Genomic DNA, 57671 nt, shown 5'->3' with positions numbered 1-57671 from the left:
TCGACGTGAAGATAATCGAAGAATAGACCCGTTCACAGGTTGAATTTAATTCGTTTACGTTTTAAGCGAGCAGGGTATAATGGGCGCATTTTATCGCACTGTACTCAGGATTTTGTTGTATCCTGCTCTCGTAATTTAGAGAAAAGAATAGTTAAAGTTTAGGAATTTCAGTGGCAAATCAAATTAAGGCAATTCGTGGCATGAAAGATTGCCTACCAGGTACAACTCAGATCTGGCAAAAAATTGAATCGACTCTAAGGGACACATTAGCGGCGTTTGGATATCAAGAAATACGCTTTCCTGTTGTTGAGTCAACCGATCTGTTCAAACGTTCTATTGGTGAAGTAACCGATATCGTTGAAAAGGAAATGTACACCTTTGAAGATAGAAATGGCGATAACTTAACTTTGCGCCCTGAAGGTACTGCTGTTTGTGTAAGAGCTGGTATCCAAGAAGGTTTGCTTTACAATCAAGAACAACGCCTTTGGTATATGGGGCCTATGTTCCGCCGTGAACGCCCACAGAAAGGCCGCTACCGTCAATTCCATCAGTTTGGAGCAGAGACGTTTGGCATTGCAACGCCAGACATAGACGCTGAACTCATTATTATGACTGCGCGTCTATGGAAAGCATTTGGCATCAGCGAACATGTGCGCTTGGAGCTTAACTCGCTTGGCTCAAATGAGGCACGTGCAGCATATAAAGATATCTTGATAGCGTATTTAGAACAGCATCAAGATAAGCTAGATGATGATGCCAAGCGTCGCATGTATTCAAACCCACTACGCGTGTTAGACAGCAAAAACCCTGATGTACAAGCGGTAGTAGCTGACGCACCAAAGCTTTCTAAGCACCTTGATGAAGAGTCTCAACAACATTTTTCAAATTTATGTGAACGTTTAGACGCTGCTGGCGTCGAATACCAGGTAAATGAGAATCTTGTTCGTGGTTTAGATTATTATAATCGAACTGTATTTGAATGGGTGACAGACAGTTTAGGCGCGCAAGGCACGGTTTGTGCCGGTGGTCGCTATGATGGCCTAGTTGAGCAATTGGGTGGTAAAGGTACACCAGCTGTTGGCTTTGCGATGGGCATGGAAAGATTAGTTTTATTACTTGAAGAGTTAAACAGTGTCGGTGAAATCCGTCGTAACGTAGATGTATACGTCGCTGCAATGGGTGAAGCTGCGAGCATCAAAGCGCCAGCAATTGCTGACCAACTTCGAGACGATATCAAGGGATTACGAGTGCAGGTTCACGCCGGCGGTGGTAATTTCAAAAAACAATTGAAACGTGCAGATAACAGTGGTGCCGTGGTTGCATTGATTTTCGGTGAAGATGAAATTGCAAATGGCACGGTAACGATTAAATATTTACGCGAACAAAAAGAACAAATAACTCTGCCAATGGCTGAGGCACAGGCACTATTGGCCGAATTGGCTGGTTAAGAGGTTAGAATGGAAATTTATTCAACAGAAGAACAACAAGCAGAAGCAATAAAACGCTTTTTCAAAGAAAATGGTACATCTCTTATCGCTGGTGCGGTTTTGGGGTTAGGCGGCTTATATGGCTGGAAAGCATACAACCAAAACCAGATTGCATCAGCAGAAGCAAGCTCAGAAGCTTACAACCAATTAATTGAAGGCGGCGAAATTTTATCAAAAAGCGATGCCTTCTTAACTGAAAATGCTGGGTCTAATTACGCTGTGTTGGCAGCTTTCGTCGCAGCAAAAGAAGCTGTAGATGCAGGTGAATTAGAGCAAGCAGCTAGCAAACTTACGTTCATTGCTGACAATGTTAAGAGTCCAGAACTTAAAGCGACAGCACTATTGCGCTTAGCACGCGTTCAGTTAGCACAATCTAAGCATGATGACGCATTGGCGACATTAGGCAAGTCTATCCCTGCGAGTTTTGCAGCACAAGTTGCCGAAATTAAAGGTGACGTTTTCTTGTCAAAAGGCGATCAAGATAAAGCGCGAGCGCAATATCAAAAAGCGATTGATGCTGATGGTGCAAACAACAACGCACTATTGCAGATTAAGTTGGATGATTTAGCCGCAGCGTCGAACTAAGGAGTCGCCATGAAGAAGTTGACTATGGCCTCATTGGCGCTGTGTATGGCGTCACTTCTGGGTTGTTCTTCAAGTGATGATGAAGAAGAGCTGGTATTACCTGAAATTGTGAATCAGTTTGAACCACAAACGGTTTGGCAGGAGTCTTTGGGAGATGGTGTAGAACATTATTTCTCTCGTTTGACACCTACCACACATAACGAGCGACTTTTTGTTGCTGAGCGCAAAGGGCGTGTTGCTGCATTTGATGTAGAAAGTGGTGAAACCTTGTGGGAAGTTGATACGCGTGAAGAAACATCGTTTTGGCCATGGGCCGATGATGATTCGGCAAAGCTATCAGGCGGCATATTACAAGCTTTTGGTAAAATCTATATCGGTTCAGAGCATGGTGAAGTGATTGCACTTGATCGTGAAACTGGTGAAACGGTTTGGCGCAAAGCTGTACCCGGTGAGGCTCTATCCACACCTAGCGCAGGTGATGGATTAATATATGTCAACTTAGGCTCTGGTAAATTATTAGCGCTTCACCCGGACACAGGTGAGCAGCGCTGGAGTTACGAACAAGAAGTTCCAGCGTTAACGCTGCGTGGTCTTAGTTCACCGACCTCAGCCAACGGCGGTGTGCTTGTGGGTGAAGAGAGCGGTAAGTTAACGGTACTCATCGCTGACAGCGGGTTTTCTGCTTGGAGCACCGACATCGCTTTGGCTGAAGGCTCATCTGAATTTGAACGTTTGGTTGATGTAGACACAAAACCGGTCGTATCCGGTGCGTATGTTTACACGATAGCGTATAATGGCAAACTTGCTGCACTTGACGTACGTTCAGGCAACGTGGTTTGGGACCGTGAATACAGTAGCTATCGAGATTTGACGATTGAGTTGAATACCATTTACTTGGTAGATAGTGAAGGTGTGCTCTATGCTCTAGATAAAGACTCGGGCACAGAACGTTGGAGCCAATCGGGTTTACGTGGTTGGTACCTAACAGCGCCTGCAATCGCTGGTGATTATGTTGTGGTTGGTGATCAGGAAGGTAATCTGCACTGGCTAGATAAGAAAACCGGTGCGTTAGTCTCACGGCAAGAGTTTGATGATTCAGGCTTTTTTGTAGAGCCAATCGTGGTTGATGACAAGCTATTTGTCTACACCCGAGATGGTGAGATAAGTGCGATAAAAGTTCCTTAGTAGTTACTAGGTCAAAAATTTTGTAAGGCTTCGCACTGCGAAGCCTTTTGTTGTTTAAAAAAGAGGTAGTCTATGCTTCCTGTGATCGCTCTGGTAGGGCGGCCGAATGTGGGTAAGTCCACATTATTTAATCGATTAACGCGTACTCGTGACGCACTAGTCGCCGACTTTCCTGGTCTGACACGTGATCGTAAATACGGTCAGGCAGATTACGATGGCTATGAATTCATTGTTGTTGATACTGGCGGTATTGATGGCAGTGAAGAAGGTATTGAAACTGAGATGGCAGAGCAATCGCTTCTTGCAATTGAAGAAGCCGATATCGTTTTGTTTTTGGTAGATGCGCGTGCTGGTATGACAGCAGCTGATCAAGCCATTGCTCAGCACTTGCGAAAACAGGAAAAGAAAAGCTTTATTGTTGCCAATAAAACGGATGGCATAGACGCAGATTCTAGCTGTGCAGAGTTTTATCAATTGGCTCTGGGTGACATTCATCATATTGCAGCGGCTCATGGGCGTGGTGTTACTCAACTCCTTGAAGCGACATTAGGCCCAATAGTTGCCGAGCTCGCGCAGCAAGAAGACGACATTGAACAGAGCGATGAAAGCATTGCAGAGCTTTACCTAGAGGGTGAAGAAGCACCTGAAGAAGGTAAATCAGGTTTTGAAGATAAACCTGTAAAGTTGGCGATAATTGGCCGACCGAATGTAGGTAAATCAACGCTGACAAACCGAATTTTAGGTGAAGAGAGGGTGATTGTTTATGATATGCCTGGCACCACCCGAGATTCAATTTACATCCCAATGACGCGCAATGAGCGTGAGTATGTCTTAATCGATACTGCCGGTGTTCGTAAGCGCAAAAAAGTCAGCGATGTCGTTGAGAAGTTTTCAGTCATTAAAACGCTTAAAGCCATCGAAGACGCAAATGTTATCTTACTGGTGGTTGATGCTCGAGAGGGTATTTCTGATCAGGATCTAAGCCTATTAGGTTTTGCGCTTAACTCTGGTCGCTCACTCGTTATTGCAGTGAATAAGTGGGACGGTTTAGACAACTACGTCAAAGAGCGTATTAAATCTGAATTAGACAGAAGACTTGGCTTTATCGACTTTGCACGTTTACATTTTATTTCGGCATTGCACGGAACTGGGGTTGGTCACTTATTTGAGTCAGTAGACGAAGCTTATGAGTCTGCAACGAAACGTGTTAGTACAGCAATGTTAAGACGTATTATGGATATGGCGCAAGCTGACCATCAGCCACCATTGGTTCGTGGTCGCCGCGTTAAATTGAAATACGCACACGCAGGTGGCTATAACCCACCTAGAATTGTTATCCATGGTAATCAGGTTCATGATTTACCTGATAGTTATAAACGTTATTTAATGAACTACTATCGTAAAGCCTTAAATATTATGGGTACACCGATAAAAATTGAGTTCAGAGAAGGCGATAACCCTTATTCAGGGCGCACAAACAAGATGACGTTGTCTCAAAAACGTAAGCTTAGAGCGTTTACCAAAGAGCAGAGAAATAAATCTTGATAAAAAAATGGCGCATAAAGCGCCATTTTTTTATGTCACTTCCTCCTCACCTTTTTTCATTCACCAATGGCGTTCAATAGGCTGGACATGAGCATAATTCTTTACGCTGCTCATTAATTATGCTTTATTAGTATTTATTTGCTTAACTTATTGTTGTGATGCATTTTCTTAAAACGGTCATTTATGTAGATGACGTAGAAGAAGTCTTAGATTTTTATTTCCAAGCTTTTGGACTCAGCGCGCACTCAGTGACAGAAAATGGTGATTATGGAGAGCTTGAAACGGGTACTGTCTTGTTGGCATTTGCAACTCATCCTGTGGCGCAATCTCAGTTTAAACAAACCTATATTCGTTCTCAACCAAAGCAGCCTGCTTTAGGGTTTGAACTGACTTTGGGGTGTGAGAATGTGTCTAGCAGTTATGACAAAGCTGTAGCGGCTGGAGCAGAACCACTGTCTGCACCAAGCCAAAAGGGAATACATACACAAGCGTATGTACGCGCTATTGAAGGGACATTAATCGCCTTAGTCAGCGAGAGCGCGAGCTAAACTCACAGGCTCTATTTCAACGCACACATTGTCGTTATTCCAGTTTATTCCAATAAGCGCGTTATCGTCTCTTAGGTCTTCAACCCACTCATCTAGGAATGAATCTAGATCAATTGCGATCGGTTTGAATTCATCCCACTCGTCTTTGCATTGCTCTAATGCAGCTGACTCGTCAGCCCACAACAATAACACGTCAGATTCTTCGAATTGATTTGACTCAACAATTACAAAGCCGCCGTCTTCTGCTCCAAGGGCCCACACCTGCTCACTTTGCTTTACGATAGTTACAAAGTTGACCACTTCCGATTCTAACTCAAGATCATTCATATTATTTACCAGTTAAAAATTAGCTGCGAGGATCCGTTTCTTGTGCACTTGCATGCGTCCGCCATCTCTCTACATGGCTTAATAGACCATCAAAGCCAGACAGGTCAGTCAGATTTCTAAATTGGATCCAGTCTAACAGGCAGTATAAACTGATCTGCAAATACTCGCAGTTCAAAAATACATCTGTCGTACATTGCTTATCTAAATAGGTCAATGTTTCAGTTATTCGTTCACGCTGCAAATTAAAGAACAATACATCTGCTTGCGTATCTAGCTCTGAGCGTTGGCCAAGTAATATCTCAACTAATGAATCGTTACATGCATTGATGGTAGTTAGTAAATTTTCTTGTGCCCAATTTAAATGCGGTAAAGAATATTTATCTTGTAAATATCGAGCGATAACATTGGAGTCATTTATTACTTGGTCCCCACACACTAAAAATGGAATTTTTCTGGCGGGGTTGTGCTCAATCAGTACTTTGCGCTCTTCTGGGTCGAATATGTTCAATGTTTTATATTCATAAGACAATTCGTGTCGTGTGCAGTACATGCGCAATCTTCTTACGTAAGGAGAGGTATTCGAACCGTATAAAATCATTGTTATTCCCTTATTCATCAATTGCTAAAAAAGGTAGCATGACAAATAGAATAGCCAAAGTATACGGGAATATAATAAAAGATTTCGGTAGAGGGGAGTAGAGCACTCAAAAGGTGCTTTTAAATTGGGGCAATGACAGCGTGCTGCCAGATTGCCCACTGTGAAGTTAGTCTTGTCGACTGGTTACTTCGAGTAAGTGAAAGCCAAACTGTGTTTGAACTGGCCCTTGAACTTCGTTCAATGGTGCTGAAAACACCACTTTATCGAATTCAGGTACCATCATGCCTGGTCCAAATTCACCAAGTGCACCACCATCTTGACCGGAAGGACAGTTAGAAAACTCTTTTGCCAATGCTGCAAAATCTTCGCCGTCATCTATTCTCTTTTTGAGTTCTAAACATTGCGCTTCACTATCCACTAAAATATGTCTTGCACTTGCTAATGTCATGTTCTCTCCATGCTTGCCTCAATTTAGTTCATACATTATTCTAATGCAAAAGTGCCAAAAACGCATGCTTTTACCTTATTTCCTTTTCAATCGCAGTGGTTAGTTCTTCCGATAGTGGCTTTGTCCTACTCCCAAAACGTTGAATTTCTTTTCTATCTGCAGAAACGAGGTATTTGTAAAAATTCCATTTTGGAGAGCCCACTTTATCACCTAAATGCTTGAATATGGCGTTGGCATCATCCCCTCTAACATCACTCGTAGCGATCATTGTGAAAGTCACACCGTAATTCACAAAGCACACTTTAGCGGTGTCTGCTTCATCATTTTCCTCTTGAAAGAAATCGTCAGAAGGGAACCCAACAACGACAAGGCCTTTGTCTTTGTACTTTTGGTGAAGCTTTTCTAAATCTTCAAACTGCCCTGTGAAACCGCAGTTGCTGGCGGTGTTAACTAATAACAATGGTTTATCTTTAAATTGGCACAAGTTGATGGTGTCTTTAGAGCGCAGCTTTCTCATTTCAACGTTAGTAAAATCGTCGCATTTTGCTACTGAAAATGGGCTGGCCAATGCGATTGAGGCTGCCAAAATAGTTTGTTTTATCATGGTGTAGTCCGTGTTTTTATTAGTTATACGTAGATAAAGAAAAATAGTTCAGCCGAAGCCTTTGGTGCGTGCAGTGTACGCCTATATATTAAGCATTGTGCCGTAATATGAATAGCTTGGTCGAGTCCTTTGGTGCAATAAATTTTTATTAGCTTTGATTTATTTCTACTACACTGGATCTTACTATGGATACAGGACGTTGCTATGTCGAATAAGGTTTTGATCATAGATAGTAATAGTGTTTTAGCGATGCGCATTAAAGTACTATTTGAGCTATTAGGCAGTGAAGTTGAACATATTCACTATGAGTCATTAGATGCTGATATCGCGTTTTCTAATTTTGATGTCATTGCCATTGCTCATGGCATTCCACAAGAATATTTCGAGACCCTTGAGCTACTCAGCCAGCATGAGAAGATTATTCTTTTAGCCCCCAAACCCGAAAATTCAGAGCATCTAAGTGCATTCAGTCAACTAAATCGTGTGCTATCTAATGCCATCGTTATCTACCCTTTTTTTGGCAACAAAGAAATAACCGGGCTACTAGAAAGGGTTTTAGAGATTGGTGAACAAGCGCAATTATTACTGCCTAAAGTACTACTGGTTGATCATTTACCCAGCAGACTAAAACAGCTCTCGGTGAGTTTACGCGGTGCCCAATTGGATGTGAAGACAGCAAGTAGTGGTAAAGAGGTTGAGGAGCTGATAAAGCACAGCCTATTTGACTTACTTATTTGTGATTTCAATCTAGAGCGGGAAACAGGCTTGGACATCTTTGAACTGGTACGTCAAGTTCAAGTCAATTGTCGTTGTTTACTCATGACATCGCGTGAAAGCCAAGTCGACATGCTGAAAGCTATTCGAGAAGGCGTTGAAGATGTGCTGACTAAACCTGTTGATGAAAACGCACTGCTGCAGTCACTACACAAGCTGTGGCAAACCGAATTATTGAGGCGACACAATCAAGAATTAGTAGAAAGGTTGCAAGATACCGTTGATGCACTGATCGAGCGAGATAGTTTGCTGCGAGTAATTTATAAGCATACTCCCGATCCAATTATGCTCTTTAATTTGAAGGGGTATGTCATAGAAGCAAATGATGCTTGCCTTAACTTATTCGGCTTGAATGCCGAAGAGTTAGAAGCGCACTCTATTTTCAACCTATTTGAAAAGCAGTCTGTTGAAGCGTTACAAAATTGCATAGAAACGAGTTTAATTGCGCGTCACTTTGATTGTGAATTGGTGTTGCCGAGAAATGACGGATTATCGATCCCTTTAATGGGCACCTTTATTGAAATCGATCATCATGGAGAAATAGCGCTCGCAGCTATCTTCAAAAATGTTGCGCATCTAAAACGCAAGCAACAGCTACTGGAAGAAGCTAAGGAAGTATTAGAGGCAGAAGTGCAAGCGAGGACTTATCAGTTACAGTCTGCCAAGGATGCCGCAGAGAGGGCGAATATCAGTAAATCTGAATTTTTAGCGAATATGTCCCATGAATTAAGGACGCCGATGCACTCTATTTTGAGTTTTGCACGATTTGGGTTAGATAAACTGAAGGCACAAGAAGCCCCCAAAGAAAAGTTAAATAAATATCTTTCAAGGATTGAGACCAGTGGCGAGCGCTTGTTAATGCTACTGAACAATTTACTTGATCTATCTAAGTTAGATGCGGGTAGATTTCCGTTTAACCCCAGTGATAATAACTTTGTTTCGCTGCTCAAAGAGGGGATTGAAGATGTGTCTGGTTCGGCAATGGAAAAGTGTATCTCCATTAATTTACACGCGGATGACAAAAGTCTGGTGATTTACTGCGACCGAGATCAGATGATACAGGTGGTGCGCAATTTACTTGGTAATGCCTTAAAGTTCAGCCCCGATAATAGCCAAGTACAAGTTTATCTGTCTGCGGATGATAGCAAGTTGTACCTCACAATTTGTGATCAAGGCGTGGGGATTCCAAGCGATGAACTTGAGCATATTTTTGATAAATTTGCGCAAAGTAGTAAAACAAATAGTGGTGCAGGGGGCACTGGGTTAGGGCTTGCGATTTGTAAGGAGTTCATTTTGCTGCACAAAGGGTGCATTTATGCACGAAACAGTGATTCTGGAGGAGCTGAATTTGTTATTGAGCTGCCAAGAAGCAAGGCTAACTAGCGACAGGTAGGATCAGTGTCTATAACTATTAGTAATAAAACTCAAAAGGATATTTAGCGATGGCATTACAACGAATTTTGGCTGTGGATGACGAACCCTTTAATCTTGAAATCATCGAAGAAATACTTGAAGACCTCGATTTCGAAGTGCAAACAGCGACAAGTGGGCATGAGTGTTTAGAAATTGTCGGGGATTTTGACCCTCAAGTTATTCTACTTGATGTGAGTATGCCGCAAATGAGTGGTTATGAGGTGTGTAAAGCCATCAAAGCTGACCCCAAATTGCAGCATATTATCGTCATGTTCGTATCAGCGAGAGGGTCTGTAGAAGAGCGCATGGAGGGATATTCTGTCGGTGCCGAAGATTACATTGTTAAGCCTTTTGGACATAGTGAACTCAAAGCAAAGTTACTGCATTTAGGGCAAATGTTGTTAGAAAAAGACATTTTAGAGCAGCAAGTTGAAGATGCTACGACTACCGCATTTAGTGCAATGGCGACAAGCAGCGAAATGGGACAAATTGTCAATTTTGTTGAGCAGGTTGGTGCGATTCAAGACGTGTCTGAGCTCGCCGATGCCTTGATAAGTTGTTTGGCCAACTTTGGTTTGAGTTGCAATATTGAGATGCGCGTAGACAGCGATAGGTTGCATTTCGCCTCAACAGGGATGTGTTCGCCAATTGTAATTGAGCTTTTTGAAATTCTTCACTCAAAAGGGCGGCTTCATGAGTTTACCAGCCGAATTCTGGTTAACTATGAATTACTCAGCGTACTGATTTTGAATATGCCATCTGAAGATCCAGATAAACACGGGCGCATACGAGACCACATATGCTTTATAGTCAGTGTTACTGAGCAGCAGTTGATGTCCATTTTGACAAAGAACCAACTTATCAGCCAACAGTCTGAATTGAACGGAGCGATAAAGACAATCCACAGTAAGTTTACTGGATTGTTATCCATGCTTAACAATAATCGCTCTCAAAACGAGGCGATATTTAAGAGGCTACAAGAACTATTTGAATCTCGGATCCCAACTATGGGGCTCGATGAGGACCAAGAAGTGTTTATTTTTCGTCATATCGATGAGGCTATTCAAAGTTCAGTTGCGAGAGAAGAAGCCATTTCTCAAGTTAAGGAGGCGTTTTCAGAAATTGAAAACGACTTGTGTTTGTTAACGAATAAAGACGCCACGCATAATTAAGCTAGGCGTCACGAGGTAAGCCTTTTTCAATGATACGAATGAGTCTTGCCTTTTTTCGCTCATCTTGCTGTTTTTGTTTTTGTTGTGTAATTGCCCACTGAATGTGCTCTGCAACCAATGATGAGGCTGATTGCAACTTGTCTGAAAGCGCACGTATGATGTTGTCATTAAAGTCAGCATTACCCAAACCCACGGCAAGGTTTCTAAGCCAGCGTTCGTGCCCGATTCGCCTTATAGGGCTGCCCTCGGTATTTTTTAAAAAGGTACTCTCATCCCACGCGAATAGCTCAAGCATCTCTCTATCTTTGATTGTTTTTCGGGGATGAAAGTCGGCTTCTTCAGTGAGTTGACCAAATCGATTCCAAGGACAAACGAGTTGACAGTCGTCGCAACCGTAAATTCTATTACCGAGTAATGGGCGAAATTCTTCGGGGATAGCGCCTTGTAGTTCAATGGTTAGGTATGAAATACACCGTCTTGCATCGACGACATAAGGTTCGACAATGGCGCCTGTTGGGCACAAACTAATACAAGCATTACATTTGCCACAGCCTTCTTCTACCTTAATGTCGTCTGCAGGCAAAGGGAGATCGACAAATAACTCACCAAGAAAAAACCATGAGCCAGCTTGCTTATGAATAAGTAAGCTGTTTTTACCTCGCCAACCTAGGCCTGCCTTTTCGGCAATTTGCCGCTCTAAAACGGGCGCTGAGTCAACAAATGGGCGAAACCCATATTGGCCAACCTCTTGTTCAATACGTTGGCCTAGTTTTTTTAGCCTATTTCTCAATACCTTGTGATAATCTCGTCCTAAGGCATAGCGGCTAATGTATGCTGTTGTGCTATTTTTAAGGGCTCTAGCAAAGCTGGCATCAGGCGGTAGGTAGTTCATTTTGACCGACACAATACTTTTTGTATCAGGCACCAACTCTGCCGGACGGGCACGCTTCATGCCATGTGCGGCCATATATTCCATTTCGCCGTGATACCCTAAGTCGAGCCATCTTTGAAGTTGGTTTTCATGCTCGCTCAAGTCAATATCACTGATACCTACCTCAGCAAAGCCTAATTCTTTGCCCCAATACTTAATTTTTTCTGCAAGTTCAGTATAGTTAATAGTAGGTCTAGCTTTATCCACGGAATGTCTATTTTGCAAGGTCAATACACACATAATTTACCACAAATTGCTTACTGCGCCCAAGAAGTTAAGCTCCATGAGGAGCAAGCCGCGCTAAATTCTGGCACAACGCTCAGAGAGTTAATGCAAAGAGCAGGTCATGCTTTATACGAATTGGTTCGTAACAAAGCAGTCAAGAATATCCTCATATTTACTGGCAAAGGTAATAATGCAGGTGATGGATTCATGTTGGCAAATCGCTGCTTACATGCACAAATTAACGTGACTGTTTGCGCTTTATTTGAGCCGACCTTGTTAACAGGTGACGCGGCAGAGGCATATCAGTTGTTTGGTCGCAGTGGTGGAAAAGTCGTTGCATTGAGATCTTGCTCAGAAAAAAAATACGATGCTATTGTCGATGCGGTGTTTGGGACGGGTTTTCGTGGTGAATTACCAGCACATGTAAAAGAAGCCTTTTCAGAGTACAACTCAAGTAAGGCGTGGAAGTTAGCGGTGGATATTCCAAGTGGCGTCAATGGCACCACATCGGAGGTGACAGAGGGAGCTTTTCACGCTGACACAACATTAACTTTTATTGCGCTCAAACAAGGGATGTTGACGGGGGTTGCACCAAGTTATAGTGGAGAAGTGCTACTTGCAGATCTTGGTATCGCAGATGCCTTTGGTGACTTATCTCATACAAACTGTTGTTACCCAGGTGGTAAATACCTCCGTTCTCTTCGCCCGCAAAGAGCGCCTGATAGCTATAAAAATCAGTGTGGGCATGTATTACTTGTGGGCGGTGGTAAGGGGATGGCTGGCGCAATTAGACTGGCGGCTGAAGCCTGCTTAAGAACCGGTGCGGGATTAGTTTCTGTCGCGACTCATCCCGACAATCAAGCCAGTGTTTTGCAAGGGCGATATGAATTAATGGTGCACGGTGTCTCTGTGGTTGCTGAACTAGAGGCTCTGTTGGCCAAAGCAGATGTTGTTGTAATAGGACCAGGTTTAGGACAAGATGCTTGGGCGCGAAAAATGTTTTCAGCTGTGAAAAAGTTTAAAGGAGCTGTGGTATGTGACGCTGATGGGCTCAATTTACTTGCACAAAGTCATCTTCCTTGGCATCGCGCAATTTTAACGCCACACTTAGGGGAAGCCAAACGCCTTTTAGACGATCACACAATTAATACTGAAAAACGCTTTGATTTGGCAGAGATGTTAAGTAAGCAGTATGCTGCTTGTATCGTATTGAAAGGCCCCGGGAGCTTAATTGTGGATGGAAAACGGATAAACATTAACCGCTCAGGCTCAGAAGCGATGGCGAGTGCTGGGATGGGGGATGTATTATCTGGTATAATTGCGGGTTTATTGGCACAAGGCTTGAATAGGTTTGAAGCGGCCACTCTTGGTGTGTATATTCATGGTCTTGCGGCTGAACAAGCCGCTCGTGATGGTCAACTAGGACTACTTGCGAGTGATTTATTTGTCCATATTAGAGGTATTATGGGATGAGCCAAAACAGTACTTTACAGCTTTCACTGGCAGATGAAGACGCAACAATTGCGCTCGGTCAGCAATTAGCGTTGGCAATTTGTGAGGGCGCTGTTTTTTACATGCACGGAGACTTGGGTGCAGGTAAAACCACAATGACGAGAGGTTTGGTACAAGGTCTTGGCCATGTTGGTAACGTTAAAAGTCCAACTTACACACTTGTTGAACCATATGAGTTAGCGACGAAGTCGGTATATCATTTTGATTTATATCGTTTAGGTGACCCAGAAGAATTAGAGTTTATGGGGATTCGAGATTACTTTTCTACTCAAGCTGTGTGTATAGTAGAGTGGCCTGAAAAAGGGCAGGGATATATTCCAAACCCGGACATAGACGTTTACTTAGCGTATGAAGGAGAGGCAAGAAGTGCATCTCTAGAAGCGCACAGTGAACGAGGAAAGCAAATATTAGCAACTATAAGTAGTTATGCGTAGTGCACAGAGTAAATACCTAAATATAATAATAATGTTAGTGCTGCTGGTCTTTGCAGCAGAAACGTTTGCTAAAAATGCCATCAACAATGTGCGTATTAGGCCATCCGCCGAAAGTACGCGCGTGGTATTTGATTTATCTAAAAAACCAGAGTTCAGCTATTTTGTTTTGCAAAAACCACTGAGGTTAGTGGTTGATTTTGAAAACACAAAAAAGTTGCCAAAGCTACCTAGTATTCCAAAAAGTCATCGAGTAATTAGCAAAATCCGTTACAGTTCGCCTAAGAAGAAAAGTAGCACGCGTGTTGTTTTTGAATTGAATAGGCCAACTAAACCTGTGATCTTTGCACTGGCACCGACTGGGTCTAGTTCAAATAGGTTAGTGGTTGACTTATATGGACAAAAGAAAGTTACAACATCAAAAACAAACAACAAAAAGCGTGAATTAAAACGTGATAGAGATATTGTGATTGCAATTGATGCCGGACACGGTGGTCAAGATCCAGGCTCGATAGGTCCGTCAGGAACGTATGAAAAGCATATCACCTTACAAATCGCGAAACGTCTAGCTAAGCTCATCGACAAAGAACCTGGTATGTCAGCAGAGCTTACACGAGGTGGAGATTACTTTCTAAAGTTAAATACACGAACCGCTAAGGCGAGAAAGCGGCGCGCGGATTTCTTTGTTTCTATTCACGCAGATGCATTTTCAAGTCCACAACCAAGAGGTGCATCTGTTTGGACTTTATCCTTACGTAGGGCGAATTCAGAAATAGGTAAATGGCTGGAGAATAAAGAAAAGCAATCTCAGCTGCTCGGTGGAGCTGCAGGGGTTATCAAAGACACTGAAAATGAAAAATACTTAGCAAAAGCCTTGTTGGATATGTCGATGGACCACTCGATGAAAACCGGTTTTCAGGTCGCTGAAGAGGTTGTAACTGAGCTGAAAAAGGTTGCAAAATTGCACAAAAAGCGCCCCCAAGCAGCAAATTTTGGCGTTTTGAAGTCTCCAGATATTCCGTCTATCTTAGTAGAAACTGGGTTTATTTCTAACCCACAAGAAGAAAGACAACTTAAAACGGCGTACCATCAGCAGCGCTTGGCCAATGCTGTTTTTGTGTCTATAAAACGGTATTACAAGCAGAATCCGCCAGATGATTCTCTTTTTGCAAGATTAAAAGAAAAGACGCCGCGTCATCACAAAGTTAAGCGTGGGGAGTCTTTAAGTTTGTTGGCTGCGCGTTATGGTACGACTGTATCGGCTCTGAAGAAACTCAATCGACTTAAGAACAATACGTTATATATAGGTCAAGTATTGACCATACCCAAGGCTTAAATTTATGGCTATAGAGATATTACCAGCTCGTCTGGCTAACCAAATTGCAGCAGGCGAAGTAGTTGAACGGCCTGCCTCTGTGGTTAAAGAGTTGGTTGAAAATAGCATTGACGCTGGCGCGACACGAATCCAAATCGATATAGAGCGGGGTGGTCATAAACTTATTCGCATTCGAGATAACGGCCATGGCATCGTCAAAGATGAGCTCGCTTTAGCACTGTCTCGCCATGCTACCAGCAAACTTAAAAACCTAGATGACTTAGAAGCAATTGCCTCTCTGGGATTTAGAGGGGAAGCTTTGGCGTCGATTAGTTCGGTGTCTAGATTGACTCTGAGTTCAAAACCAAAATCTCAAGACACAGCTTGGCAAGCTTGTGCTGAAGGTCGAGATATGGCGGTTCAGGTTCAGCCTACAGCGCATCCCGATGGTACAACAATAGAAGTAAAAGACTTATTTTTTAATACGCCGGCGAGACGAAAGTTTCTCCGCACAGAGAAAACAGAGTTTAGCCATATTGATGAACTTGTTAAGCGCATTGCATTGAGCCGGTTTGATGTTGCGATCACCTTGACCCACAATCAAAAAGTGGTTCGCCAGTTCCGAGCGCAATCTGACCCGCGTAGTATTGAACGTGTCGCTCATGTTGCCGGACGGGTGTTCCAACGCGAAGCAAGCTTTATTGAATCGGGTTATGAGGGGTTAGAGCTTTATGGATGGGTCTTGCCTTTAGGTAGCAATACTCAGCCACAATACACCTATGTGAATGGTCGAATGATGCGTGATAAATTGATCCTACACGCGATTCGTCAGGCATTTGAAGAGGCCACAGGGAGCCAAGAAACACCGGGGTTTGTGATTTATCTGAACCTTGATCCCAAGCAAGTAGATGTCAATGTACACCCAGCAAAGCATGAAGTCAGATTTCACCAAGCGCGACTTGTACATGATTTTATTGTGCAAGCAATTAAACAAGTTGTGGAGCCCTGCAATGCCAATTTTCTTGAGCCTGCGTTAACACCTGAGCCATCGCACGTTGAATCGGCTAATCAGCTGGAAGTTGCCATTCCATTGGAACAGCAGGTGATTCATCAAGATTATCGAACGCCCCTGCGCGAAAGTGATACGCAGATAAAGGAACCGGTGAATTTTGATAGACCATTAGAACAACACACTGCCAGAAGTGTCTCAACAAGCCAACCGTCGTATTCAGCTAGTCGCTCTACAGGGTCTAGTCGAGATTATAGTTCAGCGCCGACTCAGCAAAAGAAGGTTAATGTAAACCAGCTCTACCAAGCGTTTAACCAAGAAAAATCGAATGCCTCAGTCGTGCAGCAAGCGCGTCAGCTGGACTCGAATCAGAGCTTGGAGTCAGGGGGCGAATCGGTTGTCCAAACACAATGGATGGCGCTCCCGCAAGGTGCCATTTTGTTACAAGAGTCACAGCAGTTGTTGTTAACGCATGGTCGGTATGGTTTAAAACCGCTATGGCAGGAGCAAATTGAATCTGATGGCACTTTGCTGGGTAAAGCGCTTTTACTGCCCGTACGGGTAAACCAAAGCGCTGACGAAGCGCAGCTATTACAACAGGAAAGCTCTTGGCTAACCTTGTTAGGTTTTGAATTGCTATTTAAAGACAAGCACGTGATGGTGAAGAAATTACCCGTTAGCTTGTATAGCCTAGATGTTGGCCAGTGTATTTCACAGCTGTTAGAGACATGTCAAATTCTCCAAAGTTGTGAGTCTGATTTAAGTTATTGGATAGATTGGTTGTTATCTCATACACCAGATAGTTACTTTTCGTCTCAGCATTTTGAGATGGTTCGCGAAAAAATGCTAAAAAAACAGAAAAGCAGAGCAGCAATTACTGCAAAAGCAGTTAAAATAGAGCCAAATTATTTTTTAGATTTACTACCGAAAGGTCTTTAGTTTGCAGAATAAACCAGTTATCACCCTGATGGGCCCAACCGCAGCGGGAAAAACCGCTCTGGCTATTGAGCTGTGTAGGCAGTTGAACACCGAAATTATCAGTGTCGATTCTGCGCTTGTATATAAAGGGATGGATATAGGTACGGCAAAACCTGATCAGGAAGAGCTAGCACAAGCCCCGCACCACTTAATCGATTTGATAGATCCCCGAGAGAGTTATTCTGTGGCGGATTTTCGAAAAGATGCGATAGCATGTATTGATCGCCTTCATTCTCAAGGTAAAATCCCTGTGCTTGTAGGCGGCACAATGATGTATTTTAAGGGCTTAATAGATGGCTTATCGCCATTACCTGAAGCTTCTGCTAGCGTGCGAAAAGAACTTGAGCAGCAGGCCGATCAGGTAGGATGGCCAGCACTACATGCCCAGTTAATGGAAGTAGATCCACAGGCTGCGCAAAAAATCAGTGAAAATGATTCACAAAGGATAAATCGCGCACTTGAGGTCTATCGTATAACTGGAAAACCGATGTCTTTATTGCAAAAGGAGAAACAACCTCCATTGCCTTACGACTTTTATCAATTTGCTATCGCCCCCAGTGATCGTAAAATGCTGCATGAGCGAATTGAGAAAAGATTTAAAATAATGCTAGAACAAGGGTTTAAAAACGAAGTTTTGGCCTTATATAATCGAAAGGATTTACACCCAGACCTGCCTTCTATTCGATGCGTCGGATATAGGCAAATGTGGGATTATTTAGCCGGTGAATATGACTATGATGAAATGGTTTTCAGAGGTATCGCCGCAACCAGACAACTAGCAAAGCGACAGTTGACTTGGCTTCGGAGTTGGCCTGAGGTAACTTGGTTAGAAACCGGAGAGCAAGAAAACTTGCAACGAATTTTAAGTTCGCTAAGCTAATAGTAGTTGAACCAATATTTTGTTGATATTTTTTCAACTAACTCAACATAATAACACCTAGAACGAAGGATAAGAAAATGGCAAAAGGCCAATCGTTACAAGACCCATTTTTGAATGTCTTGCGTCGTGAGCGCATTCCAGTTTCAATTTTTTTAGTTAACGGCATCAAATTACAAGGTAAAATTCAGTCTTTTGACCAATTCGTGATTTTACTAGAAAATACCGTGAATCAAATGGTATACAAACATGCCATCTCAACAGTTGTTCCTGCAAGAGCTGTCAATTTCCAAAATACACAGGGAAATGAAGGTGCAGAACAAAACGAAGATGGTAATTTTTAATAGATATTAGGAGCATATTGCTTGTTTGACCGTTATGAAGCCGGCGAACAGGCAGTCTTAGTGCACATAGAATTTCCTAATGAAGGAGATCGTGAGGATCTGCAAGAATTGGAAATGCTAGTATCTTCTGCTGGTGTTAGTAGTGTGGCGGTTGTGCAAGGCAGCCGTCAGGCACCTCACCCCAAACTGTTTGTCGGAACGGGTAAAGCGGAAGAGATTGCCGAGATTGTCAGAACTTATAAAGCAGACGTCATTATATTTAATCACCAACTCAGTCCTTCTCAAGAACGTAACTTAGAGCGTGTCTGCCGTTGTCGTGTTTTGGACCGAACTACACTTATTTTAGATATATTTGCGCAGCGTGCTCGCACGCATGAAGGTAAATTGCAAGTTGAGCTTGCGCAGTTGAGACACATTTCAACTCGATTGATAAGAGGTTGGACTCACCTAGAGAGACAAAAAGGTGGGATAGGTTTACGAGGGCCAGGTGAAACTCAGCTAGAGACGGATCGCCGTTTACTTAGAGATAGAATTAAGAGTATTCGCAAGCGTTTAGATAAAGTCTCGGTCGTGCGTGAGCAAGGGCGTAGAGCGAGAAGCCGAAATGAGATCCCCACAGTATCATTGGTGGGTTATACCAACGCTGGTAAATCTACGCTTTTCAACCGAATTACAAACTCTGACGTCTACGCCGCTGACCAATTGTTTGCAACTCTTGACCCGACATTGCGAAAACTAGAAATTGAGGATGTTGGTGCCGTAATACTTGCAGATACGGTTGGGTTTATTCGGCACTTGCCACATGACCTCGTAGCAGCATTTAAAGCGACGTTGACAGAAACAAGAGAAGCGGACTTGCAACTGCACGTTGTTGATGTGGCCGATCATAGAAGAAAAGAGAATATAGAACAGGTACAATCGGTTCTAGAAGAGATTGAAGCGGATGAAATTCCGCAGCTGCTGGTATATAACAAAATTGATTTAGTAGAAGAGATCCAACCAAAAATTGATAGAGATGAAGATGGCATGCCGATTAGAGTTTGGCTTTCCGCTCAAGCCAATCAAGGCATAGAGTTACTGTCTCAAGCAATATCGGAGTTACTGGCAAAAAAAATGTTTAGTAATCGCCTGATATTGCCTCCAGCTTTTGGCAAACTGCGCGGTGCGCTATTTAACCTGAATGCGGTTAATCATGAAAGCTACGATGAGCAAGGTAACTGGCTGTTAGATGTTCGCCTCCCTCAAGCTGATTGGGAGCGTCTTAAAAAAGAGCAAGGGCCAGAAATTGAGCAGTTTATCGCTCAAAGTTGAAAAAATTACGAATTCACCCCAATTCTCTATTAGAATGTGGTGAATTTTGATAGATTAAATTTAATTCATTTTATAACAATGGAGTATAGCTATGGCCTGGAACGAACCGGGTAATAATGGCAATGATAACGACCCATGGAAAAACCGTGGTGGGCGAGATCAAGGGCCACCTGATCTGGACGAGGTATTCCGTAAGTTCAACAATAAGTTTGGCGGTATATTTGGTGGTAAGCCAGGTAATAACAAAGGCGGACTTGGCGGTGCAGGAGTCACCTTTATTTTCATTATTGCGCTAATTGTATGGGCGTTAAGTGGTATTTATACCGTAAAAGAAGCTGAACGAGGTATCGTACTTCAGTTTGGTAAATTTGACCGAATTGCTGAGCCAGGCTTACGTTGGAAAATGACCTTCGTTGAACGTGTTATTCCTATCGACATCGAAGCGGTACGTTCTTTGTCTGCCTCTGGTTTCATGCTGACTGAAGATGAAAACGTTGTGAGCGTTGAGTTTGAAGTTCAGTATCGAGTTGTTGATCCTACTCTATACCGTTTCAGCGTGACAGATGCCGATCACAGCTTACAACAGGCGCTAGACAGTGCACTGCGTTATGTAGTTGGTCACTCTAGAATGGACCAAGTTTTAACAACTGGTCGTGAACAAGTTCGTCAACGTACTTGGGATGAGCTGAATAAAATCATTGAACCATACAATCTTGGTTTGATTGTGACGGATGTCAACTTCAAAGACTCAAGACCGCCAGCAGAAGTAAAAGATGCATTTGATGATGCAATTGCGGCGCAAGAAGATGAAGAGCGTTTCATTCGTGAAGCAGAAGCATACGCGAGAGAAATTGAGCCGCGTGCGCGTGGTCAAGTTACGCGTATGACGCAAGAAGCTGAAGCATATAAAGAGCGCATCATGCTTGAAGCACAGGGTGAAGTAGCACGATTTGAAAAGCTACTACCTGAATATGCAGCAGCGAAAGAAGTGACTCGTGAGCGTCTGTACATTGAAACAATGGAAGAAATTTTAGGACGCAGTTCTAAAGTCATTGTGGATGTAAAAGGTGGCAATAACATGATGTATTTACCACTAGATAAGATCATGCAGCAATCTCAGTCGTCTTCAGCGGTTACTCTGCCAAGCAGAAACGACATTAATCAATTGCGTCAGTCATTAGGCCAGTCACGAAATAGCACCGTGAACAGTGGCAACGACCGCTTTTCGCAAGATCGTTTTAACAGTGGGAGATAATATTGATGAGAAATTTTAGCTTTGTCTTATTGATACTAGGCGGCCTGCTGGCTTTTTCTTCGGTATTTGTGGTAACCGAAGGACAAAGAGCAATCGTGATGTTATTCAGTAAGGTGCAAAAAGACAGCCAAGACAATGCGGTTGTTTATGAGCCTGGTTTACATTTTAAGGTGCCATTTTTCAGTCAGGTACGCCATCTTGATGCGCGTATTCAAACGCTGGACGGTGCGCCTGATCGCTTTGTAACAAGTGAGAAAAAAGACCTTATCGTTGACTCGTTTGTAAAGTGGCGTGTAAGTGACTTTTCAAACTTCTACCTACGTGCTCGTGGTGATAAGCAATACGCTGAAACACTGCTTCAGCAAAAGGTGAATAACGGCTTGAGAACAAACTTTGGTTCAAGAACTATTAAAGAGATTGTGTCAGGCGAGCGTAGCGAGTTGATGCTAGAAGCTTTGGCACAAGCCTCTGAGAGTGCTCAGGAGCTGGGTATTGAAGTATTGGACGTACGTGTTAAGCAAATTAACCTGCCTAACGAAGTAAGTAACTCTATTTTCCAACGTATGCGTGCTGAACGTACTGCTGTGGCGAAAGAGCACCGTTCAGAAGGTCAGGAAAAAGCAGAGACTATTCGTGCAGAAGTTGACCGCCGTGTTACGGTTATGCTGGCGGATGCAGAGCGAAATGCACGAACAGTTCGAGGTGAAGGTGATGCTGAAGCTGCGAATATCTACGCGCAAGCTTACAATAAAGATCCTGAGTTCTTTGGCTTTATTCGCTCACTAGAAGCGTACAAAAAGACTTTCACCAGCAAGAGTGATGTCATGGTACTTTCGCCGGACAGTGAGTTCTTTGATTACATGAAGCAAAAGCAGGCTCAGTAATTGAACCTGAGTTTGTAATTGATAATTTATTAAAAAGCCCATCATTTGATGGGCTTTTTTGTATTTAATTCAATCGTTTTTGAAAGATATCAATTTGGCTGAAGAAAAATCATCCGAAACAGGGTGATTTTCACCTCGCTTTTCTGGTAAAATCTGCGCCTAATTTTTTCTAAGTGATATTGCAATGGGTAAAAACGTCGTTGTATTAGGCACCCAATGGGGTGACGAAGGTAAAGGTAAGGTTGTAGACCTACTAACAGATAAAGCTTCTCTAGTTGTTCGCTATCAAGGTGGACACAATGCTGGGCACACTTTGGTTATCAATGGTGAGAAAACGGTATTGCACCTAATTCCATCTGGCATCTTACGTGATAACGTAAAATGTGTAATCGGTAACGGTGTAGTATTGGCACCTGATGCTTTAATGAAAGAAGTTAACATGCTTGAAGAGCGCGGCGTACCAGTACGTGAGCGTCTACTGATCAGTGAAGCATGTCCTCTAATTCTTCCTTACCATGTTGCACTAGACCAAGCTCGTGAGCTTGCTCGAGGCAATAAAGCTATTGGTACAACTGGACGTGGTATCGGTCCTGCATACGAAGATAAAGTCGCTCGTCGTGGTCTTCGCGTTGGTGACTTATTCAACCCAGAGCAATTCGCAGCTAAGCTTAAAGAAGTGATTGAATACCATAACTTCTCACTTGAGCACTACTATAAAGTTGAGCCTGTTGACTTCCAGAAAACGTACGATGACGCAATGGAAATTGCTGAAATCCTTAAATCAATGGTTGTTGACGTAACAGAGCTACTTGATCAGACGCGTGAAAAAGGTGACAACATCCTATTTGAAGGTGCACAAGGTACGCTTCTAGATATCGACCACGGTACATACCCGTACGTAACGTCGTCAAACACGACCGCAGGTGGTGTAGCGACAGGTGCTGGTTTTGGCCCTCTAAACCTTGATTACGTGCTTGGTATCGTGAAAGCGTACACAACACGTGTTGGTTCAGGTCCTTTCCCTACTGAGTTATATGACGGCGTAGACAAGCAAGACCCAGTTGGTAAACACCTTGGCGAGAAAGGTCATGAGTTCGGTGCAACAACAGGTCGCTTGCGTCGTACTGGTTGGTTTGACGCGGTTGCTATGCGCCGTGCAGTGCAAATCAACAGCATTACAGGTTTCTGCTTAACTAAACTTGACGTTTTAGATGGTATTGAAACTATCAAGATCTGTACTGGTTATCAGTTAGAAGATGGCACGGTTACAAACGTGACGCCACTTGCTGCTGAAGGTTACGAGAAGGTAACACCAGTATATGAAGAGATGCCAGGCTGGAGCGAAAATACGTTTGGTGCAACTTCAGTTGAACAGTTACCAGAAGCTGCGATTAACTACATCAAGCGCTTAGAAGAAATTACCGGTGTACCAATCGATATTATCTCGACAGGTCCAGACCGCGTAGAAACAATGATTGTTCGCAACCCATTCGGCGAATAATTAAAGAAAAGCTGCTTCGGCAGCTTTTTTTGTGTTTAATTATACTAATATGAATACATGGTTTAACTTGGTACAATTTTTGTATCTTCTAGTTAGGTCTAACAGTGTTTGCTAAAGTATGATGACGACAAAACTACGAAATATCTTTTTTCTCATTAGTGTGGCTTTTTCTTGCAGTTCACTGGCTAGTGAGCAGATTGAAGCGGTGCCCCTTTACACTCAAGATGAGTTGATAACACTCATTAACGATAATGCCCACCTAAAACGCGTTAAAGACGACGACTGTCAATTGGTCCAAGATATTGAAGCCAGAGCTGAGATCATGGGGTTACCCTCATATCAGTTTTTATATGGCGATATGCTGGCTTATGCAGTATGTGTGGAGCAAGATGTCGAACTCGGTTTGTACTACATACGCCAAGCTGCTCAGCAGGGGCTAGCAGCAGCGTTGGAGCAGCTTGGTCGCTACTACGATGTGGGTCAGCTAGTGCAGGCAGACAAAGCAATGGCAATTGTTTACCTAAGAGAAGCGGCAGCACTTGGTAATTTAAATGCTCAGCTGCGCTTGGTCGGTCTATTCAACAAAGGTTATGGTAGTCCTCGCGATTATGAAGATGCCTACCGCTGGTTGTTTCATGCTGTCGTAGCTGACAAAGAGGTTCATCAAAAAATTGAACGCTCACTTTCACAGCTAGGAGAAAAAATGCCCGCCAGTGTAATTAAACGGGCACGTTTACCAAACTAGCTGACTAGCTACTTAGCTTTTCGCCAATAGACGCTTCTTTGATTGCAGGGTCTTTTAGGATAGACATTTTAGGTGGCTGCAATGCCAATATTTTGTCACCTTGCTCGGGCAGCTTTTTGTCGTCTGATGTAAATGGCCTTACAGAAAGGGGGTCGTCTTCTTTTTTCTGCTCAGAGATTATAAAGAGCGGAATGGCCTCCTTATTCACTTCCAAATATTGTTCCCAACTGAACTCTTCAGACAGCTTAGTTGCACTTACTTTCCCGCCTTTTGCCATTAAGCTGCTTAACTTGGCGTAGTTTCCTGTTTCTCCAAAGAGTATTTGCCGCGACAAAAACGTCGCGCTGTCTTTATTGGCCTTGGCGTGATTAGTGGATGATTTCAGTGAATACACGCTTTCTTCATCCAGTAAGTGAGAAAAATACTGAACACCTAGTGCGTTATGGTGCCTATTGGGGGAAAGTGCCAACACGGAGCGTAAACTTGTCAGTGGAAGGTAGCGCTCGGCATGTTCAGATTGAGGGTTGCCATAATAACAGGGCAGTCCATCCATTCTCGCCATTTTGCAGTTTTCCCAAGCGGGATCAGAGAGATAAACATCTATATTTTGCTCTTTGAGACCGCAGGCAATTGCTCTGGCAACATGGTTTGCACCAATGATGAGTAAAGTGCTTGGGCATGGTTGCCTGACGCCAAGCAGCCGTGCCAACGGGGTCGCTGTGAGACTTTGTAATATGACTGTGACAATAATGACCGTAAAAATAAGAGGCACCATTTTCTCAGCATCTGGTGTACCTGATTGAGCCATGCTCAATGCAAATACAGAGCCGACTGCTGCTGCAACAATGCCTCGTGGGGCAATCCAAGCAAGCATTAATCGAGATTTCAGAGGTATATCACTATTAAATGTTGAAACCGCTATACTCAGGGGCCTTGCAACGAACAGGACAATGGCCAAAAACCAAAATATACCGCTGTCTAGCATCAGTAGCTCTTCAACTTTCAGACGAGCGGCAAGCAGAATAAATAGACTTGAAATTAATATCATTGAGAGATCTTCTTTAAACTCAAGCACAGCATCAATTTCTAAGTCATCTTGATTTGCCAGCCAAATACCAAACACAGTAACAGCAAGTAGCCCTGACTCGTGGTATAAGTGATTAGACAGAGTGAAACTCATTAACACGAGTGCGAGTATACCGAACTTGTGTAATTCGAATGGCAGCCACTCTTTTCGAATGATGTAACTTGTAAACCAGCCTGAGACTATGCCGACACTTAAGCCAATTCCCAGTGTTGATAGTAGCGCCATCAAGGTGTGGCTAAACACACCGTCTTTATCGACAAGGCTTACCGCTTCAAAGACTAAAACTGCGAATAGCGCGCCAATTGGGTCGATTACGATACCCTCCCAACGCAATATTCGGTCAATATCCTTTGTTGGCCGCATCGCATTTAACATGGGCGCAATAACGGTTGGGCCTGTAACGACCAAAACGGCACCTAACACAGCGGCCACTCGCCAATCTAACTCTAAAATATATATGGCACAGGTTGTTATAATAACAAATGTTGTAAGCATACCAATCGAGCAGAGGTTTCGCACTACCTTCCCTATCCCCTTGAGCTCTCGAAAGTGCAGGGTAAGCGAACCTTCAAATAATATAATTGCCACGGACAATGAAACAACAGGAAACAGCAGCTCACCAAGCAGCTTATCAGGGTCTAAAACGCCAGATACAGGACCAAGCATTAATCCGGTCAGCAATAAAAATAAAATAGCAGGTACTCGCACAACCCACGCGAGCCATTGAGCAATCACAGAGCACACGGCAATTGCCGCAATAAAAATAGCTGACATAAACTCTCCAGCTTAGGTAGCGTATTGAATATTAGTATAGTGGTAGCCTCGTTATATCATAGTAAATAAGTCAAAAAAGAGAATAAACGCTTAAAAAATAGATAACTTTTCTGAGACTTCGTCTGTTTACCCTCCATGCCCTCAAAACGCTGAGGTAGTAATATTCGCTTTACCCAATGGAAGGTTCTTGCTTATTATCAAGAAGCAGAAGCCAACCGGCGCTTCTGTCGAAAATCAGTACTAGGAATGAGAGGGTAATAATGACACTGATAAAAGCGCTTACTAAAAAAGCTGCAACGGCTGCAAAGCAACTTGCTATTTTGAGTACAGAGCAAAAAAATGCAGTTTTGCTAGAAATTGCGAATGCTTTACGCGAACAGTCCGAGAATATTTTAAAAGCGAACAAACAGGATTTAGAGGCTGCGACACACAACCACCTTAGCGCAGCAATGATAGATAGGCTAACACTGACTACAGAGCGCGTGAACGAGATGGCGAAGGGGGTTGAGCAGATTGCAAGCTTACCAGATCCTGTTGGTGCTCTGAGAGAGTTAGGGCAACAGCCTAGTGGGATCATGGTACGAAAGATGCGCGTACCTTTAGGTGTGATTTGCATGATTTATGAGGCTCGTCCAAATGTTACAGCGGATGCAGGTGCACTGTGCTTTAAGTCTGGCAATGGTGTCATCTTACGAGGTGGTAAAGAAGCTCTAAATAGCGCCATGGCGATTGCACAGGTAATGCATCAAGTGCTGAATAAATTTGACTTGCCAGCGGAATTGATCACGGTTGTACCTGATCCGGATAGAGCACTTCTTTTAGAACTTATGCAGCAAAAAAACGATATTGATTTGATTATTCCTCGAGGCGGTGAGGGATTAATTGAGTTTGTAACGCATAATAGTGCCATTCCAGTAATTCAGCATTTTAAAGGTGTATGCCATTTATATGTAGACGTTGAGGCCAATCTCGATATTGCCATGCAACTGCTACTCAATGGAAAAACGCAACGAACTGGTGTGTGTAATGCGCTAGAGGGGTTGATTGTACATCGCGACGTAGCGAATGCTTTTTTACCAAAGGTAAATGCAGCCTTTGATAAAGCAAAGGTACGTGTCAATGCATGTGAACGTGCCGCGACTTTCTTTGAGGAGGCAAATATATTGTCTGAAAGCGAATTCGGAGAAGAGTATTTAGGCCTTGAGATTGCAGTGCGTATTGTTGATGACTTTGCGGCGGCGCTAGCACATATTGATCAATTTGGTAGTCATCATACGGAAGTTATCTGTACTCAGAATTCGCAAACGGCAGCCCAATTTCAAATGCGAGTGGATGCATCGGTTGTAATGGTAAATGCTTCTTCACGCTTTAGCGACGGTGGTCAACTTGGATTAGGCGCAGAAATAGGGATTGCGACAACAAAGCTTCATGCTTATGGGCCAATGGGTCTTGAATCTTTAACAACGGAAAAATACTTAGTTGAAGGTAAAGGGCAGATTAGAACTTAAAGAAGTAAAAGTGGTGGAGCTAAGCAGGATCGAACTGCTGACCTCCTGCGTGCAAGGCAGGCGCTCTCCCAGCTGAGCTATAGCCCCACTTTACTTGGGAAATATCGCAAAAGAAGTTGGTGGAGCTAAGCAGGATCGAACTGCTGACCTCCTGCGTGCAAGGCAGGCGCTCTCCCAGCTGAGCTATAGCCCCAACATGTCTTTCGGACGAGGCGCAATTTAAATATTTTTCGCTGCCACGTCAAGTTTTTTTGCTAAAAAATTTTCTTACAAGTGGTTTGGGCTTTGATACACTGAGACAAATTTTAAGTTAGGAAGATTATGAAGCGCTTATTAATTTTGCTTTTATCCAGTTTTATCGTAGCTTGCACAACTGTGCCTGAAGAGGCATTTGAAGTAGAAAAGCAAACCTTACACAAAAGAACAAACGACAAAGGTGAGGCCGAATTTGCGTTCATTGTCACAGTGAAAGCAACGCCGCGAATGGAATTGGCAAAAAATAAACCGGTATCAAAAAAAGAACTGAAGGAGTTTGCCGAGTTTAAACGAGTAGAAGAGTCACCAGAGTTAAAGTTGGCACTTGAAGAGTCTGCGGTCGAACTTTTGGAACAAACGTTAAAAGAAGAATCTTATTGTCAGGCAGGCTACAACATAGATAATGTATACTGGCGTCAGCGCAGTGTTCAATTAAGAGGGCACTGTTTGTGACCTTTCCTTCCTACACTGTCATAGAACAGAGCTTAAAAGCGCTGGATATTACTTATTTAAGTTATGAACACCCGCCATTGGCCAATTGCGATGTAGCAAAAAGCATTGGCTTAGAGCGCGAAGGTGTGGGTCTAAAAAATTTATTTTTAAGAGATAATTATGGAAAACGTCACTTCCTCTTGATTACCTTCGCCCAAAAACAACTAGATTTGAAGGCACTGTCAAAACAGCAAGGGGTATCTAGACTCGGGTTTTGTTCTACAGAGCGGTTGGCTAAGTTTTTAAAAGTTAAGCCCGGATGTGTCTCTGCGTTGGCTATTGGAAATGATGTAGAGCATCAAGTAGAGTTATGGCTTGATAAAGAGTTAGCAGATTGCCCTCTTTGGCAGTGTCACCCTTTCGAAAATGATAAAACTTGGGTACTTCATTTGGATGACTTGCACAAATTTTGGCATCAAACAGGTCATCAACCTTGTTGGGTTGCACTGCCTACACGGTGATTAAGGCAAATTAAATAGCCGCCCAACATACAGACAAGCAGTAACCCGAGTAAAAACAACCCGAGCCCAAATACCTGATAAATAAGGCCCGGTAAAAATGACCCTAGCGCACCGCCACTATAGTAAAAAGATACATAAGCGCCGTTTGTTACGCTTGCGTGTGCAGAGCTTATCTCGTTGGCTAAAGGAGCTGCGCTGGCATGAATAATAAACATGCAAGCGCAAAAGAACGTGAAAGAAACGATAAATACATTCAAGTTTTGCCACTGCATTGCAGCCAATGTAATACTGTAAACACAAAATACGGTACTGAGTACAACCCAGTTATTGTTATGTAGTTTGTTTAGAAAGGGGGTGCAAAGGGAAATTAATGCACCTACTAAATATCCGCTGTATACCCAACCAATGAGCTTGGGATCTTTCAAGCCGTATTCATTGCTGAGAATAAAAGGCAGGTAGTTTAAAAGTGCAGAAAAACAAAAAAACATACAGAATACGGCACAGTACAGACGCAATAAAGATCGTTGCTTAAGTGGGCGCAAATAATCCAATGGGGAAGATAACGGTGATTTTGTGGTGTGTAGGTCTTGCGTTTGATTGGGTTTGATCAACATAGCAAATAATATTAACAACGTAGCATTTAATAGGTAAAAGCTCTCCCAGTTCCACCATGCAGCAAAGTTTGCAGCGAGTACCCTACCAAAATATCCGCCAACAATGGTGCTTCCAACATACCATGTCATGTTTTTTCTCAGGCATTGCCCTTGCCAAGTTTGGCTTATGTAGCTCGTCATAGCTGTTAATGCCGCAGGCAGCAGTAAACCCTCGACAAAGCGTAATAGCAAGAAGAGTTCAAAGTGTTGTTGAATAGAAATAAGTGCAGAACATAGTGCCAGCAGCAGCATGGTAATTTTGAGTACTTTCAACTTTGAGTAATTAGCCAGTAACAGCCCATAGCAGATTGGCGCAACTGCTAAAGGCAGCATTGTAACAGTCATTAATAAGCCTGTCTTAGCGGGCGTTATGGCATATTGCTGAGCGAATTGCGCAAGCAGTGGCTGTGGTGCATAGAGCACAAAAAATGTAACCACGGAGCAAAGCATTAGATGAAATATCGACATTCTTATTCTTTCAGTAAAATTACCAATCTAATTATCTACTTTTGACGCAATAAATCTGCATATATGTAATAAAAACTTGTTGTGCATCATAAATTTTATTCTTCACTTTGGTAGATTTTATGCCGAGGTTCGATTTAAAAAGCAAAAAAACCATCAAAGTGTATTTAAACTTGCAGTCAGTTGGTGAAATTGTTTAGAGATTTACTAATTTTTTTATTAAAATGGCTGCAAGTTTAGATTGATGGAGTGGCATTATGGGTTCTCTACAGGATCAGCTTTTAAAAGCAGGCTTGACGACCGAGCACAAGATGAAAGTCGCTAAAACGGAAAAGCGCAAACAACAGAAAAAGAAGAAAAAGAAAGGCGCGACTAGCGACAAAACGGATCTGCAAAAACATATAGAGCAGACAAAACTCGCACAGCAACAAAAAGCTGAAGCGTTAAATAAAGCAAAGCAAGATGACTTGAAAGAGCGTGAGCAAGTTGCTCGCGTTAAGCAAATCTTAGAGCACCATAACCAAGATGAAATTAAGGGCGACAGAACATTTAATTTCACTTACGAAAGCAAAATTAAAGAGCTGGATGTAAACGAAAAAACTCAGCAAGCTTTGTCAAAAGGGCGATTGGCAATATGTGTGCTTGAAGGACAGTTTTATGTTCTAGAAGATGAGCCAGCTAGAAAAGTTGCAGAAGTAGACGAAAAGTACATTGTTTTCCATGTTGAAGACAATGCTAACCAAGTTGATGAAGACGACCCGTATGCAGGATATGAAGTTCCTGACGATTTGACTTGGTAAATTGATTAGCTCGTTTCTTTTATTGGTTAAGTTTGCTTTCTAATCTGGATAAGTAATTGTGTAGAGGAGCATTTGGTCTACTACACTGGTTAAATAACCGTCAAATAAGAGAAACGATATGACTAAACTAAAGCAATTCGTAATCGCGTCCGGCATAGCAACCATCACTTTATTTTCAGGCACCGCTGCGGCTGCCGATGGTAAAGCTTTGTATACAGCAAAACTCTGTCAAACTTGCCATGGAGCTGAAGGCAAAGCACCTATTATGCCGTTATATCCTAAAGTGAATGGGCAAAGTAAAGAGTATTTGCTGGCTCAAATGAAGGACATCAAATCAGGTAAAAGGAGCAATGGCATGTCTGCGGCGATGAAAGCAATGGTTGCCAATGTTTCTGATGCTGAATTAACAGCGATAGCTGAGTATCTATCAACAGTCAAATAAGCTGTTCGTTTATTTAAAAAAGCCACCGTTTTAGGTGGCTTTTTAGTTGTTAATTAAATAGCGTAGAGCTTACTATGCGTATTGAACTATTTTTTTATGTGATTTAGACTTCTATACATCTAAAATCACCATGGCGGACTTAAGGAGCCAAGATGTTTGAACTACCTGAATTGAATTTAAAAGGTAAGGTAAGCGAAGAAGAGTGGCAATTGCGCGTTGATCTCGCAGCCTGTTATCGCTTGGTTGAGCATTTTCGTTGGGGTGACTTAATATATACACATATGTCTGCGAGGTTACCGGGAACAGAGCACTACCTTGTAAATGCGTTCGGCCTCAGTTTTGACGAAGTGACTGCGTCTAATCTTGTTAAAGTCGATCTACAAGGTAACATCCTTGACGATACGCCATTTGAAATTAACCCTGCTGGATTTACTATCCACAGTGCGATACATGAAGTGCGCGAAGATGCTCACTGTGTGATCCACTTACACACAAAAGAGACGATTGCTGTGGCTAGTTTAGAAGGCGGTTTACAGCCTCTTAGCCAGCATAGCATGTTCTCGCTTCCTTCTTTGTCATACCATGGCTATGAAGGATTGGCTGTAAATGATGATGAGAAAGCAAGGCTACAAGCAGACCTGGGCAATACCAATCATATGTTGTTAATAAACCATGGTGGGTTAACTGTTGGACCGACGGTAGGCGATGCTTTCATGCGCTTTTATGATTTGCAAAGAGCATGCGAAATTCAAGTTGCCATTTTGGCAACTGGCCAACCTGCAATTCCGGTTCCTCAGCCTATTCAAGATAATATTTATAATCAAGCTAAGGTTGTACACAGTGGAAGTACTGGTGGTCAATTGGCTTGGCCTGCAATGCTCAGAAAAGCGCACCGCTTAGATCCTGGCTTTGCTCAATAGGAGTCAAAATGAAAGTAAATCGCGTCGAAGTATTTGATATTCATTGTCCAGATAGACCTGCTTGGACCCCTGTATTTATCCGTATTCATACGGACGAAGGTATTTCCGGGGTTGGCGAGGCAGGGCTTGCGTATGATTTAGGACACAGCGCAGCTGCAAGCATGATTAAAGAGATGGCCGAAGCATTTCTAATCGGTCATGATCCATTTCAAACGGAGCTGCTTTGGTCACGTATGTTGCGTGAAAGCTTCTGGGGACTTGGCGGTGGGCCTGTTGTCTATGCAGCAATGAGCGCCATTGATACTGCGCTTTGGGACATCAAAGGCAAGGCACTTAACCTACCTGTTTACCAACTACTAGGTGGTAAAGTGAACCCAGAGTTGCGCACTTATGCCTCTCAGTTACAGTTTGACTGGGACAGTGAGTTCAAAGCTCTTGTGCAGCCGCATGAATACGCTGAAGCAGCACATAAAGCGCTTGCAGAAGGCTATGACGCAGTTAAAGTTGACCCTATCATGTATGATAAAGATGGGAATACTTACTATGACCGCACAAAGCTGATTTCTCGCGCAGAAATGAAGTTATATCGTGAGCGTATGAAAGCAATTCGTGAAGCTGTTGGCGATGAAGTGGATATCATTTTTGAATGTCACAGTTTACCAGGTGCGACTTCTGCAATTCAAATCGCTGAAATCGCAGAAGAGTTTGATTGCATGTACTACGAAGAGCCGGTGAACTATCTTAACCACTCATTACATGCAAAAGTTGCGAACAAAACTGCCGTGCCAATAGCCGGTGGTGAGCGACTTTACAACCGTTGGGATGTACGTCCGTATTTTGAAGACCAAAGCATCGATGTATTACAACCCGATATTGGCCTGTGCGGTGGGTTTACAGAAACTAAAAAAGTGTGTGATTACGCGGACATTTTCGATATTAGAATACAGGCCCATGTTTGTGGTGGCCCAGTTGCAACAGCTGCCTCATTACACCTTGAAAGTGCCATTCCAAACTTTTTGATTCACGAGCACCATACTTACGCAATTAAAAAGTGGAATAGAGAGCTGTGTTTGCAAGATCCACAGCCTAAAAACGGCATCTTTAAAGTGTCAGAAGAGCCTGGTATCGGCATTGAACTGAATGATGAAGTTGTAATGCGTTCGCAACGCGTTGAAATCAAATAGTCTTTAATAGCATGAAATAAAAAACCCAGGCATGGCCTGGGTTTTTTATTTCAAAGTCGCTATCAAACTTATTTTAGTAATGACTCAGTCAATACTGGGCGGATTTCTTTTACAATCGCCTGACAAAGTTTTGGTGCACCACACACAATGTTACCGCTGTTGTTGTAGTTAGCGCCACCTGCAAAGTCCATAAGCATACCGCCAGCTTCTTTTACAAGTAGTTCGCCAGCTGCTGTGTCCCAAGGTTTTAGACCAATCTCATAGAATCCATCAATACGTCCAGCCGCTACGTATGCCATATCTAATGCCGCAGAACCAGCACGACGGATATCAGCTGTGTGGATAAATAGGGCTTTAAATGCTTCTGTGTATGCATCCAAATGGTGCTTTTGCTTGAATGGGAAGCCTGTTGCCAATACGCTGCCAGCAAGTTCATTGCTTTTAGTAACACGAATACGTTTGCTGTTTAGCTGAGCACCTTGACCACGAGAAGCGGTGAATAGCTCACTGCGAATTGGATCGTAAATTACTGCCTGCTCAACGCGGCCTTTAACTTTTAATGCGATAGACACCGCGAAATGAGGAATGCCCTTGATGAAGTTAGTTGTGCCATCAAGTGGGTCAATAACCCAAAGGTAATCATTATCTTTGCCATCAGTGTGGCCTAGCTCTTCTCCAACGATTGCGTGGTCAGGGTAAGATTTTAGAATAGTTTCACGGATCACACGTTCAGCTTCTGTATCTACACTTGTTACGAAGTCGTTAGTACCCTTTTGGGCTGCTTCAACTTGAGACAAATCTTCACATGCACGTAAGATCACTTTACCCGCGTTACGCGCAGCGCGTACCGCAATGTTTAACATTGGATGCATAGCATTACCTTTGAATTGTAAAAGAACTAAATTTTTTGAGCCGGCGTATTCTAGCGATTTTCAAGATAAAGTAAATAACTTTCAGTGAATAATTTTGGTGTTTTTTTATACAGACGTGGTGATGGTATCGTTCTATGCCCCTATGTTAAACTAGGCCATTATTTTTGTCTGAGATAAACAAGCATGGCATTACAAGATATTAGAATTGTACTTGTGAACACTTCACACTCTGGAAATATTGGTTCGGTTGCACGCGCAATGAAAACAATGGGCTTCTCACAGCTCTATTTAGTTGACCCCGCGTGTGAGGTCGATAGTCATGCCAGCGCGTTGGCAGCAGGCGCAACGGATGTACTTGGCAGTGCCGTAACTGTTGACAAATTAGAAGATGCCATTGCTGATTGTAGTTTAGTTATTGGCACCAGTGCACGCTCTCGCACTTTGTCATGGCCAATGGTAGATCCAAGAGAATGTGCACAGAAGCTAGTCGCTGAGTCAGCTTCTGGACCTGTAGCGCTAGTATTTGGTCGCGAGAATAGCGGATTAACTAATGAGGAGTTACAGTTGTGTAACTATCACGTGTGTATCCCTGCAAATCCTGAATACAGCTCTCTGAATTTGGCTATGGCAGTTCAGACGTTGACATATGAAACACGTATGACCTTTTTAGATACTCAAGATACGCAACCTGAAGAAGACGATACTAAATACCCAACTTCAGAGCAGATGGAGTTATTCTACGAGCACTTAGAGTCGACACTCAGTGAGACTGGGTTTATCGTGAAACAGCATCCAGGCATGGTGATGACTAAATTAAAGCGTTTGTTTAATCGTGCAAGGCCAGAAGATCAAGAATTGAACATCCTCAGAGGTATTCTTAGCTCTGTAAACAAATCTACCAAACAGAACGATAAAGATTAATTAGTTTCATCACGGTAATACTTGACTAAATTACTCGGGTAATTACAATGTCCATAATACCTGATTAAATTAGTCAGGTATTATGGAAATAAGTGCTGAGTAAGTAGTAACTTATTTTATAAGCAATAGATGTCGTTAATACTTGACTATCTTAGTCAGGTAATTACAATTTGCGACTTTGATAATTTTACCTAGAGGCGCGTATGAAACTGACTTCAAAAGGCAGGTATGCAGTAACAGCAATGCTGGATGTTGCTTTGCACGCCAACATCGGTCCTGTGCCTCTGGCTGATATTTCTGAAAGACAAGAAATATCTCTATCATATCTTGAACAATTATTCGCACGGTTACGTAAGCATGGACTGGTAAGCTCAGTCAGAGGTCCTGGTGGTGGTTATTTATTGGGTCGTGACGCACACACAATCTCTGTCGGAGATGTGATAAACGCTGTAGACGAATCAGTAGACGCAACTCGCTGTCATGGCGAAGGGGGCGGGTGTCAAAGCGGTATGCGTTGCTTGACTCACACTTTGTGGTCAGATCTCAGCGTGCGAATAGAAGAGTTTTTAAATAGTATTTCCCTTGCCGAGCTAGTCGCCAACTCTGATGTGCAATCAGTTGCATCACGTCAGGACAGAAGCGTTAGCGATGCGATGAAGCAATTAGATAATATTCAAGTGAGTTGCCAACTTTAAATTGGCGTCAAGCGGAGAAAGAAATGAAATTACCGATATATTTAGATTATGCTGCGACCACGCCGGTTGATCAGCGTGTTGCTGACGAAATGATGCAATGCCTGACAATGGATGGTAATTTTGGTAATCCTGCGTCCCGTTCACACCGTTTTGGTTGGCAGGCCGAAGAATTAATTGACCAAGCGCGTAATGATATCGCTGATTTAATTAATGCTGATCCTCGCGAAATTGTATTTACATCAGGCGCAACAGAATCAAACAACCTAGCAATTAAAGGTGCTGCTAACTTTTATCAAAAGAAGGGTAAGCACATCATCACGGTTAAAACTGAGCATAAAGCGGTTATTGATACATGCCGTGAGCTAGAGCGTCAAGGTTTTGAAGTGACTTATATGGACGTTGAAGAAAACGGCCTTTTGGATCTGAAAAAGCTTGAGAGTGAGATCCGCGAAGATACTATCTTAATTAGTGTTATGCACGTGAATAACGAGCTAGGTGTTATTCAAGATATTGCGACAATCGGTGAAATGTGCCGTGAGCGTAAGATCATGTTCCACGTAGATGGTGCGCAAAGTGCAGGTAAAGTTGCAATTGATATGAAGCAACTAAAAGTTGATTTCATGTCTTTCTCTGGTCACAAAGTGTATGGCCCTAAAGGAATTGGTGCACTGTATGTGCGTCGTAAACCACGTGCTCGCCTTGAAGCGCAAATGCATGGTGGTGGTCATGAGCGTGGTATGCGTTCAGGCACATTGGCAACGCACCAAATCGTCGGCATGGGGTCAGCTTTCCGCATTGCAAAACAAGATTTTGATAAAGATCATGCACATATCAGCGCATTACGTCAGCGCTTAATTGACGGCATTATGGATATGGAAGAAGTGTACTTCAACGGTACGGTTGACCAGTCTGTGCCTGGCATTGTAAACATCAGCTTCAACTATGTTGAAGGTGAATCACTGCTTATGGCCGTTAAGGATATTGCTGTTTCTTCAGGGTCTGCATGTACTTCTGCGAGCCTTGAACCTTCATACGTATTACGTGCTTTGGGTCGCAACGACGAATTAGCACACAGCTCGATTCGTTTCAGCATTGGACGTTTTACGACAGAAGAAGAAATTGACTACACCATTAAGCTAATCAAAGACTCCATCGGCCGTTTGAGAGAAATGTCTCCTCTTTGGGAAATGTTTAAAGATGGCATCGATTTAGATTCAGTTGAGTGGGCACACCATTAAGCAAGTCAGCTTATATCGACACTGTAGCAGGTATATAAGCGGTTAGTGAGGAAAGAGTTATGGCATATAGTGATAAAGTAATTGACCACGTGGAAAACCCGCGTAATGTCGGGACGTTAGATAAGAACGACCCAAATGTAGCAACTGGTATGGTTGGTGCGCCAGCATGTGGTGACGTGATGAAACTACAAATTAAAGTTTCTGATGAAGGCGTTATCGAAGATGCGAAGTTTAAAACGTACGGTTGTGGTAGTGCAATTGCATCATCCTCTTTGGTAACTGAGTGGGTTAAAGGTAAAACATTAGACCAAGCTGCTGAAATTAAAAATACAGATATTACAGCTGAGCTTGAGCTTCCGCCTGTTAAGATCCACTGTTCAATCCTTGCTGAAGATGCTATCCAAGCAGCGATTGCAGATTACAAAAGTAAACAGACGAAGTAAGAGATAGATTATGGCAGTGACACTAACTGAAGCAGCGGCAAATCGTGTACATACATTCCTAGAGAATAGGGGAAAAGGCATTGGCTTGCGTGTAGGTATTAAAACTACGGGTTGCTCAGGTCTTGCATATGTTCTCGAGTTCGTTGATGAACTTGCAGAAGGTGATGAAGTGTTCGAAGAAATGGGCGTTAAAATCATCGTTGATGCAAAAAGTTTGGTTTATATCGATGGCACAGAATTAGACTACACCAAAGAAGGTCTGAATGAAGGGTTTAAATTTACAAACCCAAATCAGAAAGATGAGTGTGGTTGTGGTGAAAGCTTTACTGTTTAGCCAGCGATATTGAGTTTGAGCTAAAGCCCTGCCTTGGTAGGGCTTTGCTGTATTAGGTCCGTATGCGATATTTTGAATTATTTAATTTGCCTGCAATCTACAACGTTGATTTAAAACAGTTGAACCAACGTTACTTAGAGCTGCAAAGAGCTGTACACCCTGACAAATATGCTGGTAAAAGCGAGCGCGAAAAGCTACTAGCTGTGCAAAAAACGTCAGAGATTAATGACGCACTTGCAGTGCTCAAACACCCAGTGAAGCGAGCAGAGTATATGTTGAGTGAACGTGGTGTTGATATACGTGCAGAGCAACAAACATTGCAAGATCCGGCTTTTTTGATGCAGCAGATGGAGCTTCGAGAAGCGCTAGAAGATATACAGCACAGCTCAGATCCAGAGTCTGAAATAGATGCGTTTGAGGCACAAATCAAATTGCTAGACCAGCAATACAGTGCCAAACTTGCACACCAGTTAGCAGATGAAGATACATCGGTATTAGAAGTCGCTGCGGATAATGTTCGCAAGTTAAAGTTTATTTATAAGTTACGTGAAGAGCTATCTCGTATTGAAGATAATCTTCTCGATTAATTTAGCGTCACTACTTAAGTTAAAAGAGTACTATGGCATTATTGCAAATTGCTGAGCCGGGGCAGAGCGCGGCACCACATGAACATAAACTCGCAATAGGCATCGACCTAGGCACCACAAATTCTTTGGTTGCAACGGTGCAAAGCGGTGAAGCAAAAGCCCTGCCTGACCTTAATGGTGACGCGATGCTTCCGTCTGTTGTTCGCTACCATGCTGAATCGGTTACCGTGGGTAAAGACGCTCAATCAGCAGCTGTTGAAGATCCAACCAATACGCTTATTTCTGTTAAGCGTTTTTTGGGCAAATCAATTTCAGAAGTCGAAGCTAGATATCAACAGCTGCCTTATGAATTTACAGAACATCAAGGTGCTTTGGCGATCAATACGATTGCTGGCCCTGTTAATCCAATACAAGCTTCAGCTGAAATTTTAAAGACACTCTATCAACGGGCAACAGACAGCTTTGGTGGCGAAGAGATCGTCGGTAGCGTAATTACGGTTCCAGCATATTTTGATGATGCACAAAGACAAAGTACTAAAGATGCAGCAGAACTTGCGGGTCTCAAAGTATTGCGTTTACTAAATGAACCTACGGCGGCGGCAGTTGCATATGGTCTGGACTCCGGCCAAGAAGGTGTGATTGCAGTATATGACTTGGGTGGTGGGACATTTGATATTTCAATTTTGCGTCTGAACCAAGGTGTATTTGAAGTATTGGCAACAGGTGGCGATTCAAGCTTAGGTGGTGATGACTTTGATGCGCTGTTAGTTGAGCACTTTAAAGCTGAACTAAATTTAAGTGATTTGACGCCTCATGAATTACGCTTATTGATTGAAAAAGCAAAGGCTTGCAAAGAAGCGCTTAGCGGCTATGAAAAAGTAAACGTTAAATTACCACTGCGCGATGAAGAACATTTAGTCACCGTTACACAAGCACAATTTGCCGAGCTTGTCGCGCCTCTTGTTAAACAAACGCTAAGAGCATGTCGCCGAGCTTTAAAAGACGCAGAAGTAACGAAAGAAGAAGTCCTTGAAGCGGTTATGGTTGGTGGCTCTACTCGCATGCCTGTGATCCGAGAGGCTGTGGGTGAGTTTTTTGATAAAAAACCGCTGACGTCAATTGACCCAGATCGTGTTGTAGCAATAGGTGCTGCTATCCAAGCTGATATTTTAGCGGGTAACAAACCTGACTCTGATATGCTGCTATTGGATGTGTTGCCCCTGTCTTTGGGCCTTGAAACAATGGGTGGCTTGGTTGAGAAAATCATACCTCGTAATACCACTATCCCTGTTGCTCGGGCTCAAGAGTTTACAACATTCAAAGATGGTCAAACAGCCATGTCATTGCACGTATTGCAAGGCGAAAGAGAGCTGGTAGACGATTGTCGTTCTTTAGCTAAATTTAGCTTGAAAGGCATTCCCGCGATGGCTGCTGGTGCAGCGCACATTCGTGTGACTTTTAAAGTAGACGCAGATGGATTATTAAGTGTATCTGCAATGGAAAAATCAACAGGTGTTCAGGCTGAAATTCAAGTAAAGCCTTCATTTGGTTTGAGTGATGATCAAGTAGCGCAAATGCTTAAAGACTCCATGAGTTTTGCAAAAGAAGATATGCAAGCGCGTATGTTGAAAGAGCAACAAGTGGAAGCACTCAGAGTATTAGAAGCGTTAGAGGCTTCTTTAGAAACTGAATCTCATTTACTTAATGAGGGTGAGCTACAAGCATTGCGTTCTGCAATGGCGATGTTAGATGACAAACGATTAAACGCATCTGAGCCTGAAGAAATTAAGCAAGCTATTGAAGTGGTGGATGATGCAAGTAGTGAATTTGCATCGCGCCGCATGGATGTATCAATTAAACAGGCACTGCAAGGTCAGTCAGTAGACGAGGTTTAAAATGCCACAAATTATCTTTTTACCCCATGAAGAGCTTTGTCCTGAGGGCGCTGCAATCGAAGCGAAATCTGGTGATACAGTACTAGATGTAGCGTTGAAAAATGGTATCAGTATTCCTCATGCATGTGAAAAATCATGCGCATGTACAACATGCCATGTTGTTATCCGCGAAGGTTTCGATTCGATGGAAGAAAGTGATGAGCTTGAGGATGATATGCTTGATAAAGCTTGGGGCTTGGAGCCTGAATCTCGTTTAGGGTGTCAAGCTGTAATAAACGATGAAGACTTGGTTGTAGAAATACCCAAGTATAACCTCAATATCGTGAACGAAGAGCACTAATAAAGCGTTATTAAAAACAAAAGGCTGTAGTTAACCACTACGGCCTTTTTTGTTTGGAGCACATTCATGTCTAAAAAAATAAAAACTGCACACTCCATTATAAACGGGCAGCCCTATGAAAGTACGACCATGTTGGAGGTTCAAAATCCGGCAGATGAGTCTCTAATCGCTAAGGTCAGTGAGGTAGATACACGCGCTGCTGAGAACGCGCTCAATTATGCTAATGCGTGTTTCATTGAACTGAAAGAGACAACAGCTCAAGCGCGAGGTGATATTCTTTATCGCTGGTACGAGCTAATTTTGCAGAATAAGGTGCGGCTCGCTGAGTTAGTGACACAGGAGCAAGGGAAACCTCTCAAGGAAGCATTAGCAGAAGTAGCGTATGCCGCAGGGTATGTGAAATGGTTTGCTCAAGAAGCTGAGCGAGCTTATGGTTCTATGATCCCCGCACATACAGCTTTTCATCAGATAAGCACTGTTAAGCAAGGTGTTGGCGTCGTCGTGGGTATAACACCATGGAATTTTCCGTTAGCAATGATAACTAGGAAGGTCGCGCCTGCCTATGCTGCTGGTTGTAGTTTTATCTTAAAGCCCTCTGAGTTGACGCCGTTAAGCGCAATTGAGTTAGCTAAACTAGCCCTCGATGCTGGGTTTGAATCCGCTGCCTTTCAAGTATTGGTTACATCAAAGCCTCAAGATTTGGTGAAGCAACTAAATAGTCATCCTACCGTACGAAAACTGACTTTTACCGGCTCAACAGCTGTCGGTAAATTATTGCTAGAGCAAACAGCACAGTCTGTAATGCGCACATCCTTAGAGCTTGGTGGGAATGCCCCATTTATTGTATTTGAAAGTGCTAACTTGGAAGCGGCGCTTGAGGGGTTAATGATTGCTAAATTTCGTAACGCAGGACAAACTTGTATTGCAGCAAATCGAGTATTATTACACAGGAATATCAAACACCAGTTTATTGAGATGCTAAAAACCCGGTTATCAGCCTTAACTATCGGCAATGGTAATAGCGATGATGTAGATCTGGGTCCCTTAATAAATAGTGCCGCCAAGCAAAAGGCATTAAATTTGGTGCTCAATGCAGGCCAACAGGGCGCAAACGTTGTATATCAAGGTGATAGCATGCAAGGAAACTATATGTCACCTGTGATCCTAGAAAATGTAGAGCAAACCATGGCCATTTATTGTGCCGAAATATTTGCACCCGTTGTCAGCGTGATTGAGTTTGAAACCGAAGAGCAGGCTATTCAGTTGGCGAATGAAGTAGAAGTTGGATTGGCCGCGTACATTTATTCCACTAATAGTGAACAATTGCATCGTGCGTCTTTAGCACTCGACTTTGCGATGATTGGTCTAAATGAAGGGGCAATATCAAATCCGGCAGCCCCATTTGGAGGAATGAAGCAGTCGGGGCTTGGCAGGGAAGGGGGAGCTCAAGGAATTGACGAATATTTAGAAGTCAAATATCTATGCCAACGCTTTAATTAACTTGGCTATCAGACACTTCAAAACAATATAATTACCCAATAATATTGCAAAAATTGTATTTGGAACAATGCAATTTTTGCAATTGCTTTAAATTTATGAAAAAGCTAGGTAGACTCCTTGAACTTAAAATAAATTGCTAGTGAATTTATAATGACAGATGCAGCATTACCTTCACTGGTTGTATTAGCCGGTGGTTTAGGGACACGTTTTGGTGGTGGGAAGCAAATTGCTGAACTGCCAAAAATAGGTAAGACAATCATGGAACTCAGCATTTTGGATGCGTATAACGCTGGCGTAAGACACGTTGTATTGGTGATAAATGCATCTGTAAGGGAAGTGGTTGAATCTCGGATTTTACCGAGATTACCGTCAGACTTACAGATAGATTTAGCTGAGCAGTCAATTGAGGCGATACCAAGCAGATTTGCTACTTTTGTGGGAAATCGTAAGAAGCCTTGGGGGACTGGTCACGCGTTACTATGTGCCAAAGCGTTTGTATCGGGCAATGCAATCGTCATTACAGCTGATGACTACTATGGACCTAATGCATATTTGCAGCTTGTCGAGCATTTTTGTTCAGCAGATCATGATACTAGCAATATGGCGATAGTAGCCTATCCTTTATCTCAAACGATGTCTGAAGTGGGCGGTGTGAATAGAGGTGTATGTCAACTTGATAACAACACCCTTTTATCGGTTCATGAGTATACAGATATCAAACACGCTGAAAGTGGCTTTACAGGGATACATAATAAACAATTAAAATCGATAAATGAAAGTGCGCTAGCATCAATGACCTGCTGGGGAATAACACAGCCTTTGTTTGCACATTTAGAGTATCAATTCGAGCGCTTTTTAGAATCCCATGACAGCGATGTCAAAAAAGAGTATTATTTACCCGATTGCATTCAGCACATGATTAATTTAGAGCAAACTATCGTTCGCGTTTATCGATCGCGTGACAGATGGTTTGGTGTTACCTATAAAGAAGAAATAGACAGTGTCGCAGGAAAAATACATGAACTACGTCACGGATGAATTAGCCGCAAGTTTAATTACTACACCCATTTACAAGGTAAGTATGGAATATCGTTCAAATGCTGAACATTTAGCTGTACAGTACGGCCTATCAGGCGAAGAGATCTCGATGAAACCGATTGGTAGTGGGCACATTAATACGACCATGCTTTTAACCGACGGTAATAGAGCGCTCGTCGTTCAAAAATTGAATACAACGGTTTTTCCTCAGCCTGAGCATTTGGTCGATAATGCCCGTTTGATAGAGATGCACTTAGCATCGAAAGCACAATCTGGCTTATACGGCTTAGGGATTATAAAACACGTTGCGACTACTTCTGGTAAGTTCTTAGTGGAGTATCAGGGGGAAGTATGGCGTGCATTAGAGTTTATTGGTAAGAGCTACAGTGAAGACGTTGTCGATTGCGCCATTAAAGCTCAAACAGCAGCGGGTGCATTTGGTGAATTTGCAAATGCGTTAAATGATTTTGACGCTACGCAACTCAATACGGTTATTCCTGATTTTCATAATTTGAGTATGCGTATTGAAAAGCTTAAAAACCTGATACAGAGTGACCCGCTAGGACGCGGTGAAACTTGTGTTGACGATATCGCGTTTTGCGAATCTCAGTTTGAGCTTGCGCAGGAAGTAAAAGCTGTGGAAGCTACTTTGCCTCTACGAGTTTGTCATAATGATACAAAGATAAATAACATGCTATTCAACTCGGAAACTAACGAGGCTAAAGCTGTTATCGATCTTGATACGTGCATGCCTGGCTACTGGTTATATGACTTCGGTGATATGGTGAGAACTTTTTGCTCTCCAGAACAAGAAGACTCGACGAATCTTAGCAATGTAGCTGTTCGTATCAATATCTTTGAAGCGATTGTAAAGGGCTACATATCCGCGGTAGCTGACAAACTTACAGAAGCTGAAAAACGCAGCTTTATCCTAGGTGCCAAAGTAATGCCATTAATGATAGGTATTCGCTTTTTGACAGATTATCTAGACGGTGATAATTATTTTGCCGTGAAGCATGAGACGCATAATCTAGAACGAGCAAGAAACCAATTTGCTTTATACAAAGACATTGTAAATAAAGAAGCGCAATTAAGCGCAATCATAAACTCATAAAAAAAGCGCGAAAGCGCTTTTTTTATGAGTTTATCGCATCCTTTTGCTTATGGAATCTGTATCAGTTAGCGTTACTACGATCTGTATTGTCATTGAGCGAACTTCGCTGGGCACGACACCAATTTGAATTTTAAGTCAGAAACAAAAATTACTAACAAATATAGGCTTTATTTTAGGATCGAAGATGACTCAAATAAATAGACGACACTTTTTAAAAGCTGCCGGCGCGGCAGCTGCTGCAGGCATGGTATCAGGCTGCGTGCAGACCCAACACTCAATGAACCAATCACAACGCAAACAAGGAAACTCAGTCATCGGTCTGGTTGTCCCTAAAATGGATGTGGTCAGAGTTGCCTTTATTGGTGTCGGGCAGCGGGGTTATGGACATGTAAAGCGCATGAGCTATATTGAGGGAACTGAAATAGTCGCTATTTGTGATACTCATAGCGAAGTTTTGGAACGTTCTGCAAAGTTTCTTACCGATAATGGAAAAAGCAAACCTGCATTATATGGTAGCAGTGAATTAGCATACAAAGAGATGCTGAGCCGCGAAGATATCGATATTGTGATCATCTCTACACCATGGAAGTGGCATGCTCCGATGGCTATCGATACCATGACTAGTGGCAAACACGCCTTTGTTGAAGTGCCATTGGCGTTGACTGTTGAGGAAATGTGGCAAATTGTTGACACCGCAGAGCGTACCCAAAAAAATTGCATGATGATGGAAAACGTAAATTACGGGCGCGATGAGTTAATGGTGTTGAACATGGTTCGCCAAGGCGTATTTGGAGAACTGTTACATGGAGAAGCTGCCTATATTCATGAGTTGCGTTGGCAAATGAAGGAAATTGAGCATAAAACTGGCTCATGGCGCACTGAATGGCATACTCGCCGCGATGGAAACCTGTATCCCACCCATGGCTTAGGGCCAGTATCTCATTACATGAATATCAACCGAGGTGATCGATTTGATTACTTAACTTCGATGAGTTCGCCGGCGCTTGGACGTGCCGCTTATGCTCGTAGAGAGTTTGATGCTGATCATCAACGCAATGCGCTAAACTACATTTGCGGGGATATGAACACAACGATGATTAAAACTGTAAAAGGGCGCTCCATTGTTGTTCAGCATGATACTACGACACCAAGACCATACTCTCGCCATAATCTCATTCAAGGCACTAATGGTGTGTTTGCGGGGTTCCCTAATCGAATTGCGCTAGAAAGCGGTGGTAGGGGCTCATTCCATGACTGGGATGAAGATATGAGCTATTGGTACAAAAAGTATGACCACCCACTTTGGGTCAAAATGGGCACAGAGGCCGAGCGAAATGGTGGCCATGGCGGAATGGACTTTCTAATGTTCTGGCGCATGATTTACTGTCTAAGAAATGGTGAGCCACTAGACCAAGATGTTTATGATGGCGCAGCGTGGTCCGTGATATCTCCATTATCAGCGCAGTCAGTAGCCAACCGAAGTGAGTCCATAGAGATCCCTGACTTTACGAGAGGTGAGTGGCGAACGGCGGAACCGCTGGGAATAGTTGGATCCTAGAAAAAAGCGCCAGTAAGGCGCTTTTTTTATGTTTTAATAAGTACGCATCAATTAGTGTAAGGATGAAAAATGCTAAGAAATTTGTGTCTGGGTACGCTCCTTGTATTCCTTTGTGCCTGTAATGTTACTCCTAAAAGTGAAAGCGCAATTACGTTATCCGAAGTTGCAAAACAGTATGTAACTGCTTATCAAAAAAGGGAAAATTTTGACGAGTTCCTGTCATATTACGATGAAAATGTTGTTTTAGAAGACATGCTCTATGGCATTAGGGTAAACAATAAGCGTGAATTTGCAGAATTCTTCAACTGGGCTGCCGGTGATTTTAAGGTTTTGAACAATGCGCCTACTTTCGTGGTCACCCAACAAGTAATTGATGAACAACAAAGAACCATCGTGCTATATGGTTCATTTAACCCTTTTGTCTACAATACTAATCAGTTAGGGCCTTGGCGCTTTACGACGTTATTAAAGCTCAATGAAGATGGCCTGATTTACTACCAGCAGGACTGGATAAACTACTTCCCAAGAAGCTTTATAAATGAAGCAAACAATTTAAATATAAAACCCTAAGCTAAGTTCTTTTGCCCAATTGGGTCGTTAACATGTACACTGCAGGGACTTTAGAATGGTTAATAGACTTTGGAGCATTGAATGCAGCTTTCGGTAGAAATCAGTAAGTACCCACTTCACTCTGATTACATACCTTTTATAAAATCGTTTATCGATAGGGTAAATCAACACGGCGAGTTGAAAGTAATCACAAATACGATGTCCACCCAAATTTTTGGCGAGTACGATGTTGTGATGGAAGTACTACAAAAAGAAATGAAGGCATCCTACGAGCAATTTGGAAAGAGTGTTTTTGTTTGTAAGTTTATATCTGGCGACTTATCTCCTGAGGTTTAATGGAACTGATATATGAAACGCTTGCAGGGTTTACTGCAATGTCTGGGTGGGAATATTTAGCCGTTGTACTCTCAATGCTTTATTTATTGCTCGCTATTAAAGAAAATATATGGTGTTGGCCAGCTGCGTTCGTTAGCACATTCATTTATACCATAATGTATTGGAATGGTGCGTTACTCATGGAGTCATTTTTGCATTTCTACTATTTGGCAATGGCCTTTGTAGGATGGTGGATGTGGCGCTCTGGCAAAAAGAATGAGGAGTCACAAATCGTATCTTGGTCATTGCAGCGCCACATGCTCATTATCATTGTGACCGCTTGCGCAGCTGTTACGATGGGATACCTTACCGATACCTATACACATGCAGATCTGCCTTACCTGGATAGTTTGACGACCTGCTTTGCTATCGTAACAACTTACTTAGTGGCCAAAAAGGTATTGGAGAATTGGCTTTACTGGATACTAATAGATGCAACTTCAATGTACCTGTATTACCTGAAGGGTTATTATCCAACGCTAGCGCTCTATGTTTTTTACACAGTTATGGCCTGTTGGGGTTACAAAAAGTGGTATGAACAATATACCAAAAAAGAAGGCAAGCGCCTTGCAGAACTCTGAATTAGCACTTGTGCAAACTGTTTTGTACAAACTATATCCACATTATCAGTCAAGCAGTATTCGGAAACTTGAAAAGGGCCTGAGTAATCGCAATTTTTATTTTGAGCTCGATGGTAATAAATACATAATCAAGTTTTACGCCGATTCAGTTCCTCAAGAAGCTCTGCAAGCTCAACAGCAACTTGCAGAGCACGGTTTAGCGCAGTCTGTCTTATATGTCGATGCTCAAGAGAAAATCGCGGTGCTCGAATACTTAACTGCATCTTCTTATGATGTAAAGGTGTCAGAAGCACTTGTAAAAACACTTGTTGCGATTCACCACTGTAATGTACTTGATAAAACTAAGCTAGAATTGAAGCATCACCTCTCTGAGGCCGCGTTTTTTTTAAATCTAGATGGTTTAGCTGACAAGTTAAATAGACAGTTGTCTCGGTGGCCGCATGACATCCGTTACTGCCATAATGATTTAGTGAAAGACAATGTACTGCAAACAAGCAATGGTATCTACTTTATCGATTTTGAATATGCTCAATATAACGATTTGTACTTTGACTTGGCCGCACTAAGTTGCTCTTTCGAGCTCACTAAAAGCCAACAGAAAACCTTGTTAGATACTTATTATGATAACTGTGAATCACCTCTTCCAAACTATGCGGAAAAAAAGCTTGAAGCGTACATAGGGTGCTACTTAATTGTGAGTATTGCTTGGTACCAGAAAAAGCAGTTTAAAGAACCTTGTAAGCCCTTAGAATGTTTGCTGATTAAGTGGCTGGAAGAAAACCGGTAGGTTTTGCCTCGCAAGTAAGTACTAGCGAGGCCATAAAGCACTTAAATACCACCTAGCCTTTTCGCTAGTTCTTTATACTTCTCGACATCATCCTTGTCAAAGATCGGTTGGCCATTTTCGTCATGGTCTTTTGCAATCAGTAAGTTCTCTCTTGCAAGCCGTCTTACACGCTCCACTTTTACACTTAAAAACTCTGCAACTTGCTCAGTGGTCATAGGGGTCATAATACAAATCCTCTAGATGATGTTAGGTAGCCTAGCTACTAAAATCGATTTACGTTTATTATTGTTAAACTCTAAGCATAGCTAAATATATGAGGCTTAGTCCAATTGAATATGATTTTTAATAATTAGTTTAAATTATAGGCATACAGTTGTAGCTGGGCTGGTATTTCGTTAAAGATATGATTATTATGTTGCTGCCTTTAATGCTGTGCTCTCGTGGTGAAATGGATATCACGTGGCTCTCCGGAAGCTAAGTTACAGGTTCGATCCCTGTCGAGAGCGCCAGTACTCTTCTCTAAAACATTTAAATCAGAATTTATTTTTCACAGTAAAATGCCACTGAACTGAATCAACCTTGTCAGGTTTATTAATCGGGGCGGCTAAGTCCAGGTGTAAAACAAGCCCCGAATTTGCGCGACTGGGTGCCATTCTCAGGCCAAATCCAATATTTTTATAGTACTTACTGTTTTCGATAAAGAGCGCTTTGCCATCGACGCGACCTATATCAAAGTAGGCAGCCCCTCCGATCTTAAAGAGTTGCAACAGGTCGTACTCCCAGTAATAGCGTTTCTCTAAGTTGAGTACAATACGCTTCTCACCTTGCAGGTATCTGGCAGGAAAACCTCTTAAGCCAGTCTCACCTCCTAACGTAAGCTGCTTATCTTCTGTTAGGTGCTTACCATACGACACATTTAATTGAGCATACCAAGATTCAATGTCATGTGTGTTCAGGTAATATTCTAAATTGAGTTCAGAGATAAAATTCTCGCTTTCACCCTTCTCGACATTCCAATTCCCATCAACTGACAAACGAAATCGCATCAAGCTTTTTTCAGAGCTGAAATGAGCTTTACTAATTGATGCGTTCCAAATCCATCGAGTGTCATCGTTTGTCACAGAATCACTTGAAAAGCCAAGCAACGTATTAATATTCCATCCAAGGTTGAGATCTTCGGTTCGGTATATGGAATCAAAATTTTTAACCTTGATAAATGCATCTTGAAACCATTGGGTTTGCACATATGGATAACTGAGTGAGCGATTTTCAGCGATGGGTAAGCGCGTCTCTGCAATGTGGTAAAATGATTGCTCCTCATCTCGATAGCCAACTATGAATCTGCGCGTCCAACTATTTGCAAGTTGCTTGGCCATGCCAAAGTATGCTTGGGATAATTCTGTTTCTTGAAGAAACTCAGAAACTGTTTCTCCATTTTCATAAAGTGGCTCTATACGTTTATTAGCAAAGTTAAGTGCGCCATAACTGTATGGGGTGTTGGTTGAGAAAAAAGGGTAGTCGACACCAATATAGTGTCGTTCGCCATCGTCGTTGTCAGAGTATTCCAATCGACCTTGGTATCGCGTAGACAGTATATTGGGGTCATCGTAGACAAAAAGGTAACCACTTCTATCCGCATCGTCTATATGTGTCAGAGAAAGGCGTTTTCCATGCCCAAAAAGGTTACTTTCACGAAACCCTATACGGCTTGAATTTTCCCCCCCACTGCGACTAAAACTGATATCAGGCAGTAAAGTCCAAAGGTCCCTAGTGACGACTGTTACTGCGATATTTCCATCGCAGTCTGTCTCTGCGAATACTCTAGCATCATACAAGTATGGCTGTTTACGTAATAAACGCTCAGATTCTATCAGTAATTTAGGGTCATATTTACTGCGCTCTTTAAAGAGCAGGATACTCTTAATTACGTCTGGTTTAGTGGTGACATGAGCGCGGTTAGCAAACCTGAATAAGGCATTGTCTTCTTCGGGTAAAGAAGTATCAAAAACGTTAAGCTGATGGAGGGTGATCGAAGAGATCGTCGCATTTTCTAACTGTGGCAAAACATGTTCCGAGCTTAACTCGCGAGTAAAGCTGCCATCATTTATATCTACTTGACGGTCATTGCCGCAGCTTTTAAGCCATTTAGCGTGATCTTTAGCCCACGCTGTCGAGAGGCTACCAAAAAAAGGTGTTGTTAAAAAAAATACTAAAAAACAAATTCTTGATAGCACCATATGTATGCCCAATACCGTTTATTCTTATTAGTATGGCTTAATTTAGGCACACATGCTTGGGTAAGTCTATATTATTGTTGTAAATTTGAACAAATAGAGGCGTGTAAAAATGACATGAGTGCAGATGCATCAACGCCTTCAGGCGATATCCAAATGCTTTCACTGTAATACTCATAGTTCAATGCAAAAGGCTGTTGGTCAAACTCGAATCGCCATTGGTGTCGATCGGCACCCTGATTGAACTCAATGATTTTCAACTTATCCATCGTCAGAAAAACTTCTCCCCACAATTGAAAGTCATCTGTATCTGGGAGCATGCTAGGGCTAATTAGAAGTACATCTTGTTCTTCTAAGTAAGTAATCTTAGTCATTTTTTTCCTGATTATTCTGCAGCTAGATAATTGCGGATCAATTGCATGAAAGGCGCCCCATATTTGGAAAGCTTGGTAAAACCAACTCCCGAAACTTGTAAAAACTCGCTGTCGCTAGTCGGTGTTTGCTGTGCCATTTCCGCTAAGGTCTTATCATTAAATACGACATATGGAGGTACGTCATCTTGGTCGGCAAGCTCTTTTCGCAAACTGCGTAACTTTGCAAATAGTTTTCTATCATAATTGAACTGTGCCAGTTTATCTTGATAAACGTGACTGGCTTGTAGGCGGGGCTCAGCTAAGTTCAAGACGTACTCGCCCTTGAGTACCGCGCGAGCAGCTTCCGTTAGCTGTAACGTTGCACCTTGAGTAATGTCTTGCGCTAACAAGCCATGGTGTATCAATTGGCGCAGAACGCTGAGCCAATATTCATTACTGTGTTCTTTTCCTATTCCGTATGTACTTAACTCATGGTGCTGATTGTCTCTGATCCGCGCTGTATTTGCACCGCGTAGTAAGTCTACGATATACCCTAAGCCAAAGCGTTGTTGTGCTCTGTATACGCAGGATAAGGCTTGCTGAGCGACCAAAGTAGCGTCAAAGCTTTTCGGTGGATTAAGACAAATGTCACAGTTACCGCAGGGCTCTCTTTGATATTCACTAAAATAATTAAGTAATATCTGTCTACGGCAGGTTTGTGCTTCTGCGAAGTTTGCCATTGCATTAAACCTTTGCTGTTCTACTTTTCTTCGTTGCTCATCGGGGATATCTTCAAAAAAACGTCTAACCCGGCCGATATCAGCGGGATCAAAATACATAATTGCTTCTGCAGCTAAGCCGTCACGCCCTGCACGGCCTGTTTCTTGGTAATAAGCTTCGATGCTTTTTGGAATATCATAATGTAAAACAAACCTTACATTGGGTTTGTTTATCCCCATTCCAAAGGCGACGGTTGCGACAACAATTTGAATGTCATCTCGGGCAAAGGCATTTTGTACAAATTGCCTTTGCTCATTTTCCATCCCCGCATGATAAGCAGCGGCGTTAAGCCCACCATCGGCAAGCTTTTCTGCAATTTCATCAACTCGTCTACGGCTGGAGCAATATATAATGCCACTCTGACCTTTCTGTGTTTTTAGATAACGCATCAATTGCGAGAGCGGCTTAAACTTTTCCTCAATGGTGTAGCGGATGTTCGGTCGATCAAAACTACCAGTGTGCACAAATGGTTCTGCTAGGCCAAGTTGAGCCACAATATCTGTGCGAGTTGCCATATCAGCGGTTGCCGTAAGTGCCATAGTTGGAACATGTGAAAATGCTTGCTTCAATTCATTTAAACGGCAGTAGTGAGGGCGAAAATCATGCCCCCAATGAGAAACACAGTGCGCCTCATCAATCGCAAATAATGATAGATTTAAATTACTTAGTCGATCAATAAAGTCTCTTTGCAGTACTTTTTCTGGTGCAACATAAAGCAGCTTAATTTCGCCGTTGTGCAAACGTTGATAAATGCTTTGTTGTTGTTGCCAATCGATACTATTGTTAACGAACTCAGCGGAAATGCCCTGAGCTTGAAGCTGTGCCACTTGGTCTTGCATTAAAGAGATGAGGGGCGAAATTACGATAGTGACACCGGGCAACATAAGAGCTGGTACTTGATAGCACAGGGACTTACCACCACCAGTGGGTAACAGAACTAAACTATCACGTCCGCTAAGACATGCTTCAATAGTATCTAGTTGGCCAGCTCTAAAGCTTGTATAGCCAAAATATTCTTTAAGTACGGATTGGGGTGTCAATGATTCAAAAGTCGCGCGTGTTTCCATTGCGCGCATTTTAGAGTGTTTTGGTGAAATTGTCTTCTTTTAATATGCGTATTCTTTTGACTACTAGAGCATGTAAGCTGTAAGCAGTTCATTTTGTTTTTAAGTCATCTTCAAAAGCAAAGTTAAAAATACAACAAAGACCCTATATTGGCATGTTGACGATACACTCTGTAAAGAAATTGAAGTCCTAAATTATTGTGCTTAATGCACTGCCATGGTGGTGCTTTATTTATTCTGTATAATGCTGCCCTTCTTCACGATTGGGTGATAAATAGGGGAGTGACATGACAGCCGATTCTAATGTAAGGCAAGGCTATATATATGCAACATTGGCCTTCATAATGTGGGGGCTCGCGCCCATTTATTTTAAGTCTATAGAACAGGTTGATGCGCTAGAGATACTGGTGCACAGAGTAATTTGGTCCGTTGTATTTATCTTCATTGTTATTTCATTACGCAACAATTGGGACAAGGTTCGCAAGGTCCTCGGCAATGCTAAAGTGATGATAATGTTGGTAGTTACCGCTTTGCTATTAGGGTTTAATTGGGGCTTATTTATATGGGCTGTCAATAATGGCTATATGCTAGACGCAAGTCTGGGCTACTACATTAATCCTCTATTGAATGTGTTTTTGGGCATGTTGTTCTTATCGGAAAAGCTACGCCCCGGACAAAAAATAGCGGTTCTTTTGGCGTCAACAGGGGTAATTATTCAGTTAATTAGCTTTGGCTCATTTCCATATATTGCCATGTCATTGGCGTGTTCGTTTGCAATTTATGGGTTACTTAGAAAAAAAATGGCTGTGGAGTCGTTGCCAGGGATATTCATTGAGTCTTTGATTCTTCTGCCGTTAGCATTGGGGTATTGGTATCTTCTTGAGCCGAGTTCAACTAGCAATATGCTTGATAATGCTTTGAACCTGAACCTTTTGCTGATTGCTGCGGGGATTGTCACGACACTTCCATTACTTAGTTTCACTGCGGCAGCAAAAAGATTACCTTATTCTACACTTGGGTTTTTCCAGTATATTGGACCAAGTTTAATGTTTACTTTGGCTGTCATGTTTTACGGTGAAGAGTTCGATATTGAGCGTGCCGTTACATTTGCATTTATTTGGGGAGCCTTGCTTCTTTTCAGCATAGACTCTTTACGAGCGAGCAAAACTAAAAGCCCGACGTTATCGCAAAGTTAAACACCACAATTGGCCTCTTAAGCACTTAAATGGCAATTAAGAGGCTATTTGATTCCTTCCAGACTCTTTGGCCTTATATAGGTTTTCATCAGCAATTTTAATGAGCGGGTCGATACTTTCAATAGCTTTGTCTACAACGCCGATAGAAACGGTAAATGGAATATGGTAGGGGGTAAGGGAACTGCTATTCTTTTCTAAAAAGAGTCTAAATTGCTCAAGCTGCGCCATGTTTTGTTCGCTATTTGCGCAGCGAAATAGCACCGCAAACTCTTCACCACCAAGTCGTGCATACAAATCGTGTTGGAAGAACTTTTCAAAACACTCCCCAATTGACTGTAACACTTTATCTCCAGCATCATGCCCGTGTTGATCATTAATCTTTTTGAAAAAGTCGATATCAATCATGGCCAACATACTGCTTTGGTTTTGCCGACAGTTTAGAGTGAGTTGCTTACTTGCGTGTTCAAAAAAATATCGTCGGTTAGGCAATTGTGTTAAGTAGTCAGTGTTAGCCTGCCGTCTGATGGTTGCGATATTTTCAAGCATGTCGACGTTTTGACTCAGGCGACAGTAAAACTCTTCAGGGTTAAAGGGCTTTCTTAAATAGTCGTTTGCTCCACTTTTCAAAAAGCGAGCGGAAAGGTAGGCATTATTTGTGCCTGAAATGCCAATGATAGCTTTATCATCATTACTATACAGGCGGCGGATCTCCGCACACAATTCTTCACCACGCATTCTCGGCATTTCATTGTCAGTAATAATGACATCTATATCAGGGTTTTGATTCAAAGTTTCTAATGCTTCGATACCGTCACCCGCAACATAAACTTGATATTTGTGTCTTTGTAGTAATGAGCTAATGTGCCTACGCGTGGCGGCTGAATCATCCACTACAAGAACTTTAACCTGCTCGTTTCTAGGTAATCGTTGCAGTTGCTTTTTTAAATACTGGTAGGCTTGCTTGTTTTCTTTGGTGATGTAGTCAATCACAGGATACTTATCTACAGTATCTCGAGTGCTAGACTCTAAGTTACCCGTCATAACTATCGTAGGAATATTTGCCTTTACAGTATAAGGAATGGCCTCGCCATTCGTTGCATCTGGCAATACGAAATCGACCACGGCGCAAAAATAATTATGATCATTAATTAGTCTCTTTGCACTCTCTAAAGTCGTCGCTACGTCAACATCGTAGCCAACTGAACTTGCGATGTGTTTTTGGACTTTTGCAATAGTCGGAGTGTCTTCAATGATTAGCACTTTTCTTAACACACGCACAACCTTAACAGCCTTTTATACTTCAGTTTTAACTGAAAGCGACAAAAAAGCAATGAAGAATATAAGATTCATACGGGGAGCATTATTAGAAACCTGTTGTATCCCCGTATTCACGGTCATAACTATAAGGTTGGATTAATCAACTTGAGACTTCAGCGACTGGCTGCTCTTCATTAATTTTAGGACTCTCGTAATGAGAGGGGGGCTTAACCTGACTACTCAAAGTGTGGATTTTATGTTTACGAGTTGTCAGCGAGAGGTACTTGTACCAAATTTTTTCTATTCTATTTTCTGGCGGCCGTTTGTTCTTCAGCATTTCAACGAATTTTTGTTGGTAAGTATTAACTGGTGCTAGCTTTTCGTCATGTAGACTTTTTAACAGGTATCCATGTTGTTGTAACAACTCAGACTCCAATAAAGTAAAGTGACCGCTTCTCGAAAATCCCTGTGGAAAATTCAAATCATCGTAAAATGATTTGGATGCAGTAAAAGCTTCTTTTAATTCCGCTATATTCATATCCATGATGTTTCCCTCGCATCGTTTGCAACGAGTATGGACTATTATTTTGGCTTTTTTAAACGAGATTTTTTAATCAAAAGGTGGGGTAATGGACAAGGAACTATTAAAAACTTTTGTCGAAGTTTCAAAGACTCGCCATTTTGGCCGTGCAGCTGAAAATCTGTATATAACCCAGTCGGCGGTAAGCTTTAGGATTCGACAACTGGAGCAGCACTTAGGGGTCAGTTTGTTTACTCGACAAAGGAACAACATTCAGTTAACTGCGCCAGGTGAGAGGTTACTACCACATGCGCAAATGTTGCTTACAGGCATGCAGCGAGCGAGATTGGATGTTGCTCTGGCAAATAATATGCGTCAGCAGTTGTCATTAGCTGGGACGCCAAATATCTGGGATGCATATTTGCAATTTGGCATAAACCAGATTGTGTCGTCTATGCCTGGTGTCTCCTTAGTTGCTGAAGTTAAGACTCAGCAAGAAAGTACAAGACTGCTTCTTGAGCGAACTTTAGATGTAGCAGTTTTGTTTGATCCACCTAAAGTTGATGAATTAATCGTTAGACAAGTTAAAAACTTGTCTATAATTCCAGTCAGTACCTTTAACACAACGAATAAGGATGATTTTTTTGGCAAACAGTATGTGTATGTTGATTGGGGAACTGCGTTTTCATTGTGGCATGCTCGGCAATTCGCCGGTGCAGCGCCTCCCTATTTTCGTACAAGTACTGGGCGTATTGCGCTGGAACTAATTTTGCAGTGTGGCGGGTCTGCTTATTTACCTAAAATGCTTGCGACTGACCTCATCGAGCAGCAAAAGCTGTTTCACGTTGGTTCGGTGGAGCACAATTTTAGAGAAGTATACGTAGCCTATCATAGAGGGAATGATCAGCTGGAACACATAGAAACCATAGTAAATCTATTGGCCTCTATCATAGACTGATTGAGAAATAGTTGTTTTTAGTAAGATTACCTATTTATGACACAATGCTGAAATTTCAGTTTCAATTAAATTTCATTTTTATTTTACGTGTAATATTTCTGTCACTTACAGCTGGCAGACTGCGCCTGTCTAATAAATTACGTGTTGCGATATTGAGGAAATACACATGAAACTAACCAAATCAGCATTATTACTCTCTATTCTTAGTGGTCTATCTTTGAATGCTCATGCCGATGTTGATGTATATGGTAAAGCAAACCTGTCAGTACAATCTTCTGACGAAGGTGACGGCTCTTTTACTGAAGTGAAAAGCAATGCTTCACGTTTCGGTTTCAAAGGTTCTGAAAAACTAGATTCAGGACTTGAAGTAATTTACAAACTAGAGTTCCAAGTCGACGTGTCAGACGCGGACTCAAAAGGAGATGATGACAACATTACTGCTCGTAATCAGTATGTCGGTTTAAAAGGCAAGTATGGTGAGGTTGTTATCGGTCGTAACGATACTGCTTTTAAACAGTCTCAAGGTAAAATTGACCTATTTAATGACTTAGAAGCTGATATTAAGAACATCTTTAAAGGCGAAAACCGTTTAGGCGATTCTGTTTCATTCAAGTCGGCAAGCTACAATGGGTTCAAAGTACTTGGTACTTTTATTGCGGAAGATGCAACTGATGGCGAAAATGGCTATTCAGGTGCGATTACATATGGTGACGCAAAGCTTAAAAAGTCAAAGTTCTATGTATCACTTGCTGGTGATAGCGAAGTAAAAGGCTATGATGCTTTTCGTGTAACTGGCCAGTTCAAAGCTACGGATGATTTGAAGTTGGGCGCAATGTACCAGAAACAAGAAAAAGTAGATGGCACAGGCACAGCTGATGGCTTCTTACTTAATGCTGCTTACAGCTTTGGCGCAAATACTGTTAAACTTCAGTATCAAATGATTGACTTTGATGCCGCAGCTTCTAAAGATGTGGATGGCATCAGCATAGGTATCGACCACAAACTAGCTAAAGCTGCTAAGTTGTATGCATTCTACTCATCAGTTGATGAAGACAATGGTACAGAGGAAGATTATTTAGGCCTTGGTATTGAATACAAGTTCTAAAAAAGTCCTTCTATATAAGATATCATGCAGCAAAAGCCCTCTAGTTTAAGAGGGCTTTTGTACTTTTGGGTTGTTTTTTGTGCTTAAATCAGCGTTTTTGTTTGCTATTTGAGCTGTTGGAGTTTTTTTTAAATTTTCTTATAAAAAACGCTTGCGCCAATCTTAAATCTCCCTATAATGCGCACCCACTGACACGGCGGGATGCAACGAAAAGCGCAAACTAAAGTGAAGGTAAAGCTAAACGGAAAGCTTAATTGAAAATAAATTAAATTTTCTAGTTGACTTTAAAGGTGAAGCGGTTAATATGGCGC

The 57671-nt window shown here is 42.4% G+C and carries 59 protein-coding genes and 3 tRNA genes (1 of these 62 running past the window's edge); 46 read left to right on the top strand and 16 right to left on the bottom strand.

Features of this window, described 5'->3' with window-relative positions; all coding sequences use genetic code 11:
- From ispG to N480_RS21945, 6 genes are all read left to right on the top strand, one after another.
- Positions 1-26, top strand: partial view of a flavodoxin-dependent (E)-4-hydroxy-3-methylbut-2-enyl-diphosphate synthase gene (gene ispG, locus N480_RS21970; RefSeq protein WP_039611838.1) — the 3' end only. The gene continues 1096 nt to the left of window position 1, outside the view; only the last 26 of its 1122 coding nucleotides appear in the window; the start codon falls outside the window, past its left edge; its stop codon occupies positions 24-26.
- 144 nt (positions 27-170) lie between these two features.
- A complete protein-coding gene (hisS, locus tag N480_RS21965; RefSeq protein ID WP_063374581.1) occupies positions 171-1448 on the top strand; it encodes a histidine--tRNA ligase in 1278 nt (425 codons plus the stop codon).
- A gap of 9 nt (positions 1449-1457) precedes the next feature.
- Positions 1458-2072, top strand: a complete 615-nt coding sequence (locus N480_RS21960; RefSeq protein ID WP_063374580.1) for a YfgM family protein — start codon at positions 1458-1460, stop codon at positions 2070-2072.
- A gap of 9 nt (positions 2073-2081) precedes the next feature.
- Complete coding sequence (gene bamB, locus N480_RS21955) at positions 2082-3257, top strand: outer membrane protein assembly factor BamB (RefSeq protein ID WP_063374579.1); 1176 nt, start codon at positions 2082-2084, stop codon at positions 3255-3257.
- A gap of 72 nt (positions 3258-3329) precedes the next feature.
- On the top strand, positions 3330-4802 hold the full coding sequence (gene der / locus N480_RS21950; protein WP_063374578.1) for a ribosome biogenesis GTPase Der: 1473 nt from the start codon (positions 3330-3332) through the stop codon (positions 4800-4802).
- Between the two features lie 158 nt (positions 4803-4960).
- Positions 4961-5350, top strand: coding sequence for a VOC family protein (locus tag N480_RS21945; RefSeq protein WP_063374577.1), 390 nt, complete (start codon positions 4961-4963; stop codon positions 5348-5350).
- On the opposite strand, the gene N480_RS21940 is transcribed toward N480_RS21945, so the two are convergent.
- The 4 genes from N480_RS21940 to N480_RS21925 form a co-directional block, all read right to left on the bottom strand.
- Positions 5327-5677: a DUF2750 domain-containing protein gene (locus N480_RS21940; RefSeq protein WP_063374576.1), complete on the bottom strand. Its 351-nt coding sequence runs from the start codon at positions 5675-5677 to the stop codon at positions 5327-5329. The genes N480_RS21945 and N480_RS21940 overlap by 24 nt on opposite strands.
- A 19-nt stretch (positions 5678-5696) precedes the next feature.
- A complete protein-coding gene (locus N480_RS21935; RefSeq protein WP_063374575.1) occupies positions 5697-6275 on the bottom strand; it encodes a glutathione S-transferase family protein in 579 nt (192 codons plus the stop codon).
- A 166-nt stretch (positions 6276-6441) separates the two neighbouring features.
- Positions 6442-6723, bottom strand: coding sequence for a peptidylprolyl isomerase (locus tag N480_RS21930; protein ID WP_063374574.1), 282 nt, complete (start codon positions 6721-6723; stop codon positions 6442-6444).
- Positions 6724-6793: 70 nt separating this feature from the next.
- Complete coding sequence (locus N480_RS21925) at positions 6794-7327, bottom strand: glutathione peroxidase (RefSeq protein WP_063374573.1); 534 nt, start codon at positions 7325-7327, stop codon at positions 6794-6796.
- Positions 7328-7531: 204 nt separating this feature from the next.
- Here N480_RS21925 and N480_RS21920 point away from each other — a divergent pair, with 204 nt between their 5' ends.
- Positions 7532-9484: an ATP-binding protein gene (locus N480_RS21920; protein WP_063374572.1), complete on the top strand. Its 1953-nt coding sequence runs from the start codon at positions 7532-7534 to the stop codon at positions 9482-9484.
- Between the two features lie 59 nt (positions 9485-9543).
- Positions 9544-10686 carry a response regulator gene (locus N480_RS21915; RefSeq protein WP_063374571.1) on the top strand — a complete coding sequence of 381 codons (1143 nt, stop codon included), beginning with the start codon at positions 9544-9546 and terminating at the stop codon, positions 10684-10686.
- Position 10687: 1 nt separating this feature from the next.
- Here N480_RS21915 and queG read toward each other — a convergent pair whose 3' ends face one another.
- The gene (gene queG, locus N480_RS21910; protein WP_419554956.1) at positions 10688-11824 is read right to left on the bottom strand and encodes a tRNA epoxyqueuosine(34) reductase QueG; all 1137 of its coding nucleotides are present in this window, start codon (positions 11822-11824) and stop codon (positions 10688-10690) included.
- A gap of 3 nt (positions 11825-11827) precedes the next feature.
- Here queG and N480_RS21905 point away from each other — a divergent pair, with 3 nt between their 5' ends.
- From N480_RS21905 to N480_RS21855, 11 genes are all read left to right on the top strand, one after another.
- Positions 11828-13315 carry an NAD(P)H-hydrate dehydratase gene (locus N480_RS21905; protein ID WP_063374569.1) on the top strand — a complete coding sequence of 496 codons (1488 nt, stop codon included), beginning with the start codon at positions 11828-11830 and terminating at the stop codon, positions 13313-13315.
- The gene (gene tsaE, locus N480_RS21900) at positions 13312-13788 is read left to right on the top strand and encodes a tRNA (adenosine(37)-N6)-threonylcarbamoyltransferase complex ATPase subunit type 1 TsaE (RefSeq protein ID WP_063374568.1); all 477 of its coding nucleotides are present in this window, start codon (positions 13312-13314) and stop codon (positions 13786-13788) included. Before N480_RS21905 ends, tsaE begins: the two co-directional genes overlap by 4 nt.
- A 31-nt stretch (positions 13789-13819) precedes the next feature.
- Positions 13820-15121: an N-acetylmuramoyl-L-alanine amidase gene (locus N480_RS21895; protein ID WP_231102302.1), complete on the top strand. Its 1302-nt coding sequence runs from the start codon at positions 13820-13822 to the stop codon at positions 15119-15121.
- Positions 15122-15125: 4 nt separating this feature from the next.
- Complete coding sequence (gene mutL, locus N480_RS21890) at positions 15126-17048, top strand: DNA mismatch repair endonuclease MutL (protein ID WP_063374566.1); 1923 nt, start codon at positions 15126-15128, stop codon at positions 17046-17048.
- Between the two features lie 28 nt (positions 17049-17076).
- Entirely contained in the window at positions 17077-17967 is an 891-nt protein-coding gene (miaA, locus tag N480_RS21885; RefSeq protein WP_063374856.1) for a tRNA (adenosine(37)-N6)-dimethylallyltransferase MiaA, read from the top strand.
- Positions 17968-18044: 77 nt separating this feature from the next.
- Positions 18045-18308 carry an RNA chaperone Hfq gene (hfq, locus tag N480_RS21880; RefSeq protein WP_039611821.1) on the top strand — a complete coding sequence of 88 codons (264 nt, stop codon included), beginning with the start codon at positions 18045-18047 and terminating at the stop codon, positions 18306-18308.
- A 21-nt stretch (positions 18309-18329) separates the two neighbouring features.
- Positions 18330-19619, top strand: coding sequence for a ribosome rescue GTPase HflX (hflX, locus tag N480_RS21875; protein ID WP_063374565.1), 1290 nt, complete (start codon positions 18330-18332; stop codon positions 19617-19619).
- A gap of 91 nt (positions 19620-19710) precedes the next feature.
- The gene (gene hflK, locus N480_RS21870) at positions 19711-20874 is read left to right on the top strand and encodes an FtsH protease activity modulator HflK (protein WP_063374564.1); all 1164 of its coding nucleotides are present in this window, start codon (positions 19711-19713) and stop codon (positions 20872-20874) included.
- Positions 20875-20879: 5 nt separating this feature from the next.
- Positions 20880-21758, top strand: a complete 879-nt coding sequence (gene hflC, locus N480_RS21865; RefSeq protein WP_063374563.1) for a protease modulator HflC — start codon at positions 20880-20882, stop codon at positions 21756-21758.
- Between the two features lie 184 nt (positions 21759-21942).
- Entirely contained in the window at positions 21943-23259 is a 1317-nt protein-coding gene (locus N480_RS21860; protein ID WP_063374562.1) for an adenylosuccinate synthase, read from the top strand.
- Positions 23260-23377: 118 nt separating this feature from the next.
- Positions 23378-24004, top strand: coding sequence for a tetratricopeptide repeat protein (locus N480_RS21855; RefSeq protein ID WP_063374561.1), 627 nt, complete (start codon positions 23378-23380; stop codon positions 24002-24004).
- Between the two features lie 4 nt (positions 24005-24008).
- On the opposite strand, the gene N480_RS21850 is transcribed toward N480_RS21855, so the two are convergent.
- Positions 24009-25865, bottom strand: coding sequence for a cation:proton antiporter (locus N480_RS21850; protein WP_063374560.1), 1857 nt, complete (start codon positions 25863-25865; stop codon positions 24009-24011).
- Positions 25866-26125: 260 nt separating this feature from the next.
- On the opposite strand from N480_RS21850, the gene N480_RS21845 reads away from it, so the two are divergent.
- Positions 26126-27373, top strand: a complete 1248-nt coding sequence (locus N480_RS21845) for a glutamate-5-semialdehyde dehydrogenase (RefSeq protein WP_063374559.1) — start codon at positions 26126-26128, stop codon at positions 27371-27373.
- An 11-nt stretch (positions 27374-27384) separates the two neighbouring features.
- Here the strand turns inward: N480_RS21845 and N480_RS21840 are convergent.
- Positions 27385-27460, bottom strand: a tRNA-Ala gene (locus N480_RS21840).
- 30 nt (positions 27461-27490) lie between these two features.
- A tRNA-Ala gene (locus N480_RS21835) sits at positions 27491-27566 on the bottom strand.
- 128 nt (positions 27567-27694) lie between these two features.
- Here N480_RS21835 and N480_RS21830 point away from each other — a divergent pair.
- Both N480_RS21830 and N480_RS21825 read left to right on the top strand, forming a co-directional pair.
- Positions 27695-28081 (top strand): hypothetical protein, encoded by a 387-nt coding sequence (locus N480_RS21830; protein WP_063374558.1) that lies wholly within the window; start codon positions 27695-27697, stop codon positions 28079-28081.
- Positions 28078-28581, top strand: coding sequence for a prolyl-tRNA synthetase associated domain-containing protein (locus tag N480_RS21825; protein ID WP_063374557.1), 504 nt, complete (start codon positions 28078-28080; stop codon positions 28579-28581). The genes N480_RS21830 and N480_RS21825 overlap by 4 nt, the downstream gene beginning before the upstream one ends.
- On the opposite strand, the gene N480_RS21820 is transcribed toward N480_RS21825, so the two are convergent.
- Positions 28548-29702 carry an MFS transporter gene (locus N480_RS21820; protein ID WP_063374556.1) on the bottom strand — a complete coding sequence of 385 codons (1155 nt, stop codon included), beginning with the start codon at positions 29700-29702 and terminating at the stop codon, positions 28548-28550. The genes N480_RS21825 and N480_RS21820 overlap by 34 nt on opposite strands.
- 254 nt (positions 29703-29956) lie before the next feature.
- Between N480_RS21820 and N480_RS21815 the strand changes: the two genes are divergently transcribed.
- From N480_RS21815 to N480_RS21800, 4 genes are all read left to right on the top strand, one after another.
- Positions 29957-30499, top strand: a complete 543-nt coding sequence (locus tag N480_RS21815) for a DUF2058 domain-containing protein (RefSeq protein WP_063374555.1) — start codon at positions 29957-29959, stop codon at positions 30497-30499.
- A 118-nt stretch (positions 30500-30617) separates the two neighbouring features.
- Positions 30618-30941 carry a c-type cytochrome gene (locus tag N480_RS21810; RefSeq protein WP_063374554.1) on the top strand — a complete coding sequence of 108 codons (324 nt, stop codon included), beginning with the start codon at positions 30618-30620 and terminating at the stop codon, positions 30939-30941.
- Between the two features lie 152 nt (positions 30942-31093).
- The gene (locus N480_RS21805) at positions 31094-31861 is read left to right on the top strand and encodes a class II aldolase/adducin family protein (RefSeq protein WP_063374553.1); all 768 of its coding nucleotides are present in this window, start codon (positions 31094-31096) and stop codon (positions 31859-31861) included.
- A gap of 8 nt (positions 31862-31869) precedes the next feature.
- Entirely contained in the window at positions 31870-33045 is a 1176-nt protein-coding gene (locus N480_RS21800; protein WP_063374552.1) for a mandelate racemase/muconate lactonizing enzyme family protein, read from the top strand.
- Positions 33046-33113: 68 nt separating this feature from the next.
- Here the strand turns inward: N480_RS21800 and suhB are convergent, their stop codons facing one another.
- Positions 33114-33917 (bottom strand): inositol-1-monophosphatase, encoded by an 804-nt coding sequence (gene suhB, locus N480_RS21795; protein WP_063374551.1) that lies wholly within the window; start codon positions 33915-33917, stop codon positions 33114-33116.
- Between the two features lie 183 nt (positions 33918-34100).
- Between suhB and trmJ the strand changes: the two genes are divergently transcribed.
- The 16 genes from trmJ to N480_RS21715 all read left to right on the top strand — a co-directional run bounded on the left by trmJ (position 34101) and on the right by N480_RS21715 (position 47893).
- Positions 34101-34838, top strand: coding sequence for a tRNA (cytosine(32)/uridine(32)-2'-O)-methyltransferase TrmJ (gene trmJ / locus N480_RS21790; protein ID WP_063374550.1), 738 nt, complete (start codon positions 34101-34103; stop codon positions 34836-34838).
- 203 nt (positions 34839-35041) lie between these two features.
- Positions 35042-35533, top strand: coding sequence for a Fe-S cluster assembly transcriptional regulator IscR (iscR, locus tag N480_RS21785; RefSeq protein ID WP_063374549.1), 492 nt, complete (start codon positions 35042-35044; stop codon positions 35531-35533).
- Between the two features lie 23 nt (positions 35534-35556).
- Positions 35557-36771 carry an IscS subfamily cysteine desulfurase gene (locus tag N480_RS21780; RefSeq protein ID WP_063374548.1) on the top strand — a complete coding sequence of 405 codons (1215 nt, stop codon included), beginning with the start codon at positions 35557-35559 and terminating at the stop codon, positions 36769-36771.
- Between the two features lie 59 nt (positions 36772-36830).
- Positions 36831-37214 (top strand): Fe-S cluster assembly scaffold IscU, encoded by a 384-nt coding sequence (gene iscU / locus N480_RS21775; protein WP_063374547.1) that lies wholly within the window; start codon positions 36831-36833, stop codon positions 37212-37214.
- Positions 37215-37224: 10 nt separating this feature from the next.
- On the top strand, positions 37225-37548 hold the full coding sequence (iscA, locus tag N480_RS21770; RefSeq protein WP_063374546.1) for an iron-sulfur cluster assembly protein IscA: 324 nt from the start codon (positions 37225-37227) through the stop codon (positions 37546-37548).
- Between the two features lie 62 nt (positions 37549-37610).
- Positions 37611-38135, top strand: a complete 525-nt coding sequence (hscB, locus tag N480_RS21765; protein ID WP_063374545.1) for a co-chaperone HscB — start codon at positions 37611-37613, stop codon at positions 38133-38135.
- A 32-nt stretch (positions 38136-38167) separates the two neighbouring features.
- The gene (gene hscA / locus N480_RS21760; protein WP_063374544.1) at positions 38168-40030 is read left to right on the top strand and encodes a Fe-S protein assembly chaperone HscA; all 1863 of its coding nucleotides are present in this window, start codon (positions 38168-38170) and stop codon (positions 40028-40030) included.
- Position 40031: 1 nt separating this feature from the next.
- Positions 40032-40370 (top strand): ISC system 2Fe-2S type ferredoxin, encoded by a 339-nt coding sequence (gene fdx / locus N480_RS21755; protein WP_063374543.1) that lies wholly within the window; start codon positions 40032-40034, stop codon positions 40368-40370.
- 66 nt (positions 40371-40436) lie between these two features.
- A complete protein-coding gene (locus N480_RS21750; protein WP_063374542.1) occupies positions 40437-41870 on the top strand; it encodes an NAD-dependent succinate-semialdehyde dehydrogenase in 1434 nt (477 codons plus the stop codon).
- 150 nt (positions 41871-42020) lie between these two features.
- Positions 42021-42908 carry an NTP transferase domain-containing protein gene (locus tag N480_RS21745; protein WP_063374541.1) on the top strand — a complete coding sequence of 296 codons (888 nt, stop codon included), beginning with the start codon at positions 42021-42023 and terminating at the stop codon, positions 42906-42908.
- Positions 42909-42951: 43 nt separating this feature from the next.
- The gene (locus tag N480_RS21740) at positions 42952-44022 is read left to right on the top strand and encodes a phosphotransferase enzyme family protein (protein ID WP_063374855.1); all 1071 of its coding nucleotides are present in this window, start codon (positions 42952-42954) and stop codon (positions 44020-44022) included.
- 184 nt (positions 44023-44206) lie between these two features.
- Entirely contained in the window at positions 44207-45580 is a 1374-nt protein-coding gene (locus tag N480_RS21735; protein WP_063374540.1) for a Gfo/Idh/MocA family protein, read from the top strand.
- A gap of 69 nt (positions 45581-45649) precedes the next feature.
- Positions 45650-46150, top strand: a complete 501-nt coding sequence (locus tag N480_RS21730; RefSeq protein ID WP_081231959.1) for a nuclear transport factor 2 family protein — start codon at positions 45650-45652, stop codon at positions 46148-46150.
- 81 nt (positions 46151-46231) lie between these two features.
- On the top strand, positions 46232-46486 hold the full coding sequence (locus N480_RS21725; protein WP_063374539.1) for a YkoF family thiamine/hydroxymethylpyrimidine-binding protein: 255 nt from the start codon (positions 46232-46234) through the stop codon (positions 46484-46486).
- Positions 46486-47106 carry a nicotinamide riboside transporter PnuC gene (pnuC, locus tag N480_RS21720; RefSeq protein ID WP_063374538.1) on the top strand — a complete coding sequence of 207 codons (621 nt, stop codon included), beginning with the start codon at positions 46486-46488 and terminating at the stop codon, positions 47104-47106. Before N480_RS21725 ends, pnuC begins: the two co-directional genes overlap by 1 nt.
- Positions 47093-47893 carry a phosphotransferase gene (locus N480_RS21715; protein WP_063374537.1) on the top strand — a complete coding sequence of 267 codons (801 nt, stop codon included), beginning with the start codon at positions 47093-47095 and terminating at the stop codon, positions 47891-47893. The genes pnuC and N480_RS21715 overlap by 14 nt, the downstream gene beginning before the upstream one ends.
- Positions 47894-47934: 41 nt before the next feature.
- Here N480_RS21715 and N480_RS21710 read toward each other — a convergent pair whose 3' ends face one another.
- Entirely contained in the window at positions 47935-48117 is a 183-nt protein-coding gene (locus N480_RS21710; RefSeq protein WP_063358849.1) for a helix-turn-helix domain-containing protein, read from the bottom strand.
- Between the two features lie 210 nt (positions 48118-48327).
- Here N480_RS21710 and N480_RS21705 point away from each other — a divergent pair.
- Positions 48328-48402: transfer RNA gene (locus N480_RS21705), tRNA-Arg, on the top strand.
- Between the two features lie 24 nt (positions 48403-48426).
- Here the strand turns inward: N480_RS21705 and N480_RS21700 are convergent.
- The 3 genes from N480_RS21700 to recQ form a co-directional block, all read right to left on the bottom strand.
- On the bottom strand, positions 48427-50130 hold the full coding sequence (locus N480_RS21700; protein ID WP_063374536.1) for a ShlB/FhaC/HecB family hemolysin secretion/activation protein: 1704 nt from the start codon (positions 50128-50130) through the stop codon (positions 48427-48429).
- A 71-nt stretch (positions 50131-50201) separates the two neighbouring features.
- A complete protein-coding gene (locus N480_RS21695; RefSeq protein WP_063374535.1) occupies positions 50202-50501 on the bottom strand; it encodes a DUF3630 family protein in 300 nt (99 codons plus the stop codon).
- Positions 50502-50512: 11 nt separating this feature from the next.
- Positions 50513-52327, bottom strand: a complete 1815-nt coding sequence (recQ, locus tag N480_RS21690; protein ID WP_231102301.1) for a DNA helicase RecQ — start codon at positions 52325-52327, stop codon at positions 50513-50515.
- Between the two features lie 284 nt (positions 52328-52611).
- Here recQ and rarD point away from each other — a divergent pair, with 284 nt between their 5' ends.
- Complete coding sequence (gene rarD, locus N480_RS21685) at positions 52612-53520, top strand: EamA family transporter RarD (protein WP_063374533.1); 909 nt, start codon at positions 52612-52614, stop codon at positions 53518-53520.
- Positions 53521-53556: 36 nt separating this feature from the next.
- Here the strand turns inward: rarD and N480_RS21680 are convergent, their stop codons facing one another.
- Together N480_RS21680 and maoP are read right to left on the bottom strand one after the other, a co-directional pair.
- Complete coding sequence (locus N480_RS21680; protein ID WP_063374532.1) at positions 53557-54792, bottom strand: response regulator; 1236 nt, start codon at positions 54790-54792, stop codon at positions 53557-53559.
- A gap of 145 nt (positions 54793-54937) precedes the next feature.
- On the bottom strand, positions 54938-55321 hold the full coding sequence (gene maoP / locus N480_RS21675; RefSeq protein ID WP_063374531.1) for a DUF413 domain-containing protein: 384 nt from the start codon (positions 55319-55321) through the stop codon (positions 54938-54940).
- Positions 55322-55406: 85 nt separating this feature from the next.
- Here maoP and N480_RS21670 point away from each other — a divergent pair, with 85 nt between their 5' ends.
- Both N480_RS21670 and N480_RS21665 read left to right on the top strand, forming a co-directional pair.
- Positions 55407-56255, top strand: a complete 849-nt coding sequence (locus tag N480_RS21670; RefSeq protein WP_063374530.1) for a LysR family transcriptional regulator — start codon at positions 55407-55409, stop codon at positions 56253-56255.
- Positions 56256-56421: 166 nt separating this feature from the next.
- A complete protein-coding gene (locus N480_RS21665) occupies positions 56422-57360 on the top strand; it encodes a porin (RefSeq protein ID WP_063374529.1) in 939 nt (312 codons plus the stop codon).
- The last annotated feature ends 311 nt before the right edge of the window (positions 57361-57671 follow it).

The organism is Pseudoalteromonas luteoviolacea S2607 (assembly GCF_001625575.1).
GTDB lineage: Bacteria > Pseudomonadota > Gammaproteobacteria > Enterobacterales > Alteromonadaceae > Pseudoalteromonas > Pseudoalteromonas luteoviolacea_E.
This window is presented reverse-complemented; position numbering and strand designations above follow the sequence as displayed.

What these genes read in the sequence shown, in the direction of transcription:
- N480_RS21960 (WP_063374580.1), top strand. Translation starts at nt 1,458, where the DNA reads ATGGAAATTTATTCAACAGAAGAACAACAAGCAGAAGCAATAAAACGC.
- bamB (WP_063374579.1), top strand. Translation starts at nt 2,082, where the DNA reads ATGAAGAAGTTGACTATGGCCTCATTGGCGCTGTGTATGGCGTCACTT.
- der (WP_063374578.1), top strand. Translation starts at nt 3,330, where the DNA reads ATGCTTCCTGTGATCGCTCTGGTAGGGCGGCCGAATGTGGGTAAGTCC.
- N480_RS21945 (WP_063374577.1), top strand. Translation starts at nt 4,961, where the DNA reads ATGCATTTTCTTAAAACGGTCATTTATGTAGATGACGTAGAAGAAGTC.
- N480_RS21940 (WP_063374576.1), bottom strand. Translation starts at nt 5,677, where the DNA reads ATGAATGATCTTGAGTTAGAATCGGAAGTGGTCAACTTTGTAACTATC.
- N480_RS21935 (WP_063374575.1), bottom strand. Translation starts at nt 6,275, where the DNA reads ATGATTTTATACGGTTCGAATACCTCTCCTTACGTAAGAAGATTGCGC.
- N480_RS21930 (WP_063374574.1), bottom strand. Translation starts at nt 6,723, where the DNA reads ATGACATTAGCAAGTGCAAGACATATTTTAGTGGATAGTGAAGCGCAA.
- N480_RS21925 (WP_063374573.1), bottom strand. Translation starts at nt 7,327, where the DNA reads ATGATAAAACAAACTATTTTGGCAGCCTCAATCGCATTGGCCAGCCCA.
- N480_RS21920 (WP_063374572.1), top strand. Translation starts at nt 7,532, where the DNA reads ATGTCGAATAAGGTTTTGATCATAGATAGTAATAGTGTTTTAGCGATG.
- N480_RS21915 (WP_063374571.1), top strand. Translation starts at nt 9,544, where the DNA reads ATGGCATTACAACGAATTTTGGCTGTGGATGACGAACCCTTTAATCTT.
- N480_RS21905 (WP_063374569.1), top strand. Translation starts at nt 11,828, where the DNA reads ATGTCTATTTTGCAAGGTCAATACACACATAATTTACCACAAATTGCT.
- tsaE (WP_063374568.1), top strand. Translation starts at nt 13,312, where the DNA reads ATGAGCCAAAACAGTACTTTACAGCTTTCACTGGCAGATGAAGACGCA.
- N480_RS21895 (WP_231102302.1), top strand. Translation starts at nt 13,820, where the DNA reads ATGTTAGTGCTGCTGGTCTTTGCAGCAGAAACGTTTGCTAAAAATGCC.
- mutL (WP_063374566.1), top strand. Translation starts at nt 15,126, where the DNA reads ATGGCTATAGAGATATTACCAGCTCGTCTGGCTAACCAAATTGCAGCA.
- miaA (WP_063374856.1), top strand. Translation starts at nt 17,077, where the DNA reads ATGGGCCCAACCGCAGCGGGAAAAACCGCTCTGGCTATTGAGCTGTGT.
- hfq (WP_039611821.1), top strand. Translation starts at nt 18,045, where the DNA reads ATGGCAAAAGGCCAATCGTTACAAGACCCATTTTTGAATGTCTTGCGT.
- hflK (WP_063374564.1), top strand. Translation starts at nt 19,711, where the DNA reads ATGGCCTGGAACGAACCGGGTAATAATGGCAATGATAACGACCCATGG.
- hflC (WP_063374563.1), top strand. Translation starts at nt 20,880, where the DNA reads ATGAGAAATTTTAGCTTTGTCTTATTGATACTAGGCGGCCTGCTGGCT.
- N480_RS21860 (WP_063374562.1), top strand. Translation starts at nt 21,943, where the DNA reads ATGGGTAAAAACGTCGTTGTATTAGGCACCCAATGGGGTGACGAAGGT.
- N480_RS21855 (WP_063374561.1), top strand. Translation starts at nt 23,378, where the DNA reads ATGATGACGACAAAACTACGAAATATCTTTTTTCTCATTAGTGTGGCT.
- N480_RS21850 (WP_063374560.1), bottom strand. Translation starts at nt 25,865, where the DNA reads ATGTCAGCTATTTTTATTGCGGCAATTGCCGTGTGCTCTGTGATTGCT.
- N480_RS21845 (WP_063374559.1), top strand. Translation starts at nt 26,126, where the DNA reads ATGACACTGATAAAAGCGCTTACTAAAAAAGCTGCAACGGCTGCAAAG.
- N480_RS21830 (WP_063374558.1), top strand. Translation starts at nt 27,695, where the DNA reads ATGAAGCGCTTATTAATTTTGCTTTTATCCAGTTTTATCGTAGCTTGC.
- N480_RS21820 (WP_063374556.1), bottom strand. Translation starts at nt 29,702, where the DNA reads ATGTCGATATTTCATCTAATGCTTTGCTCCGTGGTTACATTTTTTGTG.
- N480_RS21815 (WP_063374555.1), top strand. Translation starts at nt 29,957, where the DNA reads ATGGGTTCTCTACAGGATCAGCTTTTAAAAGCAGGCTTGACGACCGAG.
- N480_RS21810 (WP_063374554.1), top strand. Translation starts at nt 30,618, where the DNA reads ATGACTAAACTAAAGCAATTCGTAATCGCGTCCGGCATAGCAACCATC.
- N480_RS21805 (WP_063374553.1), top strand. Translation starts at nt 31,094, where the DNA reads ATGTTTGAACTACCTGAATTGAATTTAAAAGGTAAGGTAAGCGAAGAA.
- N480_RS21800 (WP_063374552.1), top strand. Translation starts at nt 31,870, where the DNA reads ATGAAAGTAAATCGCGTCGAAGTATTTGATATTCATTGTCCAGATAGA.
- suhB (WP_063374551.1), bottom strand. Translation starts at nt 33,917, where the DNA reads ATGCATCCAATGTTAAACATTGCGGTACGCGCTGCGCGTAACGCGGGT.
- trmJ (WP_063374550.1), top strand. Translation starts at nt 34,101, where the DNA reads ATGGCATTACAAGATATTAGAATTGTACTTGTGAACACTTCACACTCT.
- iscR (WP_063374549.1), top strand. Translation starts at nt 35,042, where the DNA reads ATGAAACTGACTTCAAAAGGCAGGTATGCAGTAACAGCAATGCTGGAT.
- N480_RS21780 (WP_063374548.1), top strand. Translation starts at nt 35,557, where the DNA reads ATGAAATTACCGATATATTTAGATTATGCTGCGACCACGCCGGTTGAT.
- iscU (WP_063374547.1), top strand. Translation starts at nt 36,831, where the DNA reads ATGGCATATAGTGATAAAGTAATTGACCACGTGGAAAACCCGCGTAAT.
- iscA (WP_063374546.1), top strand. Translation starts at nt 37,225, where the DNA reads ATGGCAGTGACACTAACTGAAGCAGCGGCAAATCGTGTACATACATTC.
- hscB (WP_063374545.1), top strand. Translation starts at nt 37,611, where the DNA reads ATGCGATATTTTGAATTATTTAATTTGCCTGCAATCTACAACGTTGAT.
- hscA (WP_063374544.1), top strand. Translation starts at nt 38,168, where the DNA reads ATGGCATTATTGCAAATTGCTGAGCCGGGGCAGAGCGCGGCACCACAT.
- fdx (WP_063374543.1), top strand. Translation starts at nt 40,032, where the DNA reads ATGCCACAAATTATCTTTTTACCCCATGAAGAGCTTTGTCCTGAGGGC.
- N480_RS21750 (WP_063374542.1), top strand. Translation starts at nt 40,437, where the DNA reads ATGTCTAAAAAAATAAAAACTGCACACTCCATTATAAACGGGCAGCCC.
- N480_RS21745 (WP_063374541.1), top strand. Translation starts at nt 42,021, where the DNA reads ATGACAGATGCAGCATTACCTTCACTGGTTGTATTAGCCGGTGGTTTA.
- N480_RS21740 (WP_063374855.1), top strand. Translation starts at nt 42,952, where the DNA reads ATGGAATATCGTTCAAATGCTGAACATTTAGCTGTACAGTACGGCCTA.
- N480_RS21735 (WP_063374540.1), top strand. Translation starts at nt 44,207, where the DNA reads ATGACTCAAATAAATAGACGACACTTTTTAAAAGCTGCCGGCGCGGCA.
- N480_RS21730 (WP_081231959.1), top strand. Translation starts at nt 45,650, where the DNA reads ATGCTAAGAAATTTGTGTCTGGGTACGCTCCTTGTATTCCTTTGTGCC.
- N480_RS21725 (WP_063374539.1), top strand. Translation starts at nt 46,232, where the DNA reads ATGCAGCTTTCGGTAGAAATCAGTAAGTACCCACTTCACTCTGATTAC.
- pnuC (WP_063374538.1), top strand. Translation starts at nt 46,486, where the DNA reads ATGGAACTGATATATGAAACGCTTGCAGGGTTTACTGCAATGTCTGGG.
- N480_RS21710 (WP_063358849.1), bottom strand. Translation starts at nt 48,117, where the DNA reads ATGACCCCTATGACCACTGAGCAAGTTGCAGAGTTTTTAAGTGTAAAA.
- N480_RS21700 (WP_063374536.1), bottom strand. Translation starts at nt 50,130, where the DNA reads ATGGTGCTATCAAGAATTTGTTTTTTAGTATTTTTTTTAACAACACCT.
- N480_RS21695 (WP_063374535.1), bottom strand. Translation starts at nt 50,501, where the DNA reads ATGACTAAGATTACTTACTTAGAAGAACAAGATGTACTTCTAATTAGC.
- recQ (WP_231102301.1), bottom strand. Translation starts at nt 52,327, where the DNA reads ATGGAAACACGCGCGACTTTTGAATCATTGACACCCCAATCCGTACTT.
- rarD (WP_063374533.1), top strand. Translation starts at nt 52,612, where the DNA reads ATGACAGCCGATTCTAATGTAAGGCAAGGCTATATATATGCAACATTG.
- maoP (WP_063374531.1), bottom strand. Translation starts at nt 55,321, where the DNA reads ATGGATATGAATATAGCGGAATTAAAAGAAGCTTTTACTGCATCCAAA.
- N480_RS21670 (WP_063374530.1), top strand. Translation starts at nt 55,407, where the DNA reads ATGGACAAGGAACTATTAAAAACTTTTGTCGAAGTTTCAAAGACTCGC.
- N480_RS21665 (WP_063374529.1), top strand. Translation starts at nt 56,422, where the DNA reads ATGAAACTAACCAAATCAGCATTATTACTCTCTATTCTTAGTGGTCTA.